The sequence below is a fragment of the Streptococcus sp. ACS2 genome (assembly GCF_000525585.1).
Classification (GTDB): domain Bacteria; phylum Bacillota; class Bacilli; order Lactobacillales; family Streptococcaceae; genus Streptococcus.
Genome location: NZ_JALT01000038.1, coordinates 173,014 through 230,684, shown reverse-complemented (window position 1 = coordinate 230,684; position 57,671 = coordinate 173,014). Strand labels below are relative to the sequence as shown.

Genomic DNA, 57,671 nt, shown 5'->3' with positions numbered 1-57,671 from the left:
GCAAGAACAACAAATACGGTTCGCTCAAAGACCTCATGGATGCCCTTCGTGCCCTTCACGCTGAAGGTATCTCAGCCATTGCTGACTGGGTTCCAGACCAAATTTACAACCTTCCTGGAAAAGAAGTGGTAACAGCCTCACGTACCAACAGCTACGGGACACCACGTCCAAATGCTGAAATCTACAATAGTCTCTACGCAGCTAAAACACGTACCTTTGGCAATGACTTCCAAGGCAAGTATGGTGGTGCCTTCCTTGATGAGTTGAAAGCTAAATACCCTGCAATCTTTGAGCGCGTGCAGATTTCAAACGGCCGTAAATTGACAACCAATGAGAAAATCACGCAATGGTCAGCCAAGTATTTCAATGGAAGCAATATCCAAGGTACTGGGGCTCGCTATGTCTTGCAAGATAATGCTACAAATCAATACTTCAGCCTTAAAGCAGGTCAAACCTTCCTTCCTAAACAAATGACTGAAATCACAGCAACTGGTTTCCGTAGGGTGGGAGACAAGGTCCAATACTTCTCAACGAGTGGCTACCTTGCCAAGAACACCTTCATTCAAGTCGGTGCTAACCAGTGGTATTACTTTGATAAGAACGGCAACATGGTCACAGGTGAACAGGTCATTGATGGCAAGAAATACTTCTTCCTAGACAATGGTCTCCAGCTACGTCATGTCCTTCGCCAAGGCAGTGATGGTCACGTCTATTACTACGATCCTAAAGGGGTTCAGGCCTTTAATGGATTCTATGACTTTGCGGGTCCTCGCCAAGATGTTCGCTATTTCGATGGCAACGGTCAAATGTATCGTGGCCTCCACGACATGTATGGCACAACCTTCTATTTTGATGAAAAGACTGGTATTCAAGCCAAAGACAAGTTCATCCGCTTTGCAGACGGCCGCACGCGTTGCTTCATCCCAGATACAGGAAATCTCGCGGTCAACCGATTTGCGCAAAATCCTGAGAACAAGGCTTGGTATTACCTCGATAGCAACGGTTATGCCGTGACAGGACTCCAAACCATTAACGGTAAGCAGTATTACTTTGACAATGAAGGCCGTCAGGTTAAGGGACACTTTGTCACAATCAATAACCAACGTTACTTCCTTGATGGTGATAGCGGTGAAATTGCTCGCTCACGCTTTGTGACGGAAAACAACAAGTGGTACTATGTCGATGGCAATGGTAAACTGGTTAAAGGTGCTCAGGTCATCAACGGTAATCATTATTATTTCAACAATGATTATAGTCAAGTCAAGGGTGCCTGGGCCAACGGCCGTTACTATGATGGTGACTCAGGTCAGGCCGTAACCAACCGCTTTGTCCAAGTTGGTGCCAACAAATGGGCTTACCTCAACCAAAATGGTCAAAAGGTAGTTGGTCTTCAACATATTAATGGTAAACTTTACTACTTTGAAGGTAACGGTGTCCAAGCTAAAGGGAAACTTCTGACATACAGAGGCAAGAAATACTACTTTGATGCCAATAGTGGTGAAGCCGTAACCAATCGCTTTATCCAAGTTTCTCGCGGTGTTTGGTATTGCTTTAACGCCTCAGGCCAAGCTGTAACCGGAGAACAAGTCATCAACGGTCAACACCTCTACTTTGACGCTTCTGGCCGTCAGGTCAAAGGCCGTTACGTTTGGGTTAAAGGCCAACATCGTTACTATGACGCCAATACTGGAGCTTGGGTCAGAAAACGATAAGGGGCAGAAGAAAATGTGATTTTGGGACTATCCTAGATGCTTTTGGATTAAAATTCAGTAGGTACCTTCCCAGTCTCACCACTTTTAAGCACTTGAAACATTTTGTTTCAAGTGCTTTTCTTTATTACTATCTCTTGATATGCCAAGCAGATTGTAAGCAAACAATGAGTTTGATTAATAGATTCCTCAATAAACTGCTTACTTTAGCTTTAAATTATGCTCAGTCCTTTAATGAAGGAAGAGCTAAAACGGCTAAACATCGGAATTTCTGTGTACTTTTTAAAAAATCTGAACGTTTTTTGGAAACGATTTCTAACATATAAAAGGCTTAACCATGTATCTTAGACTTGTTTTTTGAAATCTATTATGGGCATAAGGTTAGTCTTATGAGACTAGAGTTATGCATCTGTAATTGTATTCGTTTCCAAAATCCCTTAACATAGAATAGAGAAATAAAGTTATATTGAAAGGTGTATGTTATGGAAAAGAAAGTTGGGTTTAAGTTGCACAAGGTCAAGAAAAACTGGGTGACTATTGGAGTTAGTACGCTGTCGATGGTTGCACTTGCGGGTGGAGCCCTTTTGGCAGACCAATCGGCACAAGCAGATGAAGTGTCACTTCCTAATGGTGATGGTTTTGAACAAACAGATGCAGGCATTGAGTCAAGTGCATCATTGATTAATGAAAGCTATTCACCAACCTTAACAGAAGGTGCTACTTATGTGTCAGCAGTGCCATCTAACTATGCAAGTCAAACGAGTACAGGCTACGAGTCTTCATCATCTGTTTCAACAGGAGGCTCATCTCAGACTGTAGTTGGTGGTGGATCTGGTCAAGTGAGTTCATCACAAACTTCACAAGTCGTAGGAACACAAAACTCTAATTCATCACAAACGGGTTCTGCTTACCAATCAAGTAGCAGCTCGGCATCAGTAAGTGCTAGTGCGTCAAGTTCTTCAAGCTCATCAAGTTCAGCTTGGTATTCTTACTCGTCGTCATCATCATGGTCATCATCATCGTCAGCTAGCGGTTTTGCGACAATTACGACGAGTTCGTCTGACTCAAACGGCATTCATTGGAATGGTGGTCGAAATACGACGATTACCATCACGGCTTCAGGAACTACGCCGAATGTTACTATCGTTTCGAATTCTAATAAACTGTTTCCAAACATATCAGTAGGGCATTCGAATGGTTCAAATGCTAATGTCACTATCATTTCACAAGGTAACCAGCAAAATAACTCAGGTTACCAAATCATCTCAGGTGAGACTAAACCAAGTGTTGATTCGAACAATGCCAAGTCTTCATTTATCCGTGTAGGCGAAAATCAATGGTATTATTACGATCAATATGGTCAAAAGGTCAAAGGTGAAAAGGTTATCGATGGTAAGGCTTATTACTTCCTTGAAAATGGTCTTCAAGCTCGTGACTCACTTGTTAAAGGTAGTGATGGCTATACCTATTACTACGATAAAAATGGCGTGAAGGCTATCAATGGCTTCTACGATTTTGCAGGTTACCGTAAGGATGTACGCTATTTCGATTGTTATGGTCACATGGCTACTGGTCTCCTTGAAATGGGTAGCACAACCTTCTACTTCGATACACAAACAGGTATCCAAGCTAAAGACAAATTTATTCGCTTCTCAGATGGCCGTATCCGTTACTTCATCCCTGATACTGGTAATATGGCTGTAAATACCTTTGTTCAAAATAAAGAAAACCAAGCTTGGTACTACCTTGATGAACATGGTTACGCTGTGACAGGAAAACGTATCATCAATGGTAAAGAATACTGCTTTGACTCAGAAGGCCGTCAAATCAAAGGTCAGATGATGCAACAAGGCAACAAGCAATACTACATTTCTGCCCAAACAGGTGAAATGGCTGTGTCACGCTTTATCTTTGAAAACAACAACTGGTATTATGCGGATGCTTTTGGTTGCCTCGTTCAAGGTGCAAAAGTGATTGATGGTAAACTCTATTACTTCAACAAAGACCACAGCCAGCTAAAAGGTGGCTGGGCTGAAGGACGTTACTATGATGCCGTCACTGGTCAAGCAGTCATCAACCAATTCATTCAAATGGCGGCTAACCAATGGGCGTACCTAAACCAAGATGGTCACAAAGTGACAGGTCTTCAAAATATTAACAATAAAGTTTACTACTTTGGTAGCAATGGTGCTCAAGTCAAAGGTAAATTGCTTACTGTCCAAGGTAAGAAATGTTACTTTGATGCCCACACTGGTGAGCAAGTGGTAAACCGCTTTGTCGAAGCTGGACGTGGCTGCTGGTATTACTTCAACGCAGCAGGTCAAGCAGTGACTGGACAACAAGTCATCAATGGCAAACAGCTTTACTTTGACGGTTCAGGTCGTCAAGTGAAAGGACGTTATGTTTATGTTGGTGGCAAACGCCTCTTCTGCGATGCTAAAACTGGTGAATTGAGACAGCGTCGCTAATTACTATGTACTTTAAAAATCTAGAGCTAATTTTTCCTTTTCCTATCTAAATTATTATTATTTTCCTATCATAACTCTAGATGATTAAATAAACGAAAAAGCCAGCATTAGCTGGTTTTTTGAGTTGTTTTAGAGAAACTGTCAGTGTACGCTCAGATCCTTTTTCATGCTTAAATCCTAATAATTTTGTCCCTCTCATATTCGCAAGGAGGAGCTATAGCCGTGTTATAATGGGTATTATATTTGCATGTAGGAAAAGAGAGTTAGAGGTAGTTATGGGAAACTATTTTTGTTAAATTCGAGGTGTAATTGACTTTCTAAAGGAGAAAAATCATGGTTATCTTGGCTTGGAGTATCATTGTCATATTATTTCTTTTAATTTCGAATTATTACATTTATAAAACAGATTCCAGAACACGAAAAAAAGCATTCCTCTATGCAATTATTAAAACCATAGGTGCATTTTTCACTAGTAGGTGGTAGTAGATGGAAAATGAGTAAAAAATAGCAATCAAGAGTTTTGTGGACTACTAAATATGGAAAGCATCGCAACCTACTGAGTAATCGTTGGTAAAATATCTAATCATAGAAATTTTGATAAGACAATTTGACTTGATGGACACGGGCATTTTTGAGATACTCCAAAAGGAAGAGTTTATTAGGTATCAGATTGAAGAAGCAGTAAAGGAGAAAAATCATGGTTATCTTGGCTTGGAGTATCATTGTCATATTATTTATCTTCATTTCGAATTACTACTTTTATAAAACAGATTTCAGACCACGAAAATACCCATTACTCTATGCAATTATTGAAACCATAGCTGATTTGTTCACTAGGTAATATCTCTAACCCAAGCCTTTATTTCATCTTAGAAATGAAGGTTTTTTTATTTAAAAATAAATTAATATTGTTGGATGATTCTATCGTCTAAAAAAGTCTAAATCCTAAGGATTTTAGCTGGTTTTATGTTATCCTTAGTGCATTTGTTCACAAGGGGCATTTATTAGGCAGATTATTAAAGGACGTTTTCTGAGAAAACGAAGGTAGATACATTAAGCTGACATTATAGTTGTGTAATTGTATTCCCTTGTCAAATAGCTTATGATAGAAGTAATATAAGGGAAAAAGGTAAATATTATGGAACAAAAAGTACGCTTTAAAATGCATAAAGTGAAGAAGAATTGGGTGACGATTGGGGTGACAGCACTCTCAATGGTTACTGTTGCTGGTGGCACTTTGTTGGCGGATCAACAGGCTCAGGCCGATGAGCTAAATCCTGCGAATCAGTCGGGTGATAGCAGTCAGAATCTGCTTCAAGAAACGCCAGCTACAACTAATGATACAGCAACTACAGTAGCACCAACTATCTCAGCAGATGTTAATACTGCGAGCGTGGCTATTCCTGTCGCAGATGCGACTAGCACGACAACCGATGTTACAGATAGGGCAGCGGCACCTGCTGCAAATACAGCGACAGTTGACACCAACTCAGGTCAAGCAGCACCAAGTACAAATGTGCAACCAGCTGCAACTGATATGAGTGCTACAACTACAGATACAACTAACAATACTACAACAGCCACTACAGACCGTGCAGCAACAACGGATACGGCAAATACAGAAGCTCGTACACGTAGTCGTCGTGCCTTGGCAGAAACTCGTGAAGCCAACACAAACACAGCGACTGGTATCCAATGGATCAACGGCAAACAATATTATGTCAATAGTGACGGTAGTGTGCGTAAGAACTTCGTTTTTGAGCAAGACGGTAAGTCTTATTACTTTGATGCTGAAACTGGGGCTCTTGCGACTAAGTCACAGGATGAATTTTCAACAGAACCTATCAAGGCAACCGTCGATTTTTCATCTGGAAACCAGCTCTACAAAAACGATGACAAGTCTTTAGACCAACTTGACACCTTCATCACAGCCGATGCTTGGTATCGTCCAAAGAGCATTCTCAAGGATGGTAAGACTTGGACAGCTTCAACTGAAGCGGACAAACGTCCTCTATTGATGGTTTGGTGGCCTGACAAGTCTACTCAGGTTAACTACCTTAACTACATGCAAAATCAAGGTCTTGGAGCAGGGTCCTTTTCAACCAACTCTAGCCAGGAAAGTCTAGACCAAGCTGCTAAAGCAGTTCAGACTAAGATTGAAGAACGTATCGCTCGTGAAGGCAACACAAACTGGTTGCGTACAAGTATCGACCAGTTCATCAAGACTCAGCCAGGTTGGAATAGTAGCACTGAAAATAGTTCATATGACCACTTGCAAGGTGGACAGTTGCTCTTTAACAACAGTAAGGGTGATACTGGCAACCGTACCAGTCACGCCAACTCTGACCATCGTTTGCTTAACCGCACACCGACTAACCAGACGGGAACACGTAAGTACTTCAAGGACAATTCAATCGGTGGTCTTGAGTTCTTGCTTGCCAACGATATTGATAACTCAAACCCAGCTGTTCAGGCAGAACAACTTAACTGGCTCCACTTTATGATGAATATCGGAAGTATCATGGCCAATGACCCAACAGCTAACTTTGACGGTTTGCGTGTCGATGCCTTGGACAATGTGGATGCCGACCTTCTCCAAATCGCTTCAGATTACTTCAAAGCAGCCTATGGTGTTGACAAGTCTGAAGCCAATGCAATCAAGCATTTGTCATACTTGGAAGCTTGGTCTGCCAACGACCCATACTACAACAAGGACACTAAGGGAGCACAACTTCCGATTGACAATGCCCTTCGTAATGCTCTTACCAACCTCTTGATGCGTGATAAAAATACACGTATGCAGCTTGGGGACATGACTGCTTTCATCAACAGTAGTTTGAATCCACGTGGTGCCAACGATAAAAACGGTGAACGTATGGCAAACTATATTTTCACCCGTGCTCACGATACGGAAGCCCAAACGATTATTCAACGTATTATCCGTGATCGTATTAACCCAAATTTGTTTGGTTACAATTTCACTCGTGATGAAATCAAGAAAGCCTTCGAGATTTACAATGAGGATATTGATAAGGCTCACAAGACTTATGCGTCATACAACTTGCCATCTGTCTATGCTCTTATGTTGACCAACAAGGACTCTGTAACACGTGTTTATTACGGAGACCTCTATCGTGAAGATGGTCACTACATGGCTAAAAAGACACCGTACTTTGATGCCATCGACACCCTCTTGCGTGCTCGTATCAAGTATGTAGCTGGTGGTCAAGATATGGAAGTGAAGAAAGTCGGAAATGACGGACTCTTGACATCTGTTCGTTATGGTAAAGGTGCCAATAACAGAACAGATTTGGGGACTTCTGAAACTCGTACGCAAGGTATGGGTGTCATCATGACCAACAACTATGATTTCCGATTGGGTAGCAATGAAACCGTAACGATGAACATGGGTAGAGCTCACCGCAATCAGCTTTATCGCCCATTGCTTTTGACGACAAAGGATGGTATAGCAACCTACCTCAACGATTCTGATGTACCTAAAAACCTTCTGAAACGTACTGACTGGAATGGGAACTTGACCTTCAATGCCAACGATGTTTTTGGTGTAGAAAATGTCCAAGTCTCAGGTTACCTCGGTGTCTGGGTACCATACGGAGCTAAGGCTAATCAAGATGCACGTACACAGCCAAGTAATCGTGCCAATAGCGACGGTCAAGTTTACAAGTCTTCAGCAGCCCTTGATTCGCAAGTCATGTATGAAGCCTTCTCAAACTTCCAAGCCTTTGCGGATGATCAACCTGAACTCTATATGAACCGTGTCTTGGCTAAGAACACTGACTTGCTCAAAGCTTGGGGAATCACGTCAGTCGGACTTCCACCACAGTATGTTTCAAGTAAAGATGGCACTTTCCTTGACTCAACGATTGACAATGGTTATGCCTTCGATGACCGTTACGATATGGCCTTGAGTCAAAATAACAAGTACGGCTCACTTGAGGACCTCCTTAACGTCCTTCGTGCCCTCCACAAAGACGGTATTCAAGCCATTGCTGACTGGGTGCCAGACCAAATCTATAACCTCCCAGGAAAAGAAGTGGTTAATGCGACACGTGTTAATGGTTATGGTAACCACCAAGTAGGCTACCAAATCATTGACCAAGCCTATGTGGCTAATACTCGTACAGATGGTACAGACTATCAAGGTAAATACGGTGGAGCCTTCCTTGATGAGCTTAAAGCTAAGTACCCATCTATTTTCAACCGTGTGCAAATCTCAAATGGTAAGCAGTTGCCTACGAATGAAAAGATTACCAAATGGTCTGCTAAGTACTTCAATGGAACTAACATCCTTGGACGAGGTATCAACTATGTCCTTCGTGATGACAAGACCAACCAGTACTTTAATACTTCAGCCAACAGCCAACTCTTGCCAACACCACTTCGTGATACTGGTGCCATCACAAGCACTCAAATCTTCCAACGTCGTGGACAAGATGTTTACTTCCTACGTGATAACAAAACTGTTAAGAATGAATTTGTTCAAGATGGTAACGGCAACTGGTATTACTTTGGTGGTGATGGTAAGATGACCAAGGGTGCCCAAAACATCAATAACAAGGATTACTATTTCTTTGACAATGGTATCCAATTGCGTAACGCCCTTCGTCGTGCTAGCAACGGCTATACCTACTATTACGGTCTAGACGGTGCCATGGTTAAGAATGCCTTCGTTGATTTTGATGACAAGCATAAGCAGGTCCGTGCCTTTACGACTCAAGGAACAATGGTAGTGGGTAACCTTCATTGGAGTGGCCACCATTTCTACTTTGACCGTGAAACGGGTATCCAGGCTAAGGGTCGTATTGTCCGTACAGATGATGGCAAATTGCATTACTATGTTGCTGAAACTGGTGACATGGGACGTAACGTCTTTGCGACAGACAGCAGCACAGGTAAACGTTATTACTTTGACGCTGATGGTAACACTGTGACTGGCTCACGTGTCATTGACGGTAAGACTTATTACTTTAACCAAGATGGTAGTGTCGGTACGGCCTACAGCAATCGTGCAGATTCTATTATCTTTGAAAATGGTAAGGCTCGCTACATCACACCAGCAGGCGAAATCGGACGTAGCATCTTTGTCTACAACCCAGCAACTAAGGCATGGAACTACTTTGATAAAGAGGGGAACCGTGTCACAGGACGCCAATACATTGATGGTCACCTCTATTACTTCAAGGAAGATGGTAGCCAAGCTAAGGGTGAAATTATCGAGGAAAACGGCATTAAGTATTACTATGAGCCAGAATCAGGTATTCTTGCTAGCGGACGCTACCTCCAAGTTGGTGATGACCAGTGGATGTACTTCAAACAAGACGGTTCACTGGCTATCGGCCAAGTTCGTGCTGATCATGGATACCTTAAGTACTTTGATGAAAATGGTATCCAAGTCAAGGGAAAAACTGTTGTCGAAGATGGTAAGACTTATTACTATGATGCTCACAGTGGAGCTCTTGTAACAAGTAGCTTTACTGAGATTGCACCAAACCAATGGTCTTATTTCAATACTGAAGGTCAAGCCCTTAAAGGCAATTGGACTATCAATGGCAAGGAATACTACTTTGACCAAAATGGGATCCAGTACAAGGGCAAGGCCGTTAAGGTCGGCAGTCGTTACAAGTACTATGACGAAAACGATGGCCAACCTGTAACCAACCGCTTCGCTCAAATCGAGCCTAACGTCTGGGCTTACTTTGGAGCAGATGGTTATGCTGTGACAGGGGAACAAGTCATCAATGGCCAACACCTTTACTTTGACCAATCAGGTCGCCAAGTTAAAGGTGCCTACGTCACAGTCAATGGCCAACGTCGTTACTACGATGCCAACACTGGTGAATATGTCCCAGGAAGATAAGCAGTAGTAGCCCATATAACTGACTAGAGAACACACAGCCGAGAATGAGGGAAAATTCTCAAGAAGAAAGATCGTGAAAACGGTCTTTTTTTGTATCTCTATTTCGATTTTCTTCGAAATATCCTTGACAGTGGTTTAGGAAAAGCGTAGAATCTATTTCGAAAAGTATAGAAATAGGTATTCTGACTTAAGTCGTACTGATGCTCCGTATCAAGGAAAGGATAAATCAAATGGAAACATTCCTTTTTATGACAATTCTTGCCATGTTAGTTATCGCCATCATAAGTTTTATCGTTCTGAAGAAAAAATGGCAATTTTCAATCAAGCTCTTTTTAGTGGGACTGATTGGCTTTGCCTTACCAGTCATGATGATTGAAGGACCTATCAATGCCTTGGTTTTATCTGGTTTTACTCACTCTTCTAAGTGGTTTACCATTGTTTATGGAGGACTTATGGCTGGTCTTGTTGAAGAAACAACACGCTATTTGGTTTTTAAGATTCTCGAAAAGAAAAGAAGTTTGATGACGTCTGATATTGTAGCTTACGGTTTTGGACATGGTCTTAGTGAATTTATCTTGCTTGGAGTGATGGGCTTACTCACTAACATCATTGTTTTACAGGCCATCCATTCAGGACAAGCCAGTGAGTTACCTTCAACTCTTGTAAGTCAGGTCAACCAATTAACGGGATTTACAGTGCTTATGTCTCTCTTTGAAAGACTAGTTGCCTTGGTGTTACAAGTCTTGCTTACAGCTTGGGATTTTCTAGCAGTCACTAAGTATAAGCTTTCATTCTATTTCTGGGCGATTATACTCCATGCTGCCATTGATTTTTTGGCAGGTGCTTATCAGCTAGGGATAGTCAGCAATCTCTTACTAATCGAACTTATTTTAGCTATTTATGTGTTAGGTATTGGACTTCTGACACGTCGGATTTGGAGAAAGGAGGAAACTCATGGGCTTATCTGAAACCTTAAAAGCCATCTCTGCCCCTGTGAGGAGAGAAATTTTAGACTATCTAAAGTCTGGACCAAAGTCCGCTGGTGAAATCAGCCAGCAGTTTGACTTGGCTCCCGCAACAGTTTCCCATCATTTGTCTACCTTGAGAAAAGCGGGACTTATTGAAGAAGAAAAACAGAAGAATTTTATCTACTATAGTTTGAACTTGACCGTTTTTGAAGAAATTTTAACTTGGATTCAATCACTTGGAGGAAAAGAAGATGAAAAATAATATGCAAAGAGTCATTGGTAATATAGTGATACTTACACCGGTTATTGTCGGACTAGTCTTTTACAAACAACTACCAAATCAGATTGCTATCCACTTTAATGTCGAAGAGCAAGCCAATGGTTTTATGAACCGCAATCTAGCAATAGTAGCCCTACCTTTTCTTGCGTTAATCATATATAATCTCTGTTTTTCATTCTTTAAACAAATAACGATCCCATTCTTAAAAGAGTTTATGCTATGGTTGGTCCCAATCTCTGCTGTGCTTATCCAAGGTCTTATATTGACTGTTGCCTTAGGAGGTCATGTTCAAGTTCGCTTGACTGTGATTTGGTTAGTGGCACTTATTTTTCTAGTGATTGGAAATTATCTTCCTAAAAGTATTGGCCTGGCTACAAAAAATCATAACCAGAGCAGTAAATCAGTAGTGAGAAAGTTGGGATACCTAATGATTGGAATAAGTCTTGCCTTGCTAATAAGTCTCTGCTTTAATCCCTATACTACAATTATGGTTTTAGGCATTTTTATAGTTCTTATCTTGAGTATCTTGTTACCCAATTTTCGCTGTTTAAGAAAATAAAAAGAAGTAATCGTCTGATTACTTCAATCTGAGCTGAGAAATTCATCTCAGCTTTCTTTGTGATAGTCAAAGCGAATGACTTGCTCCGTTGCATCTACATACGCGTGGACTCCAAAGGGAACAATCGCTCTTGGTGTGGCATGGCCGACATTCAGATTATAGACAATCGGGATATTGCTATCAATGATGTCCATTAAAGCCTCCTTATAGTCGTCATAGAAGGTTTCATCCATAGGTTTCCCGACCAAGAGTCCACTGATGACCTCAAATATCCTAGTTTCTTTTAAAGTTTGCAACATTTTTTTGAAATCATCAGGTTCAGGCTTTTCTTCACTTGTTTCTAGCAATAGAATCTTTCCTTCCCAGTCGGATAAGTCAGGGAAAAGTTTGTATTTTTGGCAGAGGTCTGTGCTATCTGCGTGTAGAGAGTTGTCAAAAATATCATAGAGAGACTCAAGACAACCACCGAGGATTTCTCCCTCAAACTGAGCATTGCCTTGTAACAAGTCAAAACCTGTATTTGCATGGCTGACACGAGGTGTTCCCAGAGCCTTGGGACTATAATCATTCCGTTCCTCATACCAAACGTTACTAGGGCGGATTTCTGAGATTCTGCCAGTCTCAATCAATTCTTTAAAGTAGTGAAGGCTATAGTCAAGCATTTCCTTGTCTAATTCACAAATGTCTGCTAGAAAGGATTGCCCATAAAAAGTCTTGATTCCTAGTTTATGCAACATGAGATGGTTCATGGTCGTATCCGAGAAGCCAAGAAAAATCTTTTGTTTGATAACCTTTTGTAGTTGGTCATTTTCAAAAAGATAAGGTAGCAAGCGATAGGTATCGTCTCCACCGATGGCGCATAGGATCATGTCGATGCTATCATCAGAAAAGGCCTGAATCAAATCCTCTGCACGAGCTTCAGGATGTTCTTTGATAAAGTCTAAGCCTTTTAGCGAATGAGGTAAAAAGATAGGATTGAGTCCCAGGTCTTTGAGTCGTTGGACCCCCAAGTCCACTTCGTGCTTGACAAAGTCTTCACCGATAATTCCACTAGATAAGCTCACAATACCAATAGTAGAAGTCATATATTATCCTCCTAAAAATAAATTGATGCTATTGTATCATAAAGAATGATAGAAAAATATAAGGAATAGCGTTAGACATATGATTTTATGTCAATAAATCAATAGAAAAATAACCGTTCGATGTGCTTACTTCAGAATATAGGCAAGCCCTTTTAAAAGTTGGTTACCACGTAGTTAAATCTCTTAGGAATATTGATGTAATAGAATTTATAAGAGTTTTTCACTTTATACTCTAAAAGAAACAGATTGAAGAAAGTTGCCTAAAATGGACTTTTTCTTCAATCTGAGAAGTAATCGTCTGATTACTTATTTTTATCTGTTTGTGCTAAATTTGGACCATTTGTGGCAGAAGGATATTTTTAGTATTGAATTTGATATGCTAGATGTGTATAATGATGTCACAGCGAACTATTAAAAGAGGTCGTTGCTCATGACAACACAAACAATTAACCAATTTAATTCACTTGCTCGACCTAATCTTGCTACAGATTATAGGAGGTAATCTAGATGACAAAAAGCAATAACACGCAAATTACGGATATCTTAAACAATATCTATAATCTTATTATAAATCCAGAAACAACTGAAAATGAGAGAGAGTTGCTCGTAACGTTTAAAAATGAAATCGAAGTTGGAAAGAAGGATAATGATGAACTTCTTGCAGAATTAAGGAGAGCTATTCAGGCTCTAGCAGTCCGCAATCTTTCTAAAGGGAAATCACTGAGTTCTGGAGTGAGTGACTTGAGTAAGACGCTCACAGAATTCCAAGAAAAATCAGAGCGTAACATTAATCTAGCAAGAGGATTAACATCACTCGGCAGTTTGTCTTTTAAATGATTTATCTGCTTGTGATGATTAGTAAAATGACCAAAAAGATCAACTGAATTCAACCTGCTAAGTTGGATTTAGTTGATCTTTTATTGTCACTTTGGAGAATCATTTTCTAGTGTTATAATGGTGCTATTAAGGAAAGGTTTCAAGAATGATGCATAAAAGGAATCTGATAGAAGATAATAAAAGAGGTGAGAATCAAAGCTTTCTCTACTTCCTGCACGAGGAGAAAAAATTTGATGTAAAAGCACTTGATGATTTGTGTCACTACATCATAGAACTGGATACAATCAGTCTCGAGCAGTTGAGAGATATCCATTATATTGAAAATCAAATACTACGCCATCTCGTGTATCATTTTGATGATAATGATCTAAGTAAGATTTCAAATCTCCCTTTTGAGTATTGGGAGTATATAGAGCCCTTTGAACGCTTGGTGGCATGTTTGTATGAGGGTGAAGGTGAGGAATGACAATTATCCAGGCCATAACAAAAACTTGCTCGAGCGTTTAAACCAGCAGTATGGCTATGCTAAAGATGTTAAGGAATATTTTGACTTGAAGTAGATTGATGATAGAGATTTTGCCGGTAGCCTTACTAGGTTTTAGAAAACAAAAAGAAAACACCAGAAAAAATGATTTCTGGTGTTTTTGAATAGATTTTGGCAAAAATGAGGTATTTTTCAAATACTTACAGTTGTTAGTTTGATATTAATCCTTTTTCTCTGTAGCTACGCCATTTTCGTCAATAATATAGGTTTTTCCATCTTTTTCAAGCGTAGTGTTAGTGGTAATTGGAGAACCTTTTGACTCTGGACTAACTGATATCGGCTTTTCAAAATGATAAAGTTTACCATCAAACTCTGCCCATTCGCCACTAAAAGGAGTAGTAATATAAATTGTAGGGTTGAAATAATAGAGCCTATTATCTTTTAACCGAATGACACCTGTTTTTGCAACTCCATTTTCATCAGAAACACAGAAATCTCCCCAATAGATGTCTGTAGCTGTATTCCTTAGAAGTCGTCCTTTAGGGCCAAGAAGATAGGGCTTTTCATTGATAGTATGTATATATGTTCGATCTTCAGCTCCCCATGGTGGGCTAATATAGTAGGTTTCATTATTGTGATTAACCCACCCGAACTTTAGATGACCGTCCTTATCAGCATAATAGTATTTGTAGTTGCCGTCAATATCATCAGAAAGCATACTACCGTCTTTTTTGAAGAAATAATCGAAATCTCCTATCTTGTATGTATCATTTCGAACTTGGTAGCCATCTTCTTTAAAATAAACACGTTTACCGTCAATAGTTGCCCAACCAAAGATCTGGCTTCCATCCTCGCCAAAATAAGTATATTTTTTAGAAAAGTAATCGCCTGTTTCATGGAATTTATTTACGAACATAGCACCAGTATCTTTATCGAAGAAATAGTATTTTCCATCAAGCAGAAGGCGTTTTCCTTTTGCTTGTTTTCCAGTTGGATCAAAGTAGTATTTTTGATGATTAATAATTTGAAGTCCAGTGGCTAACTGTCCATTCTCTTTAATATAAGCCCAATCACCATCTCTATCTTGAATAAATTGTCCAGGTTTATTCATAGTTACATAACCATTTTGGTCAATGACATAACGAATACCATTAAGTTCAAGTGTTCGGTTAGTCCACATAGCTCCGCTGTCTCTATCGAAATAATGTGTTTGACCGTCAATTTCGACAAGTCTTCCCTTAGCTTGTTTGCCCTCTTTATCAAAGTATAGAGTGACATTATCTATTGAATGGAGTCCTGTGACAGCTTTTCCCTCGTTATCAAAGTAGTACCAATTCCATGCATCATCGTGTTCGAAACGATTTGTTAGTTTAGTTTCGGTCGCTACTCCTTTATCATCAATGAGGTAGGCTTTTTTATTGTAAACTAAGGTCTTGGAAACTGTGAGAGGGGAAGTTTCGGAAAGCGAACTTGTTCTATTGAAAGCATAGAATTTATTATCACTTTGAATTACAGTTTCTTCAATCTTAGTTAAATCTGTGTTTTCTGGAAGTAGATGTCCGATGTAGAAATCATTGTTTTCATCAAGATAGTATAGATTACTATAATTATCACGAATAATACGTTTAATCTTATCGGTCTTTGTTCGTACTCCGTGGTCAATAATGTCTACTTCTTCCCTGACGGTATGGGTATAACTTCTTCCACCATTCTTGTAAGTTCTGTTTATGCTAGGCTCTAAGTGGTATAGCTTATCATCAATCGTTTTCCAAGTAGGTGTTGTAACTGTAAACATTTTGGGGATATTGCTATTATCAAAATAGATATTTTCAAAATAATAGAGTTTACCATTATTTGCAGTGCTAACACCAGTAAGTAGAACTCCATCCTTATCTGTACCTACGATGCCAGAGTAGTATGCATCATAATCCAGTTCCTGACGTCCGAGTAAAGGTCCGAGATAGTTTTTTAGAAGTTTGCCTTCAAAATAGTAATAGTCCTTGCCTCCTTTATTGACTATACCAGTGACTGGTGAACCAGAATTTGAAAAATAGTAGTCATCACCATTAATATGATGTTCTCCGGTTAGTACTTGGCCAAATTTATTGGAGCGATAGCTAGTATTTAAAGTTCCAACAAAGACACGTAATGACTGAATATAAAAGGCATCTTTTACCAATTTTCCATGATTATCAAAGAGGTAGTTTTGTCCTTTGAAGATAGTAAGATCATTTTCAACTCGACCCTTATAATCAAAATAATAAAGTTGATCGCCAACTCGATGCCATCCATAGTAACGTCGACCATCAGAACCATAATAGACGTTATACGTTTTAGCAAATGGTTCCTGTCTTCTGATTTCAATAGACCAAGTATGCCAATAGTTGGTTTTTACAGCACCTGAATAGTGACTAAAATAGTAATCGGAGCCGTCAATGGTTCTTTCCCCATCTTTCGCTTGACGACCTTCTTTGTCAAAGTAAAGAGTTACTCCATCTACATTTTGCCATCCTTTTAGTTTCTCTCCTGTTGCGGTGTAATAGTACCAGTTGCCTGAGGAATCTTCTTGGAAATGGCCACCAGAAACAAGTGGACGTTGAGGAAGTTTCTGTTCAGTTTCAATCAAAAGTCCATTAGCTTCTGCGTGGTAAGTTTTTCCATTGATAGTAATGTCGGTATTTATGACCTTATGACCATTATCCTTATCGAAGTAATAGGGTTCGATACCTATTGTAACGATTTCACCCTTGGCCTGAACACCGTCTGGGTAGAAATACATATCGAAGCCATCTATAGTCTGTTCGCCTGTGACAAGTTTTCCTTCTTTATCGCTATAGTACCAGTTTCCATCGTCATCTGACCAAAAACGGTCACGAACCATTTGGCCACTATCTTTTTGAAAATAATAGGAATTTCCATCTAGGACGACAAAGGCATCTTTAGCTTGGACACCATTAGGGTAAAAGTAGAGTGGTATATTGTCAATAACTTGTTTACCTATAAGTGCTTTCCCATCTTGGCCTAGGTAGTACCAATTTCCATTCTTATCAGATGCAAAAGCATTACGAGTAAGTTGTCCGCTATCTTTCTCAAAGTGATATGTTGCTCCGTTAACTTGACGGGTGTCTCCTTTGACTTGCTTACCATCGGCATCGAAGTAGACCGTAACATTATCGATATTTTGCATACCAGTAAGTGCTTTCTCGTCCTTAATGTAGTACCAATTGCCCTGACTATCACTAGTGTAATGACCTCCAGATATCACGGGACTTTCTTCTACTTTATGAGCAGTATTTGTTTCAGAATCTGATGTTCCAGAGCTTACGACTTCACTGCCAGTAACAGTAGAGACTTCCGAACGAAGAGCTTGTTGAGAGTTAATTTCAGAAGTACTTGTTTCTGTAACAGTTGCTTCAGTGGTACTTAGATCAGATTCAGTAGAAGTAGTTTCAGTGATGTTTTCTCTTGTATTGGGGGCGTCGAAAGATTTGTTTTCTTCTGGTTTAGTAATGACTTCATTAGTTGACGAGCTTATGACATCAATTGCGCTTTCTTGGATGTTGCTTTCAACAGTTAGTTCTGAGATGGGGGGAGTCTGTTCAGCTGCGTTCACATAACCCAAGCTTGCAAAACTAAGTCCTAGAGCTAGACCGGTTACTGCAATGGTTACCCATTGTTTTTTTACTTTGTGAAGTATAAAATATACTTTCTTTTCCATGATAATGCTCCTTTCATTAAACTAAACAATAGTAGTAAGGATAAAGTTAACTTATGAGTGAAGTTAAATTAGTATTACAGAATTCTTGTTTACGTATTAAGTTTATCACCACATTCTAATAAAATCAAAGGATTATGTAAACGTTTTCGTCTTTTATAGAAATCTCTCTCCAACTCTTTTCTAAACAAAAGGGATAGGTTATGGAATGATAATTTTTCATTGTGTTTCTTCTTAAAGAGTGTTAGTGATGTATTTGCTTTAAGTTAGCAGCGGATAGATCCTTGAGTAGGGTATTTTTGATATTCATAATATGCTATCCACTGATTTTAGAACGCCACCAAAAAAGCCACTGGCATACAAAAACCAATGGCTTTCAACAATTTATTTTTTCTTCCCTAGGACAAAATAGCGGCTAGGGATTTGTTGTGTCAAGCTGACTGCGATGGCGATGGTAAATGAGGCCAGGAAACAAGCACGTAGGAAGCTGAGGCCGAGGTCTGCATTTCCAATCAAGAGGAAGTAGACAGCACGGTAGAAGCTCATCCCTGGGATGAGTGGGAACATGCTTGAGGCTAGGAAGACTGTAGCTGGACATCTACGGTAGTGAGCCAAAAAGCGTGAGGTGATAGTAACTAATAGGGCTGGGAAGAGGATGGCGAGGACCTCGTGATGGGTATTGTTCCAAATCAAGAGGTAGAGGAGCCATGAGCCGGCACCTAGGGTCCCAAGGTCTAGGAAGTATTTCTTAGGCACTCGGTAAAGCACGGAGAAGGCTGCTGTCCCTAGTCCTGCCATGAAGGTCTGAATCGAGACCCCCAGCCATGAGGTTGACGGTGTTGAGAACATGCCTGATAACTGTTCCGCAAAGGGGAGGATGGAAATCATGGCAAGAACACCGACAGAGATAGATAGACAAGTGGAGACCCCTGACAACATCAGGGCTAGACCGCTATAGTAGTTATTCTGCGTGAATTCTCGAATGGCATTTACAAAGTAGGCCCCAGGAATCAAAATCATCAAGGTGCCCAGAATAATCACGCTACGATGTTGCCCGATACCCAAATAATAGAGAATGTTAGCTAATAAAGCGGCAATGGCACTAGAAAGGATAATCTGCAAGAAACTGGTATGAATAAAACGGGAAAAGAGTTGCATGCCAATCCCTACAAAAACTCCCGATATAGCCGCAGCAGTTCCATCAATCCAGCTACTTCCAAGGGCTAGCGAGAAGCTCCCTGCACCAATGACACAGGCTGTAATATCCTCTAAAGGACGATAGAAAGTCTTCTGCTCAATGGTTTTCAGCTTTTGGAAAATGCTAGATACAGGCTGATTTGGCTGTTCTGCCAGTTCACGAGACAGGCGGTTTACTTCCTCTAGTTTACCTAGATGGATAGACGGGACTGAGGTAGCTAGGACACGAGACTCTTTAAGACCTGAGCGGTTGAGTCCAGAAATCATGACTCCTCGATTGACCACATAAGTGGAGAAGTCTCTGATACCAAGAGACTTGGCCATGTGTCCCATGGTGTCCTCGATACGGTAAATCTCAGCACCGCTCTCCATAAGGACACGGCCTGCCTGAAGGACGGCATCCATTTCATTTTTGGTTTCTATTTCTGTCTCTCTTGGAAAATCGATGGTCATTTGAACCTCCTTAGCGCTTAATTCGTCATTCCATTATAAGGCTTGAATGGTGGTTTTTCAATAGCTTTGGCGACTAAAATAGGACTTTCTATGAGATTTTTCTTCTACTTAATGATAGGGGGCAGGAAAATGGAGGGCTTGCCTTTTGCCTTGCTATTGGTAGAGGCAAATGCTACAATTAAATTATAAAATGTATGCGTTTACATATTTTTACGCTACCTTTCTCAAAAAGCGTTTAAGTCCTTTATTTATAGGGGTCTTAGCAATTAAAGAAGGGAACAAATGTAAGTGCAAATAGATGATACCTTTGAAAAGGAGACAATTCCATGAAAAAAATTATCAATAAACCTGAAAATGTTGTGACAGAGATGCTAGATGGTTTGGCTTATGTTCACAGTGATTTGGTGCATCGTGTTGACGGCTTTGACATCATTGTAAGAAATGAGCAGGCTGCTGGTCAAGTTGGTCTCATTTCTGGTGGTGGAAGTGGTCATGAGCCAGCACACGCTGGCTTTGTAGGTGATGGTATGCTTTCAGCAGCCATCGCAGGTGCAGTATTTACGTCACCAACGCCTGATCAAATTTTGGAAGCTATCAAGGAAGCAGATCAAGGGGCTGGTGTCTTCATGATTGTTAAAAATTATTCTGGCGACATCATGAATTTTGAGATGGCTCAAGAATTGGCTGAGATGGAAGGTATCGAGGTTGCCAGTGTCGTTGTGGACGACGATATTGCTGTGGAAAATAGCCTCTATACTCAAGGTCGTCGTGGGGTTGCAGGTACCATTTTCGTGCATAAGATCCTAGGTCATGCGGCTCGCGAAGGTAAGTCTCTGGCTGAAATCAAAGGCTTGGCTGACAAGATTGTTCCTAATATCCACACCATTGGTTTGGCCCTTAGTGGTGCGACGGTTCCTGAGGTTGGTAAACCTGGTTTTGTCCTAGCAGAGAATGAAATAGAGTACGGTATTGGTATCCATGGTGAGCCAGGCTATCGTAAGGAGTCTATGCAGCCATCTCGCCAGTTAGCTGAAGAATTGACAGGGAAGCTCCTTGAAGCCTTTGAGGCTAAGGCAGGTGAACGCTATGCCCTTCTCATCAATGGTATGGGTGCGACACCTCTCATGGAGCAGTATGTCTTTGCTAATGATGTAGCAAGCATTCTTGAAGATGCCGGACTAGATGTGGCATATAAAAAATTAGGTAATTACATGACATCTATTGATATGTCAGGCCTCTCATTGACTCTGATGAAGATTGAAGATGAGGCTTGGCTTGAGGCTTTGGAGAGTCCAGTTAAGACTATTGCTTGGTAGTCTGACGTGAGAACTAGAAATTAGGTATATTATGGATAAAACAGTTGCAGTAAAATGGATGCAAGACTTTGACCAAAAAGTTGAGGCAGAAAAAGACCACTTGTCTGAATTAGACGGTCCTATTGGAGATGGTGATCATGGTGCTAACTTGGCGCGTGGTATGGCAGCAGCCGTTGAAGCTATTAAGAGCACGGAACCACAAAGTGCAGCAGAAGTGTTTAAGGCAGTCTCAATGGCTTTGATTAGCAAGGTTGGTGGTGCCTCAGGTCCGCTCTATGGGTCTGCCTTTATGGGCATGATGAAGGCTGAGCAAGCTGGTCAAGATTTGGCAGGAGTGCTTGAGGCAGGTCTCGAGATGATTAAAAAACGTGGTCATGCACAAGCTGGTGAAAAAACCATGGTTGATGTTTGGCATCCGGTTGTTGAAGCTGTCAAACAAGGTCAACTAACCAATGATGTCATTGACCAAGCTGTTCTTTCAACCAAGGAAGTTGCGGCTACAAAGGGGCGTGCCTCTTATGTCGGTGAGCGTTCAATTGGTCACATTGACCCAGGCTCGTATTCGTCTGGCTTACTCTTCAAAGCCTTACTAGAAGCGGAGGAATAGGACATGCCAGAACTTGGAATTGTGATTGTATCCCACTCCGCTGATATTGCTAAAGGTTTGGTGAGTCTGATTCGTGAAGTTGCACCAGATATTCCTTTAACGGCTACAGGCGGTCTTGAAGATGGTGGACTGGGATCTAGTTTTGACCATGTGCAAGTGGCTGTGGAAAGTCAGCCCGCCAACCGACTCTTGGCCTTTTACGACCTAGGCAGTTCCCGTATGAATTTGGAAATGCTTGAGGAATTTTCAGACAAGGAAATCCTTATTCAACAGGTACCTCTCATTGAGGGGGCCTATGCGGCTGCAGCCTTGCTTCAGGCAGGAGCGAGTGAGGTTGAAATCTTATCTCAGATTAATGAATTGACTATTCAAAAATAGAATAAAGGAAAACTATGACAAATCAAATTAAGTACAACTGGGCTAGTCTTGGAACTGGCGTAATTGCCAACGAATTGGCACAAGCCTTGGAAGCTCTTGGAGGGAAACTCTATTCCGTTGCCAATCGTACCTATGACAAGGGTGTAGCCTTCGCTGAAAAATATGGCATTGAAAAGGTTTATGAAGAGATTGACCAAGTATTTGAAGATCCTGAAGTGGATATTATCTATATCTCAACGCCTCACAATACGCATATTAATTACCTTCGCAAGGCCTTAGCAGCTGGCAAGCACGTCCTCTGTGAAAAATCTATCACCCTAAATAGTGAGGAATTGGCAGAAGCTATTCAACTCGCCGAAGAAAATCATGTTAAACTGGCAGAAGCCATGACCATTTTCCATATGCCTATCTATCGAAAACTCTCTGAAATCGTGGAAAGTGGTAAGTTGGGACCTCTTAAGGTTATCCAGATGAACTTCGGTTCCTATAAAGAATATGACATGACCAACCGCTTTTTCAATCGTAACTTGGCTGGTGGAGCTTTGCTTGATATCGGTGTCTATGCCCTATCCTTTGTGCGTTGGTTTATGACCTCACAACCGACAGAGATGGTTTCACAGGTTAAATTAGCTCCCACTGGTGTTGATGAGCAAGCGGGTATTCTCCTTACCAATGCAGAAGGGGAAATGGCGACGGTGACACTGAGTCTTCATGCTAAACAACCTAAACGTGGCACCATCGCTTATGACAAGGGCTATATCGAACTTTACGAGTACCCACGGGGGCAAAAGGCAGTTATCACCTATACAGAAGATGGCTCACAAGAAGTCATCGAGGCAGGAGCAACCGCCAAAGCCCTCCAGTATGAGGTCCTAGACATGGAAGCAGCTGTTGCAGGCGAGGATGATCATACCTACCTCAATTACAGCCGAGATGTCATGGAACTTATGACTCAACTCCGCAAAGACTGGGGCTTGGTCTACCCAGAAGAAGAGTAGCGATTAGATGATAAACAAGACCAGTATAATGTACTGACTACAAAAGATAGACAGTCTCTTAAAAGGATTTAGCCCTGCATAAGATAGGAATAGGTCTATTTAACCGATTCTATATAAATACATTTATGTCAAAGGAGAAAGACATGAGAAATTTTGCAAGTCCGTCACGTTACATTCAAGGTGAAAATGCCTTATTTGAAAATGCAAAAGCCATTTCAGAATTGGGAACTCATCCTGTTTTACTATGTGACTCAGTAGTTTATGATATTGTAGGTAAACGTTTCGAAGAATACCTTGTTCAAAATGGACTCACAGTTGTACCAGTCTTCTTTAATGGAGAAGCATCGGATAATGAAATTAATCGTGTGGTCAGCCTAGCCAAAGAAGAAGGCTGTGATTTAGTTATTGGACTCGGTGGCGGTAAGACTATCGATAGTGCTAAAGCTATTGCAGACCTTCTACAATCGTCAGTTGTTATTGCCCCAACTATCGCATCTACAGATGCTCCAGTTTCAGCTTTGTCTGTTATCTATACTGACGAGGGTGCCTTTGAGCGCTATATCTTCTATTCTAAGAACCCAGAGTTGGTTTTGGTGGATAGTAAAGTGATCTCTCAAGCACCAAAACGTTTGTTAGCATCTGGTATTGCAGATGGCTTAGCAACTTGGGTAGAAGCTCGAGCAGTTATGCAAGCCAACGGAAAAACTATGCTAGGTAAACACCAAACTCTAGCAGGGGTTGCCATTGCTGAACGCTGTGAAGAGATTCTTTTTGCAGATGGTCTACAAGCCATGGCCGCTTGTGAAGCTAAAGTGGTAACGCCTGCCCTGGAAAATATTATTGAAGCTAATACCCTTCTTAGTGGTATTGGATTTGAAAGTGGTGGTTTGGCTGCTGCTCATGCCATCCATAATGGTTTCACAGCTCTCACTGGCGATATTCACCATTTGACTCATGGTGAAAAAGTAGCCTACGGAACTCTTGTGCAATTGTTCTTAGAAAATCGTCCAAAAGAAGTTTTGGATAAATACATTCGCTTCTATCAACAAATTGGCATGCCAACTACTCTTAAAGAAATGCATCTTGAAAATGCAAGCTATGAAGATCTCCTCAAGGTTGGTCAACAAGCAACAATTGAAGGAGAAACTATCCATCAAATGCCATTTGAAGTGAAAGCATCTGATATTGCGCAAGCCATCGTTGCTGTAGATGCTTATGTTCATGGATTAGCCTAAGTAAATTTGGTCTTTTGTAGGGAAAGTGCCACCATTCCCGTATAGGAATATTATCCCCCTCAGGCACTTATCCCAACAGGATAGACAAATTCTTATAGGAAAGGGTTCAGTTCTGTATTAGATAGGACTGAGCCCTTTTTACTATTTAAAAACCAATATTTCCAAAGTCCCTCAAAGCGGTTTAAGAACTTTTGAAAACATAAAACATTTTCAAGAAATCTTGATTTAACAGTCATTTCCCTTGTGTAAGCGTTTCAAAAGGTGTATACTATAAATGAAAAGATAGGAAAAGGAGATGACTAGTGGCTAGTATTACAATAGAAGCGAGCAAGGTAGCTAGAAAGAGTCCTATTCGCGTAGACAGTAGTCTTGTGGGGACAGTTTCTGGAGTGGAAGACGTGAGCGTTTCCCTACCATCGTCAAAAGCTCGTTTGAGTGTCGGAAAATTGGGTTACAAGTCTAACACTATTACGGTGGAGGATGGGCAAATTGTCCGTGTTACTAGCAATTTTCTAAATCGCTTTATAGCGATAGCGCCATTGTTACTTTATCTTGTTGGAGGTCGTTATCTCCCACTTGTTGCTGTCCTATCTACTATAATTTTGCTTTTTAGCTTACCTTTTCTCAAGATAGAAATCGTAGGCTGATTAGAATCGGGAGTGGCTTAGCCCTCTGTTTGATACCTTTAACTCACTTTTTCATAATAATGCTAGGCCACTCCCTTTTCATTGGGAACGGGTCGAGACGAAAGAGTGGGTTATCAAAAAGGGAACTCGATAGAGTTTCCCTTTTTTCTTTCTCCAGCTAAAGTGATTTCGAAAAGACCCCAGTTAGTAAAACGGAGGTCTTTCTTGTTTTAAATCATGAATTACTTACGGTACAATTTGTCGTATTGATAGTAAGGATCGAAGGTCACATTGATACCGAGCTTACGAAGAACATTTTTGTCTTCATCGGTAAGAATGATTGTTGAGTGAGCTTCAGAACCTTTGAGGTTACCAAGTTCCTCCATGGCACGCGCCGCATCCGCATTGTTGGCAGCTGTAATGGCCAAGGCGATAAGGATTTCGTTGGAGTGGAGACGAGGATTACGGCTACCCAGATGGTCAATTTTCAGACCTTGGATAGGTTTAACCACCTCAGGCTCGATAAGTTTAGTATCCTTATCAATACCTGCAGAAGTCTTGATAGCATTAATCAAAGCAGCTGCAGTTGGACCAAAGAGTTCTGAATTCTTACCAGTGACGATTTGACCATTTGGCAATTCGAGGGCAAGAGCAGAACCACCTGTTTCTTCAGCCTTAGTGCGTGCTGCAACAACCACTTGGCGATCTTCAGGAGTAATACCAAGGTCATTCATGAGCAACTCAATCTTCTTGACAGCAGTCTCAGGAACACGTTCATTTTTGAAATCAAGGACGGTTTGATAGTAGCGACGGATGATTTCTTGTTTAGAAGCTTCTTTGGCTGCCTCATCATCCGTAATGGCAAAACCAACCATGTTAACACCCATATCTGTAGGTGAAGCGTAAGGTGACTCACCAAGGATGCGCTCAAGCATACGTTTGAGGACTGGGAAAATCTCGATGTCACGGTTGTAGTTTACCGTAGTTTTGCCATAAGTTTCCAAGTGGAATGGGTCAATCATATTGACATCATCAAGGTCGGCAGTGGCAGCTTCATAGGCCAAGTTGACTGGGTGATGAAGTGGCAAATTCCAAACTGGGAAGGTTTCAAATTTTGCATAACCTGATTTGATGCCATTGATTTGGTCGTGGTACATGTTAGACATACATGTCGCCAATTTACCAGAACCAGGACCAGGAGCAGTAACGACGATAAGGTTACGGCTAGTCTTGATATAGTCATTTTTTCCCATACCTTCAGGAGAAATGATATGGTTCATATCCGTCGGATAGCCCTTGATTGGGTAGTGGATGTAAGATTTGATGCCATTTTTTTCCAATTGGTTACGGAAAGCATCGGCTGCAGGTTGACCTGAATACTGCGTAATAACAACAGAACCCACATAGATATTGAGCTCGTTGAATTTATCAATCAGACGAAGGACCTCTTGGTCGTAAGAAATGCCAAGGTCACCACGAGCCTTAGAGTGCTCGATATTGCTGGCATTGATGGCAATGACCACTTCAACCTGATCTTTGAGCTCTTGAAGGAGCTTGATTTTATTGTCAGGCTCATAACCAGGAAGGACACGAGCAGCGTGGAAATCCTCCAACATTTTACCACCAAACTCCAAGTAGAGTTTCCCGTCAAACTGGTTAATACGCTCCAAAATATGGTCGCGTTGCAGATTCAAATACTGTTCAGAACTAAAAGCTTGTTTCTTCATAAATAAAAATACCTCTGAGGAAAATTATATCAAATGCCTGAGGTAAATGCTATTGGCGAAAGTCGATTTGTTGGAGAAAAAGAGTTTAAAGTCAATCATAATTAGAATATTTAATTTCATAAAGGTTTCACATTTGTCGTCTATAATTAGGATAAGAAAAATGAAGAGTCCTCATTTATCTTTGGTGTAGCTGAGGGCCAATGTCTTAAATGGAGGTGGAAGATGATTCTCTTACAACAGGCAGTTGCTTATATTTTCCGCAAAAAAACGCGGAATTTTATCCTTTTTCTTATTTTATTTTTGATATTATCTTGCTTGTATTTTTGTTTTTCTCTTATGCAAGTTGGTGGAGGAATGGAGGCACAAATCAGGAAGTCAAGTGGGGCAAGTTTTGATCTGGTAAGTAAAGAAAGAGGGAGTGCCTTTTCCTGGAAAGAGGGGGCAAAGATTAGTCATCTATCTGATGTGATTTCAACGATACCTCAATATGTAAGTCCGGTGCGACTTATCGATAAGAAGGTAGTTACAGGAAAACAAACGGTGGAACGTGATGATCTTGATAATGAGGCTAATCAAGCCTTGGGAGCCACTTTTACTAAGGAAACAGGCCAAAGTGTTGATTTTAGGAGTGGTGCTTTTCAACTCATTAAGGGGAAGCACATATCTGCTAAAAGGCAAATTTTGATTCATGAATCGCTTGCTAGGAAAAATAAGCTAAGCGTCGGAGACAAGCTGACCTTGTCCAATTTTCAGGGGACTGAAAATAGAGCTAAGAAAATGAGCTTTGATATCGTTGGTATTTTTTCTGGCAAGAAGGAGGAGACATTTACTGGAATGTCCTCAGATTTAAGTGAAAATCAAGTCTTCCTCCATTATGAGGACTCTAGCCAGCTGCTTAATTTGACTGATAAGTTAGTGACAAAATTATCCTTTGGTATTAAGAATCCAGATAGGATCGACCAAGTCATTAAACAAGTAGAACAATTAGATATCGATTGGTATCGTCTACGTTTGGACGAGGACCGTAAGGCTTTTGACTCCTTGAAGGAATCGTCTAAAGCGCTACAAGGAATCGTCAGAACGATGATGATTAGTTTAATTGTTACAGGAGCAGGGATCCTCTCATTTTTAATGGCACTATGGACGCGTGAGAGAAATCATGAGATAGGTATTCTTTTAGCAATTGGGAAGAGCAAGGGACGCATTTTTGCTCAATTTCTTATGGAGATATTGTTGGTGTCTCTTATGTCTTTGCTACCTGCCCTTGCTATTGGACGGCTACTAAGTCGACTGTTTTTGCAAGAATTTATAGGACAGCAAGGACAGCAGCAGGCTCTTCAGTTATTAGATCAAATACCTCAGGGACTACCTTTAGGCCAATCTTATCTAAGTCTTCTAGTCTTGGTAATATTATCGCTCGGTGTGACAACAGGTCTCATTTGGCGTAAAACTCCAAAAGAAATCTTATCTAATATGAGTTAAGGAGAAAGGAACACTATGTTAGAACTCAAAGATGTTACGTATAGTTATCAAAATAAAAGTGAAGCTATCCTCTCGAAAGTGAATTATCGTTTCGAGAAAGGTAAATTTTATAGTATTATTGGGCAATCTGGAGCGGGAAAATCGACCTTACTTTCCCTTTTGGCAGGTCTTGATTATCCCAAGAAGGGGCAGGTCTTGTTTAATGGAGAAAATATCAAGAAAAAAGGCTCTAGTTATCATCGTAGACACCATGTTGCGCTTGTTTTTCAAAATTACAATCTCATTGATTATCTTACACCTTTAGAAAATGTACGACTTGTTAATAAAAATGCCGATAGGAAGATACTTTCTGAATTGGGATTAGATGAAAAACAAATTAATCGAAATGTCCTGCAACTTTCAGGTGGGCAACAACAACGTGTAGCTATTGCGCGGGCTTTGGTTTCAGAGGCTCCAATTATCTTAGCAGATGAACCGACAGGAAATCTAGACGAGGAAACTGCGAAGGATATTATTGCTATCCTTAAAAGAATGGCCTTAGATCGCCAAAAATGTGTCATAGTTGTTACGCACAGTAAGGAAGTTGCTCAGGCATCTGATGTGGTTTTAGAGTTGAAGAAGAAACAACTCATAGAAAAGAAAAAATAAAGAAAGGACTCTTATGTTTCGAAACGCTTTTGCATATATTACACGAAAATGGTCAAAGTCACTATTACTGTTAATTATTATTCTTTTGATGAGTACTCTTAGTTTGTTAGGACTTGCTATGCGAAGTGCAACCCAAGAAGCTGCGTCCAAGAGTCTAGGGTCAATTACCAATAGTTTTTCAATGCAGATTAATCGTAACACGAATCCTGGAACTCCTCGTGGGGCTGGAAATCTTAAGGGAGAAGATATTAAAAAGATTAGTGAGACTAAAGGGATTGTTTCGACTATAAAACGGATAAATGGTATTGGTGATTTACTAGATTATGAGATTATCGAAACAGAGCAAACGCTACAAAATCAGTCTCCAGAACGTGCTAAAAATTTTAAGTCTACCTTGATGTTGACAGGAGTCAATGACTCATCAAAAGAAGACAAATTTGTTTCAGGTGCTTATAAACTAGTTGAAGGAGAACATCTATCCGATAAGGATCATAATCAAATCTTGATGCACGAAGATTTAGCTAAAAAGAATGGTCTTAATGTAGGAGATAAAGTAAAGCTTAAATCTAATCTCTATGACGCTGATAACGAAAAAAGGGCTGATGAAACAGTAGAAGTGACTATCAAAGGTTTATTTTCTGGTCAAAATAAAGCAGCCGTTACCTATGCTCAGGAGTTGTATGAAAACACCCTCATCACTGATCTAGACACAGTAGCAAAACTCTATGGAAATACCGTAGAAACTGCCACTTATGAGGATGCCACTTTCTTTGCTAAAGGTGATCAAAATATTGATTCCTTGATAGCAAAGATTCAAAAGTTGGACATTAACTGGACCCTCTACGATCTTGTTAAGAGTTCATCAAACTACCCTGCTTTACAGGAATCTATTCTTGGGATGTATCGTGTGGCAAATCGTATGTTTATTGGAAGTCTCATTTTTACAAGTTTATTGCTAACCCTTCTGTTGATTTTATGGTTAAATGCTCGTCGTAGAGAAGTTGGTATCTTTTTGGCCTTGGGACTTAAAAAGACACAGGTTGCGGGTCAATTTTTAATGGAATTACTGATGATTGCCTTACCAGCCTTTCTTTTATCATATGGTTTAGCGAGTTTCTTTGCCGAAAAAGTTGGTAAAACAGTCCTTTCCAATGTTACGGAAGGTATCAATAAGCAAATGACAAAAGAATCTCTAGCTGCAAATCTCGGTGGAGGGGCTGAGGCAGAGAGCTTCAGTAAGACTCTGACTCAGATTCATATGACAGTCCAACCTAAGCAACTTTTAGTAGTTATTCTAGTCGGTGGCTTTATCTTAAGCTTGGTATCCTTAATTTCTTCTCGCTGGCTTCTTCACAAGAAACCCAAAGACCTCTTAGTTGATGTTGAATGATAAGTTTGCTGCACCTATAAAAAACGGTATAATGAAAGAAAGCGACTATATATAGATGAAAAGGATAATGTATGAAGATACTAATCGTAGAAGATGAAGTCCTGATTCGAGAAGGGATGAGCGACTATCTCATGGAATGTGGCTATGAGGTCTTTGAAGCAGGCGATGGGCAGGAGGCCCTGGACCTCTTTCACAAAGAAGCGCCGGATCTAGTCTTGCTGGACATCCAGCTTCCTATCCTCAATGGCTTGGAAGTCCTCAAGACCATTCGCAAGACCAGCTCAGTCCCTGTCCTCATGCTAACGGCCTTCCATGACGAGGACTATAAGTTGACAGCCTTTGGAGAGTTGGCAGATGGCTACCTGGAAAAACCCTTCTCCTTGTCCCTCTTGAAGGTCCGTATCGAAGCTATTTTTAAAAAGCTTCAACCTTCACGGGTCTTCACCTATGGAGAGGCACGGGTGGATTTTGAGAGTTATACAGCCAGCCTAGCTGGGCAAGCTATTTCCATGAATGCCAAGGAGTTGGAAATCTTGGAATACTTGCTCCAGCATGAGGGCAAGGCCCGGACCCGCTCTCAGATCCTCGATGCCGTCTGGAAGGAGACAGAGGAGATTCCTTTTGACCGGGTGATCGATGTCTATATCAAGGAACTACGAAAAAAACTGGAGCTGGACTGTATCGTTACGGTACGCAATGTAGGTTACAAATTGGAGAGACCATGACCAAACGGAGTATCTTTGCAAAAATCTTTCTGATCACCTTTGCCCTTTTTAGTAGCTTAGTCATCCTTCTACATGCTTCGGTTTACTTTATTTTTCCATCGTCCTATATCGAGTCCCAGCGCCAGACGATTTTGAAGAAATCGCAAGCCCTGGCTAAGAGTTTCCAGGGTCAGGAAGAAGGGACCATTGAGTCGGTCATCGACCTTTATTCCAAGACCAATGATATCAAGGTCTCGATTAAGGGCAAGGAAAAACAAAATGCCCTAGAGGTCAAGGATGACCTGCTCGTGAACCCTGACAGCCAGAATAATTCCCTGGTGATTGAAGAGCGAAAGATTCAGACCAAGGAAGGGAAAGACTTAACCTTGCAATTCTTAGCGACCGTCGATTCGCAAAAGGAAGCGCGGGACATCAGTCTAGGCTTTCTTCCCTATAGTCTCCTTGCTTCCTTTGTTCTGTCGCTAATTGCCTCCTATCTCTATGCCCGCATGATTTCTGCTCCGATCCTTGAGATCAAGCAGATGACCAAGCGGATGAAACGGCTGGATCGAACAGCCAGTCTTCCTATTCACTCGCAGGATGAGATTGGTGTCCTTAAGCAACAGATCAACGACCTCTATCATCATCTCCTAGAGGTGATTGACAATCTAGAACAGCAGAAACAGGAAAATCTGAAGTTGGAGCAGATGAAGGTGGAATTCCTACGAGGGGCCTCGCATGAGCTCAAGACACCTCTGGCCAGCTTGAAGATTATCCTAGAAAATATGCGAGATAAAATTGGTCGCTACAAGGATCGGGACCGCTATCTGTCTGTCTCCCTCGATATCGTCGATGAGATGAACCAGATTGTCCTAGAGATCCTGTCTTTATCTTCTGTTCAAGAATTAGGTGGTGATAAGGAGTGGATTCAGTTAGATGATGTGGTAAATCGGATACTCACTCAAAATCAAGTGTTGGTTGAGAATCGCTCCCTATCAATTGACAATTATCTTCCGGCAACTAGTATTTTCATGAATTTACCTATTTTGAAATTGGTTCTCTCAAATATCATCAGTAATGCAGTCAAGCATTCTGATAAGGGTGGAGTGATTCGAATAGGTTTAGAAAATGAAGGAACTGATTTTGTCATTGAAAATACGAGTGTATCTAAAGAAAATATTTCAACTAAAGCTCAGTCTAAGAAAGAAGGAGGATTAGGCCTTTTTGTGGTCAAATACCTTTTAGAGCATGAGGAACTTAGCTATAGATTTGAAGAAAGTTCTACGGGGAGGCGCTTTGTTATGGTCTTGCCCAAAAAGTAAAAAGCGATGGTTAAGCTATTAACCATCGTTTTTTTTGTATTGTTAAAATAAGCAAAGGCTAACCTTACATTTCAACTCTATTATTTTTCAATATTACCAAAAGTTTAAGGAGTCTGGAGTATAGGTCATTGAAATGTTTTAAACAGCAAAAGAAAACGCTTGCATAACTTCTAGAAAAACGTAAAATAGAACTATCAGACTCACGATAATAATAACTACGAGGAGTAGAATCATGCAAAAATACTGGTGGCACAAGGCTACGATTTATCAAATTTACCCCAAGTCATTCATGGATTCCAATGGTGATGGTATCGGTGATCTCAAGGGGATTACAAGTAAACTAGATTATCTTCAAAAACTCGGAATCACAGCCCTATGGCTTTCACCTGTCTATGACAGCCCAATGGATGACAATGGCTATGATATCGCTAACTATGAGGCTATTGCAGATATTTTTGGAGACATGAGTGACATGGATGAGCTTTTGGCGGAAGCCAAGAAGCGTGATATTCAAATTGTTATGGACTTGGTGGTTAACCATACCTCTGATGAACATGCATGGTTTATCGAGGCGCGTGAAAATCCAGAAAGTCCTGAACGAGATTTCTACATCTGGCGAGACAAACCTAATGAGTTAGTATCTATCTTTAGTGGATCTGCTTGGGAATATGATGAGACCTCAGGCCAATATTATCTGCATTTCTTTAGTAAGAAACAGCCAGACCTTAATTGGGAAAATCCACAGTTGCGCCAGAAAGTTTATGACATGATGAATTTCTGGATTGATAAGGGAATCGGTGGTTTCCGCATGGATGTGATTGATATGATTGGTAAGATTCCAGATCAACTGATTGATACAAATGGTCCAAGGCTTCACGATTACATTAAGGAAATGAACCAGGCGAGCTTTGGCAAGCATGACCTTCTAACCGTTGGTGAAACCTGGGGAGCGACACCTGAGATTGCTAAACAGTATTCAAATCCTGATAATCAAGAACTTTCAATGGTTTTCCAGTTTGAACATATTGGACTTCAGCATAAGCCAGATAGCCCTAAATGGGAGTATGAGAAGGAGTTGGATGTTTCAGCACTTAAGGCTATTTTCAATAAATGGCAAACCGAGTTAGAGTTGGGACAAGGGTGGAACTCACTTTTTTGGAATAATCATGATCTGCCTCGTATTCTCTCAATGTGGGGAGATACTGGTGTCTATCGTGAGAAGTCAGCTAAGGCCTTGGCTATCCTCCTTCATCTGATGAGGGGAACACCTTACATTTATCAGGGCGAAGAAATCGGCATGACCAATTATCCATTTAGAACTTTGGAAGAATTGAATGACATTGAATCTCTCAACTATGCCAAAGAAGCTCTCGAAAAAGGGGCATCGATAGAAGTTATCATGGACCAAATCCGTCAGGTGGGTCGTGACAATGCTCGAACACCAATGCAATGGGATACTTCTAAAAATGCTGGATTTAGCATATCGGATAAGACTTGGTTACCTGTTAATCCAAACTATAAGGACATAAATGTTGAATCAGCCCTTGCCAATCCAGAATCGATTTTCTATACCTATCAGAAGCTCGTTGCGCTTCGTAAAACTCAAGATTGGTTGGTAGATGCTGACTTTGAACTCTTGGAGACAGCTTCAAAAGTATTTGCTTATATTCGTAAGACTAAAGATAGTAGCTATCTGGTTGTAGTCAATTTATCAGACCAAGAACAAGACTTCTGTTATGATTTCGAAAGAGCAGAAGTTGTCATTGCAAATACCGAATTAGAGCCAATTACAGACCAAGGCAAACTCCAAGCCTGGGATGCCATTTGTGTGAAGGTGAAATAAAAAGAAAAGTGGTTGTCAACTGACTGTTGGCGACCACTTTTTATCTATTAAATAGTTGTTATTTCGTACTTTCTCTCAGAGTCAGTTTAGTGCCCAACATAGTAAGTGTCGGGATTTCTCTTGGAGCCAAGACTTGTTTATTGAGGACATCCATGGCAGTTCGTCCCATTTCTTCGGTGTAGACAGTGACACTAGAAAGTGGCGGATAAACTTGTTTGGCTAGACTGGTGTCATTAAAGGAGATAATCTGGATATCTTCTGGGACATTAATGCCATTTTCCTGAAGGGCTCTAAGAGCACCGATAGCCAGACTATCACTAGCAGCAAAGTAGGCATCTGGTAGGGGTGTACCACTTGCTATTTTAGAGGCTAAAAGGTCATAGCCAGATTGAACTGTAAAATTACCTGAAAGAATCAAAAGAGGGTCATAGATGCTCTTTTCAATACAGTAGTTACGATAAGAACGTAAACGAGGCTCCGGAACGATTTCAGTTGAATCCGTTGTTTTTTCTTGCCCTGTTAAAAGACCGATGCTCTTACACCCTTGCTCAGTGAGATAACTTAGTGCCGTTTGAACAGCATTTTCAAAGTCAGTTGTCACACAAGGATGTCCCTGAAGTAGGGTATCACTATCTACAAAGACCAGTAATCTACCCAATGATTCCAATTCAGTAATCTGTTCACGACTAAACTTTCCGATACAAAGTATACCTATGACTTCTTCAGCGAGACTAAAAGGAATGTCATTGAAATAACGAAGCATCTCGTAGTCTAGCTCATGGGCTCTTGTTTCAATTCCAAGCCGAATGTTGTAGTAGTAGAGATCGTCTAACTCATCTTCCTCACTTACCCATTGGATAATTGCCACTTGATGTTTTTCTTTTTTCAAGTTTCCGATTTTCTTATGTTTGGTATATCCGATTTCATCTGCCGCAGTTAAAATACGGTGCCTGGTTTCTTCAGTAACGGAGAGGTTTTCATCTTGGTTGAGAACACGTGAAACAGTTGCGATTGATACATCAGCCAATTTTGCGATATCTTTTAATGTAGCCATATTGTTCTCCTTTCATCCAAAGTATATCATAATTTCTAAAATTTTACCTATTTTTTACTAAAAAAACAGTAAAAATATTGATTTTCCTTGTGAAAGGGGTTACACTGTTAGTGTAAAAAAGAATAAGTGAGGTACATCCTATGAAGACATCACAGTTAAGAGAAAAGTTTAAAGAAGTTTTTGGTGTAGAAGCAGAACATACTTTCTTTTCTCCAGGTCGTATTAATTTGATTGGTGAACACACTGACTACAACGGTGGACATGTGTTCCCAGCAGCTATTACTCTAGGTACTTACGGAGCGGCCCGCAAACGTGATGACAAAGTTTTGCGTTTTTTCTCAGGTAACTTTGAAGATAAGGGAATCATCGAAGTACCACTTGAAAATCTTCGTTTTGAAAAAGAACACAACTGGACAAACTATCCAAAAGGTGTTCTTCATTTCTTGCAAGAAGCTGGTCATACGATTGATTCAGGTATGGATATTTACATTTATGGTAATATTCCAAATGGATCAGGTTTGTCATCATCATCATCTTTGGAATTATTGATTGGTGTTATTGCTGAAAAACTTTATGACCTTAAATTGGAACGACTTGACTTGGTTAAAATCGGTAAGCAGACTGAAAATGACTTTATCGGCGTTAACTCTGGTATCATGGACCAATTCGCTATTGGTATGGGAGCTGATCAACGTGCGATTTACTTGGATACAAATACTTTAGAGTATGACTTGGTACCACTTGACCTTAAAGACAATGTTGTTGTTATCATGAACACTAACAAACGTCGTGAATTGGCTGATTCTAAATACAATGAACGTCGTGCTGAATGTGAAACAGCAGTATCTGAACTCCAAGAAAAACTTGATATCCAAACACTTGGAGAATTGGACCTCTGGACATTTGATGCATACAGCTACTTGATTAAAGACGAAAACCGTATCAAACGTGCCCGTCACGCAGTTCTTGAAAATCAACGCACACTTCAAGCTCGTAAAGCTCTTGAAGCAGGAGATTTGGAAGGCTTTGGTCGTCTTATGAATGCTTCTCACGTATCATTGGAGCATGATTACGAAGTTACAGGTCTTGAACTTGATACTTTGGCACACACAGCATGGGAACAAGAAGGTGTCCTTGGAGCTCGTATGACAGGAGCGGGATTTGGTGGATGTGCCATCGCACTTGTAAACAAAGACAAAGTTGAAGACTTCAAAAAAGCAGTTGGTCAACGTTATGAAGAAGTCGTTGGTTATGCACCAAGCTTCTATATCGCTGAAGTAGCTGGCGGTTCACGAGTACTTGATTAATGAGAAAGAAGTAGAGATTATGGCTGAAAATTTAGTAAACACTTTTGTAACTCAGGTTATTGAAAATAGTGATTATGAGGAATTGGACCGTATCTATTTGACAAACAAAGTTTTTGCTTTGGTTGGAGAAGGAGTTTCTGATGTTGAAACAGATAGCTCTGAATTGATTGACCTTAAAGACCAGTTGCTTCAAGCAGGTGTTAAAGCTGGTTCTGTAGGTGAACTTAATGAAGAACAAGATATCATCGGTGCTCAACTCATGGACTTGATTACACCAAGCCCTAGCCTTGTCAATCGTAACTTCTGGGATACTTATAAATCTAACCCAGAGCAAGCAATTGCTGACTTTTATGCACAAAGTAAACGAAATGATTATGTGAAAGTCAAAGCCATTGCACAAAATATTGCATATAAAGCACCAACTAAATACGGTGACTTGGAAATTACGATTAACCTTTCAAAACCTGAAAAAGATCCAAAAGCCATCGCTGCAGCTAAAAATGCGGTAGCTTCTGATTATCCAAAATGCCAACTTTGTATGGAAAATGAAGGTTATCTAGGTCGCATCAATCACCCAGCACGTAGTAATCATCGTGTTATTCGTTTCCAAATGGAAGGAAATGACTGGGGCTTCCAATATTCACCATATGCTTACTTTAATGAACATTCTATCTTCTTTTATGGTAAGCACGAACCAATGCACATCAGTCCATTGACGTTTGGTCGTCTCCTATCAATTGTTGAAGCATTTCCTGGTTACTTCGCAGGTTCAAATGCCGATCTTCCAATTGTAGGTGGTTCGATTCTTACACATGAACACTATCAAGGTGGTCGCCATACCTTCCCAATGGAAGTAGCAGGCATTAAAGAAAAAGTTAGTTTTGATGGTTACTCTGATGTTGAGGCTGGTATCGTTAATTGGCCTATGTCAGTTCTTCGTTTAAGAAGTGAAGATAAGGAAAGACTTATTGCTCTTGCAACCAAAATTTTAAATTGCTGGCGTGGTTATTCAGACGAAAAAGCTGGTGTCTTGGCTGAGTCTGATGGACAACCTCACCACACCATTACCCCAATTGCTCGTAGAAAAGACGGCAAATTTGAATTGGATTTGGTTCTTCGTGACAATCAAACTTCTGAAGAACATCCAGACGGTATCTACCACCCACATAAAGATGTTCAACATATTAAGAAAGAAAACATCGGTTTGATTGAAGTTATGGGATTGGCCATTCTTCCACCTCGTTTGAAAACAGAACTTAAAGATGTTGAAGATTATCTATTGGGTCAAGGTAAGCAAGTTGCTCCAATTCACCAAGAATGGGCAGATGAACTCAAAGCTCAAAATCCGAATGTTACGGCTGAGGAAGTGACAGAAGTTGTTCGACAATCTGTTGCAGATATCTTTGCTCGTGTACTAGAAGATGCAGGTGTTTATAAGACTAATAGTGAAGGCTTAGATCAGTTTAAAGCATTTGTAGATTTTGTAAATTTAGCTGATTAATTGTTTTTTCTGAAGAAAGGAGATAAGAAATGGCAATTTTAGTATTAGGTGGAGCTGGTTATATCGGTTCTCACATGGTTGATCGCTTAGTTGAAAAAGGTCAAGAAAAAGTAGTAGTAGTAGATAGTTTGGTAACCGGTCACCGTGCTGCCGTACATCCAGATGCTATTTTCTACCAAGGCGATCTCTCTGATCAAGATTTTATGAGAAAGGTCTTCAAAGAAAATCCTGATGTTGATGCCGTTATTCACTTTGCGGCCTATTCATTGGTTGGTGAATCAATGGAAAAACCACTCAAATATTTTGATAACAATACAGCTGGAATGGTTAAATTGCTTGAAGTTATGAACGAATGCGGTGTTAAATACATTGTCTTCTCATCAACAGCAGCAACTTACGGTATCCCAGAAGAAATTCCAATTCTTGAAACAACACCACAAAACCCTATCAACCCATATGGTGAAAGTAAGTTGATGATGGAAACTATCATGAAGTGGTCTGATAAAGCTTATGGTATTAAATATGTGCCACTTCGTTACTTCAACGTTGCTGGTGCAAAACCTGATGGATCTATCGGTGAAGACCATGGTCCAGAAACTCACCTTCTTCCAATTATCCTTCAAGTAGCTCAAGGTGTTCGTGAAAAAATCATGATTTTTGGTGATGACTACAACACTCCAGATGGTACAAATGTTCGTGACTATGTTCACCCATTTGACTTGGCTGATGCTCACCTCCTTGCTGTTGAATATCTTCGTAAAGGAAATGAGTCAACAGCCTTCAACCTAGGCTCTTCAACAGGTTTCTCAAACCTTCAAATTCTTGAAGCCGCTCGTAAGGTAACTGGTAAAGAAATTCCAGCTGAAAAAGCTGATCGTCGTCCTGGTGATCCTGATACATTGATTGCTTCATCTGAAAAAGCACGTACAGTTCTTGGATGGAAACCACAATTTGATAACATCGAAAAAATCATCGCAAGTGCTTGGGCATGGCATTCTAGCCATCCAAAAGGGTACGATGATCGAGGATAATTAAAATAATAAACAAAGGGTCAAAGAGTATATATAATTATTGTACTCTTTGTTTTTTGAGGAAAAAATATGAAAATAAGCTGCGAGATTATTGGAAAAGTTGATTCAGGCGATGTCAGTAAAATTTCAATGGAAAATAATAATGGTGTTGTCATTTCCACACTCACAACAGGTGCTACACTTCAGGAGTTTTTGGTTCCAACGGAAACTGGTGCTCTTAAAAATATAGTACTTGGTTTCAGTGATTACGAGGATTACTATAAGAATAATTTATGTGCCTGCCAGTCCATTGGTAGGGTTGCTGGAAGAATTGGGAAAGCTTCGTATACTCATAATATGGTTCTTTATAGCCTTCCTAAGAATGAGGGAGAAAACTGTTTACATGGCGGTCCAAAAGGAATGCAGGTTCAAAATTGGAATTATGTCACAAACTTGACAGAGGAATATGTTGAGACAAAGTTTGTTAGAAGACTTTACTCAAGTGTCGATGGGTTCCCTGGTGACATGTCAGTTTCTATTACCTACAGACTTAACAACAGCAATCGCTTATCAATCTTCTTTGAAGCCTTCGATGTTACAGAGTCAACAGTCTTTAATCCGACCAATCATGTCTACTTTAATCTTAGTGACAAGCAAGATTTGTCAACTCATGAGTTAAAAATCTATTCAGACTATCGTTTAGAGTTGGATTCTGAGTTAATTCCAACAGGACAAAAAATTAATGTAGATGGAACGAATTATGATTTTAGAAAGACAACTGACTTGCTACCTCGAATTGAAGCAAATCAAGGTTTCGATGATGCTTTTGTAGTAGGTGGCGAAACTTGTGACCATGTGAAAGAAGTAGCTGTTCTCCATGACAAAGAAAGCGGAGATGGTATTGAAATCTTCTCTAACAGAAATGGTTTAGTTATTTATACTATGGATATTATAGAGGATAATATTTACTTTGCGAGAGATCGGGGAACAATTGCAAAAGGACGAGAAGCTATAGCTATGGAAGCTCAAACACTCCCAGATGCCGTTAATCATACAGATTTTGGAGATATCATCTTGGAGGAGGGGCATAGTGTAAGCTATGAAATCGGTTTCCAATATTTTAATTCATCAAAATAATCATGTTTTAGTAAAAGTTTAGTAAAAATCACTAAAACTATTGACGATTTAAACTAATACTTATATAATGTAAGCGTATTCAAAAAACAACTAACAGGAGGTTTTCGTAATGGGAAAATCTAAAGGTCAAATGAAGTCTCGTCTATCCTATTCAGCTGGTGCTTTTGGTAACGACGTCTTCTATGCAACGTTGTCAACATACTTTATCATGTTTGTGACAACTCACTTGTTTAACACAGGTGATCCAAAGCAAAATAGTCACTACGTACTATTAATTACTAACATCATCGCTATTTTGCGTATCTTGGAAGTATTTATCGATCCATTGATCGGTAACATGATTGATAACACTCATACTAAGTATGGTAAATTCAAACCATGGGTAGTTGGTGGTGGTATCATCAGTTCTATCGCCTTGTTGCTTCTCTTCACCGATTTAGGTGGTTTGAATAAAACAAATCCTTTCTTGTACCTTGTACTTTTCGGAATTATCTACCTTGTAATGGATGTCTTCTACTCAATTAAAGATATCGGTTTCTGGTCAATGATTCCTGCCTTGTCTCTTGACAGTCATGAACGTGAAAAAATGGCAACTTTTGCCCGTATTGGTTCTACGATTGGTGCCAATATTGTAGGTGTTGCCATCATGCCAATCGTTTTGTTCTTCTCTATGACGAACAGTAGTGGCTCTGGAGATAAATCTGGATGGTTCTGGTTTGCATTTATCGTTGCTCTCATTGGTGTGATTACATCAATTGCTGTTGGTATTGGTACACGTGAAGTTGAGTCAAAACTTCGTGATAACAAAGAAAAAACTAGCCTTAAACAAGTCTTTAAAGTTCTTGGTAAAAACGACCAATTGATGTGGTTGTCTCTCGGATATTGGTTCTATGGTCTTGGTATTAATACACTTAATGCTCTTCAACTTTTTTACTTCACATTTATCCTTGGTGATCCAGGGAAATACTCAATCCTTTACGGATTGAATACAGTTGTTGGTTTGGTTTCAGTTTCACTCTTCCCTAGCCTAGCTGGTAAATTCAACCGTAAACGTTTGTTCTATGGATGTATTGCAGTAATGCTCGGTGGTATCGGAATCTTTAGTATTGCAGGAACATCACTTCCAATGATCTTGACTGCTGCTGAACTCTTCTTTATTCCACAACCTCTTGTGTTCCTTGTTATCCTCATGATTATCTCTGACTCAGTAGAATATGGTCAATGGAAATTGGGACACCGTGATGAATCACTTACTTTGTCAGTTCGTCCACTTGTTGATAAACTTGGTGGTGCGATGTCAAACTGGCTTGTTTCTACAATTGCCGTAGCTGCTGGTATGACAACAGGTGCCTCAGCATCAACAATTACAACACATCAACAGTCTATCTTTAAGCTTAGCATGTTTGGTTTCCCAGCAGCAGCAATGCTTATCGGAGCCTTCATTATTGCTCGTAAAATCACTTTGACTGAAGCACGTCACGCTGAAATTGTTGAAGAATTGGAACATCGCTTTAGCGTAGCAACTTCTGAAAATGAAGTTAAAGCTAACGTCGTATCTCTTGTAAACCCTACAACTGGCCATTTGGTTGACCTCTCAAGTGTTAATGATGAACACTTTGCTTCAGGTAGCATGGGTAAAGGTTTCGCCATTAAACCTACTGATGGAGCTGTCTTTGCACCAATTAGTGGTACCATTCGTCAAGTTCTTCCTACTCGCCATGCAGTTGGTATTGAAAGTGAAGATGGTGTCATTGTTCTTATCCACGTTGGTATCGGAACAGTTAAACTTAAAGGTGAAGGGTTCATTAGTTACGTAGAACAAGGTGATCGTGTTGAAGTTGGACAAAAACTTCTTGAGTTCTGGTCACCAATTATTGAGAAAAACGGTCTTGATGACACAGTACTTGTCACTGTAACCAATTCAGAAAAATTCAGTGCTTTCCATCTTGAACAAGAAGTTGGAGAAAAGGTAGAAGCTTTGTCTGAAGTTATTACCTTCAAAAAAGGAGAATAATCTATGAACACGACTGAAAAAATTCAAACTTACTTAAACGATCCAAAGATTGTTAGCGTTAATACTGTTGACGCTCACTCAGATCATAAGTATTTTGAATCTCTTGCAGAATTTTCTGAAGGGGAGATGAAGTTAAGACAATCTCTTAATGGAAAATGGAAAATTCACTATGCTCAGAATACAAATCAAGTTTTAAAAGACTTTTATAAAACAGAATTTGATGAAACTGATTTGAATTTCATCAATGTACCAGGTCATTTAGAGCTTCAAGGTTTTGGTTCTCCACAATATGTGAATACCCAATATCCTTGGGATGGTAAAGAATTCCTTCGTCCACCTCAAGTTCCTCAAGAATCAAATGCTGTTGCATCATACGTTAAACATTTTACCTTGAATGATGCATTAAAAGATAAAAAAGTATTTATCTCATTCCAAGGGGTTGCCACTTCCATCTTTGTATGGGTCAATGGTAACTTCGTAGGATACAGTGAAGACTCATTTACACCTAGTGAATTTGAAATTAGTGATTACCTTGTTGAAGGTGATAACAAGTTGGCGGTAGCTGTTTATCGTTACTCTACAGCAAGCTGGTTGGAAGACCAAGACTTCTGGAGACTTTACGGTATTTTCAGAGATGTTTACTTGTACGCTATTCCAAAAGTTCACGTTCAAGATCTCTTTGTTAAGGGAGATTATGATTACCAAACAAAAGCAGGTCAATTGGATATTGATTTGAAGACTGTTGGAGATTACGAAGATAAGAAAATTAAATATGTTCTTTCAGATCATGAAGGCATCGTTACAGAAGGTGATGCATCTGTTAATGGTGACGGTGAACTATCTGTAAGTCTTGAAAATCTGAAAATCAAACCTTGGAGTGCTGAAAGTCCTAAACTTTACAATTTGACCCTTCATGTTTTGGATGATGACCAAGTTGTTGAAGTCGTTCCAGTTAAAGTTGGATTTAGACACTTTGAAATTAAAGATACACTCATGCTTTTGAATGGTAAGAGAATTGTCTTTAAAGGGGTTAACAGACACGAATTTAACGCTAGAACAGGACGTTGTATCACTGAAGAAGATATGCTTTGGGATATCAAAGTGATGAAACAACATAACATCAATGCTGTTCGTACTTCTCACTATCCTAACCAAACACGTTGGTATGAATTGTGTGATGAATATGGACTTTATGTTATCGATGAAGCCAACCTTGAAACACACGGTACATGGCAAAAACTTGGTCTAAGCGAACCTTCATGGAATATCCCAGCTAGTGAACCAGAATGGTTGCCTGCTTGTTTGGATCGTGCCAATAACATGTTCCAACGTGATAAGAACCATGCTAGTGTTATCATTTGGTCTTGTGGTAATGAATCATATGCTGGTAAAGATATTGCTGACATGGCTGATTACTTCCGTAGTGTTGACAATACTCGTCCAGTTCACTATGAAGGTGTTACATGGTGTCGTGAATTTGATTACATTACAGACATCGAAAGTCGTATGTATGCGAAACCAGCTGATATTGAAGAATACCTCACTAACAATCCTCAAAAACCTTATATTTCATGTGAATACATGCACACAATGGGTAACTCTGGTGGTGGATTGAAACTCTACACTGACTTAGAGAAATATCCAGAATACCAAGGTGGATTTATTTGGGACTTCATTGACCAGGCTATTTACAAACCACTTCCAAATGGTAGCGAATTCCTATCATATGGTGGTGACTGGCATGATAGACCTTCTGACTACGAATTTTGTGGAAATGGTATTGTCTTCGCAGATCGTACCCTAACTCCAAAACTTCAAACAGTTAAACATCTTTACTCTAATATTAAGATTGCTGTTGATGAAAAATCAGTAACTATCAAGAATGATAATGTCTTCGAAGATCTTTCTGCTTATACTTTCCTAGCTAGAGTTTACGAAGATGGTAGAAAAGTTAGTGAAAGTGAATATCACTTTGATGTTAAACCAGGTGAAGAAGCAACATTCCCAGTAGAATTCGCTGTTGGAGCTTCAAATGCTGAAAGAATTTACGAAGTGGCTTGTGTTCAGAAGGAAGCAACTGAATGGGCTCCAAAAGGACATGAAATTGTTCGTGGTCAATATGTTGCTGAAAAGATTAGCACTGAAACACCAGTTAAGGCACCTTTGAATGTTGTTGAAGGCGACTTCAACATCGGAATTCAAGGACAAAACTTCTCTATCTTGCTTTCACGTGCACAAAATACGCTAGTATCTGTTAAATATAACGGTGTTGAATTCATTGAGAAAGGTCCTAAACTTAACTTTACTCGTGCTTACACTGACAATGATCGCGGTGCTGGATATCCATTCGAAATGGCAGGCTGGAAAGTTGCTGGAAACTATAGTAAAGTTACAGATACTCAAATTCAAATCGAAGATGACTCTGTTAAAGTGACTTATGTTCATGAATTGCCAGGCTTGTCTGATGTCGAAGTTAAAGTAACTTATCAAGTTGACTGCAAAGGTAGAATCTTTGTTACTGCAAACTATAATGGTAAAGCAGGTTTGCCAAACTTCCCTGAATTTGGTCTAGAATTTGCGATTGGTTCACAATTTAGAAACCTTAGCTATTATGGATACGGTGCAGAAGAAAGTTACCTTGATAAACTTCCTGGTGCCTATCTTGGTCGCTATGAAACTTCTGTTGAAAAGACATTTGCTCCATATCTAATGCCACAAGAATCTGGTAATCACTATGGTACTCGTGAATTTACGGTATCTGATGATAATCACAATGGTCTTAAATTCACCGCACTTAATCAGGCATTCGAATTCAGTGCTTTGCGTAACAGTACTGAACAAATTGAAAATGCTCGTCATCAATATGAGTTGCAAGAATCTGATGCTACATGGATTAAAGTTCTTGCTGCTCAAATGGGTGTCGGTGGTGACGACTCATGGGGTGCTCCAGTTCATGACGAATTCTTGGTTAGCTCAGCAGATAGCTATCAATTGAGCTTCGTGATTGAACCACTCAACTAAAGTATTATTGGACTTTGCCTCCAACGATATATTTGATAAAGGAAACTCGAAAGGGTTTCCTTTTGTCATGGTTTGAAGTAAGAAAAAAGGAAACAGACCTCTGTTTCCTTTTAAAATATAACTCAGTTTTCAATTCCTTTAAAAATGGGAGTGGTCAAGTAAAATTATGAAAAAGTGAGTTAAAGTTATTGATATAGAGAAGGGACTAAACCACTCCCAAGGCGTTAATGATTTTTTGTAGCTTTAAATGAAACTTGAAGATTATGCCTTGACGTTAATCGTCCAATGGCACTCTATCTAATATAAGTATACAACTTTGAGTTTAGATGTCCCAAAATAAGACTCTATGGATTCTTATCTGTATTGTGATTGGCGACTATTTTTGTCAATAAAAATTTAAGAGGTTGTTGATTTCACTTAGAATATAGTAATGTTCTATGAAAACGTATACAATAGTAGATAGAGAAATAAACATAGATTGGAGAAGATTGATGACATCATCTTTTGAAGACTTCACAAAAAAAGCAGAAGCATTCTTAGAAGAACATATTACAGAGTATCTCAGTGTGGACATGGCTCTTGAAGATTTTGCAAGACAATACAACCAAGGGCTTTTTGATGAGATCACTTCCCCTGATTCAAAGCAGGAGAGAGCTTGGAAACTCATTGAAGAGGCTTATCATTATCACGAGGAAGATCCTTCGAGAAGTCAGGAATTTTTGACAGAAGCTTTAAAACTAGATCCTGAAAATCTTGATGCTAAGCAGATGCTCTTAACTTTTCAAAGTCCACTTGAACATCTAAAAGGCCTAATTGCTTTAGAAAAAGAGCAAAGGTCCAAGTGGGATCAAGGTCCAAAAATGGGCTGGGCTAATCTTGACGAGCGTCCTTATTTGTCTTTGAAGTATAATCTTGCTAAATTTTATTTAAGCAACAGTATGAAGCGGTTTGCTATTAAGGAATTTGAAGAGATTCTAGAGATAGATGTTCAGGATCACATGGGAGTCCGTTACGAATTGATGGCTACCTATTGTAATCTGGAGGACTATGATAAGGCTAAAAACTTTTTCGAATGTGAGCAAATGGAATATCACGAAGAAGATTTGATGATAGTACCAATGATGACGGTCTCTCTAATGACGGGACATATTGAGGATGCGGATTTCTATTTTGATTTTCTCTATGCAAAAAATCCAGAGTTCGAAAATTATTTAAAAATGATTGAACAAGGTGATGACGAGCGTCTAGTTGCCGAAACGCTTAAAGTCAACCCTATCTTATTTGAAGCCAATAGTATGAAAAGTCTTTTGATGGTTTTTAATCAAGTCGTTGATCTGTCCCAGTCAGAATATTATTTTACTTGGTTAATCGAAAAATATCGTGTAAAACGTCCACAAAGACATGTTGCGAAAAAGAAAAATCCAGAATTGCACAAACTAATTAGAGAATTGGAAAAAAGTATAGAACAAAGCAAAGCCCTCCAAGGTCTTTCAATAAGTGTGGAGCGTATACTTCGTCAACATGGCTTAATAGATTTTAAAGATTTTAAAAAGAAAACGGAAGAGGAAGTAGCAGCGATTAGAGGAGTTGGAAAGGTGAGCATGAAAATCCTTAAAGAAAATGGTGTTGTCTATAAAAAGAAGCGGAAAAAGAAGTAAGGAACTATTCATCAAACAAGCCGTAGCAAATCTTTGCATTTTTATCTCATATCTTTTAAGATAGTTCTATTACAATTTGAAAAGGAGAACAGGATGGAAACTTATACACTTTCAAATGGCGTTAAAATTCCTAAAATTGGTTTTGGGACTTGGCAGATTCCAGAAGGGGAAGAAGCTTACAATAGCGTTAGTTTCGCACTTAAGGCGGGTTACACACATATTGATACAGCACAAATCTACGGTAACGAGGTTTCTGTAGGTAAGGCGATTGCTGATAGTGATGTGGCTCGTGAGAATATTTTCCTAACGACTAAACTCTGGAATGACAAGCACGATTACGAATTGGCTAAAGCCTCTATTGATGAGTCGCTCGAAAGACTAGGTGTGGATTATTTGGATCTTTTGCTCATCCATTGGCCTAATCCAAAGGCTCTTCGTGAGAATGATGCTTGGAAGGTTGGCAATGCAGGTGCTTGGAAGGCAATGGAAGAGGCCTACAAAGAAGGTAAGGTGCGTGCTATCGGTGTGTCTAACTTTATGCAACATCACCTTCAAGCCCTCCTTGAAACGGCTGAAATTGTGCCCCATGTTAATCAAATTCTCTTGGCTCCAGGTTGTGCCCAAGAAGATTTGGTTGCCTATTGCCAAGAGCGTGACATTCTTCTTGAAGCCTATAGCCCACTAGGAACTGGTAGTATTTTTGGGAATGAGGACGTTGAAGCAGTGGCTGAACGTAACGGAAAATCTGTTGCTCAAGTTGCCCTACGTTGGAGCCTTCAAAAAGGTTTCTTGCCACTACCTAAGTCATTGACACCAAAAAATATCGAAGCCAACTTGGATATCTTTGACTTTGATTTGTCAGAGGAAGATATGGCAGTCTTGGATAAGATTCAAGGCATTAAGACTCAGGATGATCCTGATACAGTTAATTTTTAATAGGATTGCAAGCAACTCGTTAGGGTTGCTTTTTCTATTGTTTTACGAATAAAAGTTTGAATCTATTATCAAAATTGACAAAAAGAAGGAGTGGTAATACAATGGTGTTACAAAAGAGAACGAGGTTAAGGATATGACAACAATTACATTGAAAGTTTCAGAAGCAGATAAGAAGTTCATGCAGGCAATTGCGAAATTTGAAGGGGTATCCTTGTCAGAATTAATTCGTACCAAAACTTTAGAAGCCATTGAGGATGAATACGATGCTAGAGTAGCCGATTTGGCTTTGGCAGAATATGAAGTCTATCTAGAAAACGGTGGGGAGGTGTTAAATTGGGATGACCTATAAGATAATACCAACCCCTAAATTTGCCAAAAGTTTTAAAAAGTTAGATCCCTTCGTCAGAAAACAAATTAAGGCTTATCTCAATCGTGTGACAGAGAATCCAAGAGCTAAGGGCAAGGCCTTAGTTGCTAATCGAACAGGCCAATGGCGTTATGGTGTTGGTGCTTATCGTGTTATTGTCAATATTCAGGATAGTGAACTAATCATACTTGCCCTCGAAGTCGGTCATAGACGTGATATCTATTAGTATCAAGACATAGAATGTCCTAGGTTCCGTTAATTTTTAATAGGATAGAAGCAACTCGTTAGGGTTGCTTTTTTATACTGTGTGTGCCCGAATTTGCTATAATAAGGCTATCATATCCATTACTATTAGAAGGGAAGTTATGCTATGGAATCGCGGAACCTTCTTCCTCAAAATACGCGTCTGATGGCTAATTTGTTGAGTTTCTCGGGAGGGGCTTTGGATGTCTTTTGTCATGTGTACTATCATAGTTTGGTTGCTACACAGACTGGGAATATCCTTCTCTTGGTCTCTGACTGGCAGAACAGTAGTATGTACTATAACTTGTTGCGTTGCTTTTCAATCTTATTCTTTTCTTTAGGCTTTCTTTTTGGCATGTGGTTTAAAGACCAGCGTAAGAATGCCTATTGGCGAGTTTATGGTCTGCTTCCACTTTGTGTGATGACAGCTATCCTGCCTTTTCTACCTTCAAATGCCTTGATTGAGCTCCCGATTATCGCTTTTTCTGCAGGTATCATGATGAAGACTTTTACTGGCAGTCAGATTGAGAATCATCCCTTCGTGATTTTTATGACCTCAGGAAATTATCGAAGGATGTTAACGGCCCTCTATTATGCCATTCAGGGAAGTGGTGATCAGAGAGAATATCGTCGTCAGGCTGTCAATTATAGCTTTATCGTAGGGAGCTTTGTCGTTGGCGCTATCGTCTCAGCCGTTCTGATGCATTTTGTGCACCTTAAGTCAATCTGGGTAATCACACTCAGTCTAATTACCATCATGGTTTACTATTCATCTGAAGTGAAACGACTAGGACTCAAGGAAACTAATCTTTAGTCGTCTGTAGCAAATATTTTTGATAACAATTGTCTTGTGTTATAATTTTGATTATATTATTTTCATTTAATCAAAAAGAGGAGACATAAGATGCCTGTAGTAAGCAATGATTTTTCAGATATCGTTTATAATCGTCGTTCCATTCGTAACTTTGATCCATCTGTTAAGATTCCGCGAGAAGAACTGTTGGAAATCCTAGATAAGACTGTTACAGCACCATCATCAGTCAACATGCAACCTTGGCGTTTTGTCGTCGTTGATAGCGAAGAGGGCAAGGAAAAATTGACACCTTTCGTCAGCTACAATGGTGTGCAAAATGAAACATCATCAGCCATGGTCCTTATTTTTGCCGATTTGAAGAGCCAAGAAAGAGCAGAAGAAATCTACGGTAAGGCTGTTGCTCAAGGAAAAATGCCTGAAGAAGTCAAAGAAAAACAACTGTCAAGCATTGTACCAATGTATGAAAATGCTCCTAGAGATGTCATGAATGAAATTGTTCATATTGATGCTAGTCTGGCTGCCATGCAGTTGATGTTGGTCGCTCGTTCTTATGGTTACGATACTAATGCCATTGGTGGTTATAAAAAAGATGGGCTTGCCAAAGCCTTTGGACTTGATGAAGACCGTCATGTACCAGTTTTGCTCATTGCTCTTGGGAAAGCCAATGAAGAAGGCTTTGAGTCTGTTCGTCTGGATGCCTCTGATGTGACGGCTTTTGCTTAATAAATAATTGACCGTAAGTCTCGGAAGTGGAGGCTTACGGTTTTTTGTATTAAAAGATAGCTAAGTGTTTTTAGTAAGATTAGGTAGTTGCTTTAACCCATGATTAAGGTAAGTCCTTTTCCTTTGTGTTATAATGAAGAAAAACGTTGAATGTAAAGTTTATTTTGCCTTTTACTAGGAGTCTTTTATGACAAACTATTTGGTCCAGAGGTTTCTCTGGTTTCGTGAGCGAGGCTTCGTCCAAATTACGCAGAAAACTTTGGTTTCGCTCTTTCCCTTTTTCCTATTTTCAGGAATTATTCGGGTGATTTCACTATCTGTCTTTTCGGAGCTTGGTTATATTAATCAATTGTTTTCAGTTTCTGACTGGTTACCGGCCTTTAAGATAACTGGGCAGGTGCTCATTAATCTTTCCAACTTTCTTGGTGGCTTAGCTGGGCCCTTATCAACCTACTTTGCAGGAAAATACACAGCTGGTCACTATGGTAGAAGTACTGGTACAGCTGGTGTGACATCCCTTTTGGTTAGCTTAATTATAGGATCGCAGGAGCTGTTGCTGTCACCGCTAAACGATGGTGTTTTGACTCGCATCAATTTACCGGCTTCAATCAACATTATGTTGGCTATCTTTGTGGGCTATCTGGTTGGCCAGATTTTTCGCTTTTCAAGAGCTAGTGATGATCAGATTGTGGACAAGGACTATATTTATCAACCAAAGACCGTCCGTCCCATTTTTTTGTCACTCATTTTAGCTATTGGACTTAACATTCTCTTTGTGATTGGAGAGCAAGATAATGTTTTTCTGACGATTAGGCAGGTTACCTCTACCTTTACTGTAACTGATAATCACCTGTTCTCAACCTTTATGATGGGACTTTTGAACACTTTTTCTGCTTGGATTGGAAATAGTCAGGCTTTTGCCCTAAATTCAATTGCCGAGGATAGTTTTGCCTTGGAAAATTTGACCTATGCTGTTTCCCATCATACGACGACTGGGCTTCCCCACCTTTATACGCTAACAAATCTTTATCATAGTTACGGCTTGGTGGCTGGTATTGGATCAGGTCTGGCTCTCTTGGTGGCTCTACTTTTAAAATCAACAAGCTTTAAGGACAAGAAGGTTAGTCTTCTTAGTGTTTTCCCTAGCCTCTTTAATAATGGGGCCCCCTTGATGGTAGGGATACCAGTCTTACTAAATCTGGTTTATCTGATTCCTTTTCTTCTAGCACCTATGGTCAATATGGGAATAGCAGCGGTGGCTCTGGCTATTCGCCTCATGCCTGCGGCGGTTTACCCTGTACCAGATGGTACGCCGAGCCTTCTTTACGCCTTTATTGGAACTGGTGGTAGCCTGCGGGCACTTGCTGTTAGTCTGCTCTGTTTTGCGGTTGATGTTGCTATCTTTATTCCCTTTGTTCATCTGTCTAATAAGGTGCAACACGGTTTGAAAGAGGAGGGAGAAAGCAATGAAGTTCAGTAAAAAAACGAAGTTGGCCTTTATCCTTGTTGCGGTCTTTCTCATTGGTTTGGCTGTTCCGTCTTATAGTTGGACTAGGAAAAATGTCAAGGAAATCGAGACTTTCTACAATTCAAAATTGTCTCCTATTATCATGATTCCAGGGAGTTCTGCTACAGAAAATCGTTTTGATGGCTTGGTACGTAAGCTCAATCAAGACCGTCATGGGGTTAAGCATAGCCTCCTCAAGGTCAAGGTTTGGAACAATGGTCGTATTACCTTTGAGGGCAAAATCAAGGCTAAGGACAACGAACCAGTCATTGTTATCGGATTTGAAAATAACAAAGATGGCTATAGTAATATCAAGAAACAGGCTAAGATGATGAATCAGGCCTTTGAAGCCTTGCAGAATAAATACAATTTCAATAATTTTAAAGGTCTGGCCCATTCCAATGGTGGTCTGATTTATACAGCCTTTATTGAAAATTATCTGAGTGACTATGATGTTAAGATAAACTCACTCATGACTATCGGGACGCCCTATAATTTCACTGAAACCAATATCAAAAATAAATCAGTCATGCTTGCGGATTTCATAGCTGGCAAGAAGAATATTCCGTCCACCCTACATGTCTATTCGGTAGCAGGAACTATCACTTATGATTCGGACGAGTTGGTGCCTGATGCCAGTGTGTCCGCTGGGAAATATATCTATCAGAACCAAGCAAAGAGCTATACTGAAATTACGGTTACAGGTGAAGATGCTCAGCACTCGGACTTGCCAACCAATGATGAAGTTGTGGATCTGGTCAAACAGCATATTGAGGGGCAGGGTGTCCGTAAGAAACAAAAGACCCAACTAGAGCCTCAGTAAGCGAGAATAATATAGCTTATCAGTTCTAGTTGTTTATCATCAAACACAATCAGATAGAGTCTACGATGGCTCTATCTTTTTTAGTGATAAGATTGACTACTCAAGTTGTTGTAACTCCTTGTTTTACAACTTTCTTTTTGTTATAATCAAGTAAAATAGCAAAGAAGAATGAGAGGTCCCAAATATGCAAATTCCAAGTCGCTTTACCATTGCCGTTCATATTTTGACTCTTATAGCACAAAATAAGGGAAATGAAACTAAGTTAACCAGTGACTTTATGGCTGGTAGTGTGGGAGTTAACCCTGTTATTATCCGCAAAACCTTGTCTCAACTAAAGAAAGCAGACTTAATTTCAGTTCAAAGGGGAACAGGTGGAGCTAGCTTGCTCAAGGACCCAGAAGAAATTAACCTTCTTCAGGTTTATCGTGCTGTGGATAGCATCGGCCCAAGTGGTCAACTCTTTAGTTTCCATGACAATCCTAACCCAGCCTGTCCAGTAGGACGAAATATTCATGGGATTTTGGATCAGAGCTTAGAAGATGTTCAAATGGCAATGGAAAAAGAGCTTGAAAAGAAAACCTTGGCTGGTATTTTAAAAGATGCCAAGGTAAACTGGAAAGAAGCTGGAGCTTGATTGTTTAGTCAGCAAATAGAGGAATCGAAAGTTTTCGGTTTCTTTTTTTATTTGCAAGTTGTAATAATTGACATTACAATCTAACCAAGTATAATATTGTCATATAAAAGATTACAACATAGGAGAAAATCAGATGACATACGATTACAATAGTAAGATTTACCTCGCAGAAGCGGTACTCAATGTGAAGGATTTGGCTGGTCAGACTGCCTTTTATTCACAGATTATAGGTCTTGAAATCCTCTCCCAAACGGAAACAGAAGTTATCTTGGGAGCTGGAAACAAGCCCTTGGTCCACTTGATTGAAACCAATCGTGAGGAGGAGGTCAAGTCCAGTTATGGTCTTTACCATATGGCGATTTTGTTACCGTCTCGCGAGGATCTAGCTGATGTTTTCAAACATATCGCCGAGCTGGACTATCCTTTTGTTGGTGCAGCTGACCACGGTTATAGTGAAGCTCTTTATTTGGAAGACCTTGAGGGCAATGGTATTGAGCTTTATAGAGACAAGCCTGTTGCTGAATGGGATATTCGTGAGGATGGTCGCATTGTTGGGGTAACAGAAGAACTCTCAGCCCAAGAAATTTACGAGATGGGACGCAAAGTTGAGCCTTTTGTGATAGCTAAGGATACTCGTATGGGGCATATTCATTTATCGGTCAAAGATAGTCAGCTAGCAACGGCTTTCTATCAGGATGTTTTGGAGCTGGCAGATAAGTTTACCATTTCAAGTGCTAGTTGGATTGCTTCAGGTGATTACCATCACCACTTGGCTGTCAATGAATGGGGTGGCAAAAACTTAGCCAAACGTGACAAAGGGATGATTGGTCTTGCCTACTACGTCCTTGAAGTAGAAGACAAAGAAGATTTGATTACCATAGCAGAACGTGCTAAGAATCGTGGAGCAGAGGTCAAATGGTTATCTTCTAATGCGTTAATCTTCGAGGATAATGATGGTATTTTGACACGGGTAAGAAAAAAATATTAATAATTAGTGATTTTCGAGTCGTAACTATTGACATTACATTTGAAAGGTCTATAATGGTTATTGTAATCAAAGTTATTACAAATAAGCTTAACAATTTTAACAATTAACATTCATCACAAAGAAAGAGGGAATAACTATGACCTACTTTACAGACTTACAAACAAAACGTCGTTCAATTTATGCTTTGGGAAAAGACCTTGAGCTCTCTAACCAAGAATTGATTGAAACCATTCAAGGGGCTGTTCTTAACACACCGACAGCCTTTAACTCACAAACATCACGTGTGGTGATCTTGCTGGATGAAGAATCAGATGCCTTCTGGAATGAGATTGCATACTCTGAGCTTGAAAAAGTGACACCGGCAGAAGCCTTCGAGGGAACAAAAGAACGTTTGAAAGGTTTTGCCCAAGCTAAGGGAACAATTCTCTTCTATGAAGACCAAGATGTGGTGAAAGGCCTTCAAGAGCAATTCCCACTTTATGCAGATAACTTCCCAATTTGGTCAGAACAAGGTCACGGAATCGCTCTTTATGCAACATGGTTGGCTTTGGCTGAGAAGAATATCGGCATGAACGTGCAACACTATAACCCACTTGTTGATGTCCAATTGGCTGAAAAATATGATATCCCAGCGAACTGGAAGCTCCGTGCCCAAGCACCATTTGGTCAAATCGTCGCACCAGCAGGAGATAAGGACATCCAAACAGAAGGCCGTTTCAAAGTTTTTGGCGACAAATAATCACCTTAACTTAGTCAGTCGGTTTTGTACTGACTGAACAAAATCATATTGATAAGACAAATGACTAGCAGGATTGAAGAATCTTGCTAGTTTTTTCTATTTCAAAACTAGTAATGCCTAAGAAAATGTATAGCTTGAATTTTGAAACTTTCCTTAGGTGATAGCAAATGTCAGCGATCTTCTCCGAAGTTTCATGAGTAAAGTTTGAGCCCTCGATTTTTTATTTTTAGGCTCAGGTTAAGACAGTTCTCCAAACCTCTGAGTATCTAAAATTATTTGGTTTTGGGTACTTTCTTAGCGGTATCTTTCACATCAATTTTTCCAAGTCGTTTATCGAAGGAGAGATACATTAAAAGGTTTGAAAAGGTGAGCTACTTATATTTTATTTTCAATAATTTTGACAATGTTCTTTTTATTTTTGACAAAGATGCTTGTCAAAAATAAAAAGAAGCGTTACAATAGTTTTAGACGAAGGAAGGAGAGAAATTACGATGAAATATATTTGGCTATCTTTTATTCCACTTCTGTTTCTGATTTATACGGGCTCAGAGAAGAAGATAAAAAGATTGAACAGACGCATCAGACGATTGGAAAAACAATTGAAAGGAAGTCAAGAAATGTCTAGACTTTTAGAAGAATTAAAAGGACAAACGGTTACGGTAAATGGATTTAGAACCGAGTATGAAATTATGGATATCGATGAAGATTGGGTCAAATTGAGTCGTGAAATTAATAAACAACAAAGAGAAACTAAATTAGTCCGTATCGAAGATATTCAGGGTGTTCAACTATAAGGAGGCGGATGCCATGATCTTAAAAAATCGTCTGAAAGAGTTGAGGGCGCGTGATGGGCTCAACCAATCTGAGCTAGCTAAGCTAGCAGGGGTCTCGCGTCAGTCCATCAGTCTCTTGGAACGGGGGGAATATACCCCTTCGGTTATTATTGCCATCACCATCGCCCAGGTTTTTAAAGAGCCTGTGGAAAATGTTTTTAGTCTTGTAGAGGAAGAGGAATGATTATGAAAAAGCAACCACAAAAAAGATCTCCACGTAATCGTTTTTGGAGAAATGTCGGAATCATCACAGTTTCCGGCTTGATTGGAGGAGTCATTGGTTTTTTGACAGGCATGTTCGGATCCGAAAAACCCCTTGAAATCCAATCCTTCTTTAGTATAGAAGTACTCCTTTTGGGCTCAATACTTTTGTTTCTTATCGTGTTTATGGTCACGATAGCCTTACTAATAAGCGCGAGAAAAGTCCATCAAAAAATGCTCCAGATAGAAGACGAAGAGGAAGCCTATCACTATGACATCCAGAATAAAAAACTGTTTGGGTTAGCGACCATTTTTAAAGGAGTCATGATCTTGCCATACTTTTTAGTCATCATCTTTTATAGTCAATGGGTGTATATGGATAGACCTTCCACAGGGCACTTAGCTTTTATCTTTGGAACTTTTACCATGCTCTATCTTTTTCTTGTCTTGATTGTCCTATTTTTCTTATCAGATATCTTCTTTCGCAAGACCTTCCATCTGCTTTATGGAAAACCAATTCCCCGCAATGTCAATACCAAGGAAGTGCGTGAATTTATGATGAGTATGATGGATGAGGCAGAAAAACAGATAAGCTACGAGGAAAATTTCGAAGTGGTGGTTAAGTTAAGTAATTATATCTTACCTATCATGCTAATTGGAATTTTAATCATTGGGATTGCCTTCCAGACGGATATCCTCTTGGCTTTGAGTGTTGTATCCATCATCTATATTTATATCCTTATTTCACAATACAAGATTACCAAACGTTATTATAAAGAATAAATGTATCATCCATGTTAGAAATCTGTAAAAGCTTTTGGAAGTGATAAAGAGCTCTTTTTATTGAAAATCTTATCTTCCATTTCTTTATATACAATCAATGGGAGTGTTATCAGTCTTGAATCTTAGGGATTCTGAGAGACTATCAAAGGTGACCTAGCTATCGTAAATCATCCAAGCCCTCAGTTGATGCTGAGGGCCTTTTAATTCTCAATTGATTTTTGAAACCCTTTTCACTACAATAGAGATACAGAAAAGGAGGCAGTGATGAAGTATATTGATTTTGCTGAAAATGAGCGTTTATCAACGATAGTCCTTGGAATGATGCGGATTAGCGAATTGAGTGAAGACGAGGTGGAGGCCTTGGTGGAGGCAGCCTTGTCGATTGGAATCAACACCTTTGATCTGGCGGATATTTATGGAAATGGACAGTGTGAGGTCCTGCTGGGCAAGGTTCTCAAGCGTCGTCCGAATCTTCGGGACCAGATGTGGATCCAGTCCAAGTGTGGGATTCGCAAAGATGGCTTTACCTATTTTGATTTTTCCAAAGATTATATTTTGGATTCCGTTGATGGCATCCTCGAGCGTCTGCAGATTGAGCGTTTAGATAGTCTTCTCCTTCACCGACCGGATGCCCTCATGGAACCTGAAGAAGTGGCAGAAGCCTTTAATCACTTGGAGCAAGCTGGCAAGGTCCGTCATTTTGGGGTATCCAATCAAAATCCTATGATGATGGAATTGCTCAAAACCGCAGTCAAACAACCTCTCAAGGTCAACCAGTTGCAGTTGAGTGCTGCCTTTACACCGAGCTTTGAAGCTGGTTTTCATGTCAATATGGAAGGGTCAAAAGCAGCTGTGAGAGATGGCAGTGTCTTTGAGTATTGTCGCTTAAACGATACGGTAATTCAGGCCTGGTCTGTCCTCCAGCATGGCTATTTCAAGGGGAATTTTGTCGGCAAGGAAGAGTTTGCAGCCCTCAATCACGTCCTTACTGACTTGGCGAAAAAATACCAGGTCACACCGACAGCTATCGCCCTTGCCTGGGTCCTCCGCTATCCTGGTAAGATGCAGGCGGTCATCGGAACGACCAAACCCCAGCATGTCCTTGAAGCAGGAAAAGCAGCAGAAGTTACCCTAACACGCAAGGAATGGTACCAAATCTACCTGGCGGCGGGAAATGATTTGCCTTAGAATCTTGTTAGTAAACCAGATTCCACTCTTATCGGTAGTCTGGTTTTTTGTTTTGTGGTCTTCAGTTTTTTCTTGACAAGCCTTTCCTCTTTATGATATCTTTTAGGCAACATATGTTGCGCAACGAATGTTGCGTGAAAGGAGTCTTATGCCACCCAAGGTTAAATTTAGTAAAGAGACTATCATTGGGACAGCTTTACAATTGGTACGCGAACAGGGCATGTCTAGTTTGACAGCTAGAGCATTAGCGGAGAAACTGGGAGCTACACCAAGAGTCATTT

Annotated in this window: 47 protein-coding genes (2 of these 47 only partly in view); 42 read left to right on the top strand and 5 right to left on the bottom strand. The window is 39.9% G+C overall.

Translation table 11 applies throughout. The features are described from left to right. The 6 genes from HMPREF1517_RS08495 to HMPREF1517_RS08460 form a co-directional block, all read left to right on the top strand. On the top strand, positions 1–1,712 hold the 3' end of the coding sequence (locus HMPREF1517_RS08495) for a glycoside hydrolase family 70 protein (protein ID WP_037601151.1). The gene continues 3,214 nt to the left of window position 1, outside the view; the window shows 1,712 of its 4,926 coding nt (coding positions 3,215–4,926); its start codon lies beyond the left edge, outside the window; it ends in the stop codon at positions 1,710–1,712. A gap of 479 nt (positions 1,713–2,191) precedes the next feature. Next, entirely contained in the window at positions 2,192–4,177 is a 1,986-nt protein-coding gene (locus HMPREF1517_RS08490) for a KxYKxGKxW signal peptide domain-containing protein (protein WP_037601148.1), read from the top strand. Positions 4,178–5,315: 1,138 nt separating this feature from the next. Further along, positions 5,316–10,055, top strand: coding sequence for a glycoside hydrolase family 70 protein (locus HMPREF1517_RS08475; RefSeq protein ID WP_037601137.1), 4,740 nt, complete (start codon positions 5,316–5,318; stop codon positions 10,053–10,055). Between the two features lie 248 nt (positions 10,056–10,303). Beyond that, the gene (locus HMPREF1517_RS08470) at positions 10,304–11,023 is read left to right on the top strand and encodes a YhfC family glutamic-type intramembrane protease (RefSeq protein WP_232219572.1); all 720 of its coding nucleotides are present in this window, start codon (positions 10,304–10,306) and stop codon (positions 11,021–11,023) included. Then, positions 11,010–11,285, top strand: coding sequence for an autorepressor SdpR family transcription factor (locus HMPREF1517_RS08465; protein ID WP_002891308.1), 276 nt, complete (start codon positions 11,010–11,012; stop codon positions 11,283–11,285). Before HMPREF1517_RS08470 ends, HMPREF1517_RS08465 begins: the two co-directional genes overlap by 14 nt. Next, on the top strand, positions 11,275–11,862 hold the full coding sequence (locus tag HMPREF1517_RS08460; RefSeq protein ID WP_037601131.1) for a DUF1648 domain-containing protein: 588 nt from the start codon (positions 11,275–11,277) through the stop codon (positions 11,860–11,862). The genes HMPREF1517_RS08465 and HMPREF1517_RS08460 overlap by 11 nt, the downstream gene beginning before the upstream one ends. A 47-nt stretch (positions 11,863–11,909) precedes the next feature. Here the strand turns inward: HMPREF1517_RS08460 and HMPREF1517_RS08455 are convergent, their stop codons facing one another. Beyond that, positions 11,910–12,947, bottom strand: coding sequence for a S66 family peptidase (locus tag HMPREF1517_RS08455; RefSeq protein ID WP_037601127.1), 1,038 nt, complete (start codon positions 12,945–12,947; stop codon positions 11,910–11,912). A 507-nt stretch (positions 12,948–13,454) separates the two neighbouring features. Between HMPREF1517_RS08455 and HMPREF1517_RS08450 the strand changes: the two genes are divergently transcribed. Then, positions 13,455–13,784: a bacteriocin immunity protein gene (locus HMPREF1517_RS08450; RefSeq protein ID WP_037601123.1), complete on the top strand. Its 330-nt coding sequence runs from the start codon at positions 13,455–13,457 to the stop codon at positions 13,782–13,784. Between the two features lie 145 nt (positions 13,785–13,929). Next, entirely contained in the window at positions 13,930–14,250 is a 321-nt protein-coding gene (locus tag HMPREF1517_RS08445; protein WP_081370853.1) for a hypothetical protein, read from the top strand. Positions 14,251–14,488: 238 nt separating this feature from the next. On the opposite strand, the gene HMPREF1517_RS08440 is transcribed toward HMPREF1517_RS08445, so the two are convergent. Both HMPREF1517_RS08440 and HMPREF1517_RS08435 read right to left on the bottom strand, forming a co-directional pair. Further along, a complete protein-coding gene (locus HMPREF1517_RS08440; protein ID WP_037601119.1) occupies positions 14,489–17,986 on the bottom strand; it encodes a glucosyl transferase in 3,498 nt (1,165 codons plus the stop codon). 381 nt (positions 17,987–18,367) lie between these two features. Then, positions 18,368–19,633 (bottom strand): threonine/serine ThrE exporter family protein, encoded by a 1,266-nt coding sequence (locus tag HMPREF1517_RS08435; protein WP_037601115.1) that lies wholly within the window; start codon positions 19,631–19,633, stop codon positions 18,368–18,370. Positions 19,634–19,959: 326 nt separating this feature from the next. Between HMPREF1517_RS08435 and dhaK the strand changes: the two genes are divergently transcribed. From dhaK to HMPREF1517_RS08405, 6 genes are all read left to right on the top strand, one after another. After that, positions 19,960–20,949 (top strand): dihydroxyacetone kinase subunit DhaK, encoded by a 990-nt coding sequence (gene dhaK, locus HMPREF1517_RS08430; RefSeq protein ID WP_037601113.1) that lies wholly within the window; start codon positions 19,960–19,962, stop codon positions 20,947–20,949. A gap of 31 nt (positions 20,950–20,980) precedes the next feature. Then, positions 20,981–21,556 carry a dihydroxyacetone kinase subunit DhaL gene (gene dhaL / locus HMPREF1517_RS08425; protein WP_037601110.1) on the top strand — a complete coding sequence of 192 codons (576 nt, stop codon included), beginning with the start codon at positions 20,981–20,983 and terminating at the stop codon, positions 21,554–21,556. Positions 21,557–21,559: 3 nt separating this feature from the next. Beyond that, complete coding sequence (dhaM, locus tag HMPREF1517_RS08420; RefSeq protein WP_002885319.1) at positions 21,560–21,934, top strand: dihydroxyacetone kinase phosphoryl donor subunit DhaM; 375 nt, start codon at positions 21,560–21,562, stop codon at positions 21,932–21,934. Positions 21,935–21,948: 14 nt separating this feature from the next. Continuing rightward, positions 21,949–22,932, top strand: coding sequence for a Gfo/Idh/MocA family protein (locus HMPREF1517_RS08415; protein WP_037601107.1), 984 nt, complete (start codon positions 21,949–21,951; stop codon positions 22,930–22,932). Positions 22,933–23,075: 143 nt separating this feature from the next. Beyond that, positions 23,076–24,167, top strand: coding sequence for a glycerol dehydrogenase (locus HMPREF1517_RS08410; protein ID WP_037601104.1), 1,092 nt, complete (start codon positions 23,076–23,078; stop codon positions 24,165–24,167). A 302-nt stretch (positions 24,168–24,469) separates the two neighbouring features. Further along, on the top strand, positions 24,470–24,814 hold the full coding sequence (locus HMPREF1517_RS08405; RefSeq protein ID WP_037601098.1) for a hypothetical protein: 345 nt from the start codon (positions 24,470–24,472) through the stop codon (positions 24,812–24,814). Between the two features lie 221 nt (positions 24,815–25,035). On the opposite strand, the gene HMPREF1517_RS08400 is transcribed toward HMPREF1517_RS08405, so the two are convergent. Further along, complete coding sequence (locus tag HMPREF1517_RS08400; RefSeq protein ID WP_037601095.1) at positions 25,036–26,520, bottom strand: DUF1846 domain-containing protein; 1,485 nt, start codon at positions 26,518–26,520, stop codon at positions 25,036–25,038. A 222-nt stretch (positions 26,521–26,742) separates the two neighbouring features. Here HMPREF1517_RS08400 and HMPREF1517_RS08395 point away from each other — a divergent pair, with 222 nt between their 5' ends. The 6 genes from HMPREF1517_RS08395 (at position 26,743) to dexB (ending at position 33,909) form a co-directional block, all read left to right on the top strand. Then, on the top strand, positions 26,743–28,002 hold the full coding sequence (locus tag HMPREF1517_RS08395) for an ABC transporter permease (protein WP_037601091.1): 1,260 nt from the start codon (positions 26,743–26,745) through the stop codon (positions 28,000–28,002). 15 nt (positions 28,003–28,017) lie between these two features. Then, positions 28,018–28,650 carry an ABC transporter ATP-binding protein gene (locus HMPREF1517_RS08390; protein ID WP_002885283.1) on the top strand — a complete coding sequence of 211 codons (633 nt, stop codon included), beginning with the start codon at positions 28,018–28,020 and terminating at the stop codon, positions 28,648–28,650. 13 nt (positions 28,651–28,663) lie between these two features. Beyond that, positions 28,664–30,040: an ABC transporter permease gene (locus tag HMPREF1517_RS08385; RefSeq protein ID WP_037601088.1), complete on the top strand. Its 1,377-nt coding sequence runs from the start codon at positions 28,664–28,666 to the stop codon at positions 30,038–30,040. Positions 30,041–30,111: 71 nt separating this feature from the next. Next, positions 30,112–30,765, top strand: coding sequence for a response regulator transcription factor (locus HMPREF1517_RS08380; protein WP_002891287.1), 654 nt, complete (start codon positions 30,112–30,114; stop codon positions 30,763–30,765). After that, a complete protein-coding gene (locus HMPREF1517_RS08375; protein WP_037601086.1) occupies positions 30,762–32,066 on the top strand; it encodes a sensor histidine kinase in 1,305 nt (434 codons plus the stop codon). Before HMPREF1517_RS08380 ends, HMPREF1517_RS08375 begins: the two co-directional genes overlap by 4 nt. A 232-nt stretch (positions 32,067–32,298) precedes the next feature. Next, positions 32,299–33,909, top strand: coding sequence for a glucan 1,6-alpha-glucosidase DexB (gene dexB / locus HMPREF1517_RS08370; protein WP_037601083.1), 1,611 nt, complete (start codon positions 32,299–32,301; stop codon positions 33,907–33,909). Between the two features lie 58 nt (positions 33,910–33,967). Here the strand turns inward: dexB and HMPREF1517_RS08365 are convergent, their stop codons facing one another. Then, positions 33,968–34,963, bottom strand: a complete 996-nt coding sequence (locus HMPREF1517_RS08365) for a LacI family DNA-binding transcriptional regulator (protein WP_013990346.1) — start codon at positions 34,961–34,963, stop codon at positions 33,968–33,970. Between the two features lie 140 nt (positions 34,964–35,103). On the opposite strand from HMPREF1517_RS08365, the gene HMPREF1517_RS08360 reads away from it, so the two are divergent. From HMPREF1517_RS08360 to HMPREF1517_RS08255, 22 genes are all read left to right on the top strand, one after another. Then, positions 35,104–36,270: a galactokinase gene (locus HMPREF1517_RS08360; protein ID WP_037601077.1), complete on the top strand. Its 1,167-nt coding sequence runs from the start codon at positions 35,104–35,106 to the stop codon at positions 36,268–36,270. Positions 36,271–36,289: 19 nt separating this feature from the next. Then, entirely contained in the window at positions 36,290–37,771 is a 1,482-nt protein-coding gene (gene galT, locus HMPREF1517_RS08355) for a UDP-glucose--hexose-1-phosphate uridylyltransferase (protein ID WP_037601074.1), read from the top strand. A 29-nt stretch (positions 37,772–37,800) separates the two neighbouring features. Then, the gene (galE, locus tag HMPREF1517_RS08350) at positions 37,801–38,802 is read left to right on the top strand and encodes a UDP-glucose 4-epimerase GalE (protein ID WP_002888050.1); all 1,002 of its coding nucleotides are present in this window, start codon (positions 37,801–37,803) and stop codon (positions 38,800–38,802) included. Positions 38,803–38,871: 69 nt separating this feature from the next. After that, positions 38,872–39,918 carry an aldose epimerase family protein gene (locus HMPREF1517_RS08345; RefSeq protein WP_037601070.1) on the top strand — a complete coding sequence of 349 codons (1,047 nt, stop codon included), beginning with the start codon at positions 38,872–38,874 and terminating at the stop codon, positions 39,916–39,918. Between the two features lie 109 nt (positions 39,919–40,027). Continuing rightward, positions 40,028–41,932, top strand: coding sequence for a PTS sugar transporter subunit IIA (locus tag HMPREF1517_RS08340; protein ID WP_014632923.1), 1,905 nt, complete (start codon positions 40,028–40,030; stop codon positions 41,930–41,932). A gap of 3 nt (positions 41,933–41,935) precedes the next feature. Then, entirely contained in the window at positions 41,936–44,953 is a 3,018-nt protein-coding gene (locus HMPREF1517_RS08335; RefSeq protein WP_037601067.1) for a glycoside hydrolase family 2 TIM barrel-domain containing protein, read from the top strand. 491 nt (positions 44,954–45,444) lie between these two features. Further along, the gene (locus HMPREF1517_RS08330; RefSeq protein ID WP_232219571.1) at positions 45,445–46,611 is read left to right on the top strand and encodes a hypothetical protein; all 1,167 of its coding nucleotides are present in this window, start codon (positions 45,445–45,447) and stop codon (positions 46,609–46,611) included. A 93-nt stretch (positions 46,612–46,704) separates the two neighbouring features. Continuing rightward, the gene (locus tag HMPREF1517_RS08325; RefSeq protein ID WP_037597980.1) at positions 46,705–47,547 is read left to right on the top strand and encodes an aldo/keto reductase; all 843 of its coding nucleotides are present in this window, start codon (positions 46,705–46,707) and stop codon (positions 47,545–47,547) included. Positions 47,548–47,680: 133 nt separating this feature from the next. Further along, entirely contained in the window at positions 47,681–47,896 is a 216-nt protein-coding gene (gene relB / locus HMPREF1517_RS08320; RefSeq protein ID WP_002891281.1) for a type II toxin-antitoxin system RelB family antitoxin, read from the top strand. Then, a complete protein-coding gene (locus HMPREF1517_RS08315; RefSeq protein ID WP_002891280.1) occupies positions 47,886–48,140 on the top strand; it encodes a type II toxin-antitoxin system RelE family toxin in 255 nt (84 codons plus the stop codon). Before relB ends, HMPREF1517_RS08315 begins: the two co-directional genes overlap by 11 nt. A 144-nt stretch (positions 48,141–48,284) precedes the next feature. After that, the gene (locus tag HMPREF1517_RS08310; RefSeq protein ID WP_037601064.1) at positions 48,285–48,971 is read left to right on the top strand and encodes a YoaK family protein; all 687 of its coding nucleotides are present in this window, start codon (positions 48,285–48,287) and stop codon (positions 48,969–48,971) included. 90 nt (positions 48,972–49,061) lie between these two features. Continuing rightward, a complete protein-coding gene (locus tag HMPREF1517_RS08305) occupies positions 49,062–49,694 on the top strand; it encodes a nitroreductase family protein (RefSeq protein WP_037601061.1) in 633 nt (210 codons plus the stop codon). A gap of 187 nt (positions 49,695–49,881) precedes the next feature. Continuing rightward, entirely contained in the window at positions 49,882–51,174 is a 1,293-nt protein-coding gene (locus tag HMPREF1517_RS08300) for a PTS transporter subunit EIIC (RefSeq protein ID WP_037601057.1), read from the top strand. Next, on the top strand, positions 51,161–52,024 hold the full coding sequence (locus HMPREF1517_RS08295; RefSeq protein ID WP_013990361.1) for an alpha/beta hydrolase: 864 nt from the start codon (positions 51,161–51,163) through the stop codon (positions 52,022–52,024). Before HMPREF1517_RS08300 ends, HMPREF1517_RS08295 begins: the two co-directional genes overlap by 14 nt. A 184-nt stretch (positions 52,025–52,208) precedes the next feature. Further along, a complete protein-coding gene (locus HMPREF1517_RS08290) occupies positions 52,209–52,658 on the top strand; it encodes an Rrf2 family transcriptional regulator (RefSeq protein WP_014634717.1) in 450 nt (149 codons plus the stop codon). A gap of 133 nt (positions 52,659–52,791) precedes the next feature. Next, a complete protein-coding gene (locus tag HMPREF1517_RS08285) occupies positions 52,792–53,646 on the top strand; it encodes a VOC family protein (RefSeq protein ID WP_037601055.1) in 855 nt (284 codons plus the stop codon). A gap of 136 nt (positions 53,647–53,782) precedes the next feature. Then, on the top strand, positions 53,783–54,385 hold the full coding sequence (locus HMPREF1517_RS08280) for a nitroreductase family protein (RefSeq protein ID WP_037601052.1): 603 nt from the start codon (positions 53,783–53,785) through the stop codon (positions 54,383–54,385). 491 nt (positions 54,386–54,876) lie between these two features. After that, positions 54,877–55,179, top strand: coding sequence for a hypothetical protein (locus HMPREF1517_RS08275; RefSeq protein WP_037601049.1), 303 nt, complete (start codon positions 54,877–54,879; stop codon positions 55,177–55,179). 13 nt (positions 55,180–55,192) lie between these two features. Continuing rightward, a complete protein-coding gene (locus tag HMPREF1517_RS08270) occupies positions 55,193–55,402 on the top strand; it encodes a helix-turn-helix transcriptional regulator (protein ID WP_021143931.1) in 210 nt (69 codons plus the stop codon). Beyond that, entirely contained in the window at positions 55,399–56,202 is an 804-nt protein-coding gene (locus tag HMPREF1517_RS08265; RefSeq protein WP_014634712.1) for a DUF3169 family protein, read from the top strand. Before HMPREF1517_RS08270 ends, HMPREF1517_RS08265 begins: the two co-directional genes overlap by 4 nt. A gap of 264 nt (positions 56,203–56,466) precedes the next feature. Beyond that, on the top strand, positions 56,467–57,390 hold the full coding sequence (locus HMPREF1517_RS08260) for an aldo/keto reductase (protein ID WP_037601046.1): 924 nt from the start codon (positions 56,467–56,469) through the stop codon (positions 57,388–57,390). 148 nt (positions 57,391–57,538) lie between these two features. Then, a protein-coding gene (locus HMPREF1517_RS08255) for a TetR/AcrR family transcriptional regulator (protein WP_037601042.1) crosses the window boundary here: on the top strand, positions 57,539–57,671 show its 5' portion. Its footprint extends 443 nt past the window's final position; only the first 133 of its 576 coding nucleotides appear in the window; the start codon lies at positions 57,539–57,541; its stop codon lies beyond the right edge, outside the window.

Bases quoted from the DNA above. Each gene is read 5' to 3' on its own strand.
- HMPREF1517_RS08460 (WP_037601131.1), top strand. From the start codon at position 11,275: ATGAAAAATAATATGCAAAGAGTCATTGGTAATATAGTGATACTTACA.
- HMPREF1517_RS08375 (WP_037601086.1), top strand. From the start codon at position 30,762: ATGACCAAACGGAGTATCTTTGCAAAAATCTTTCTGATCACCTTTGCC.
- galE (WP_002888050.1), top strand. From the start codon at position 37,801: ATGGCAATTTTAGTATTAGGTGGAGCTGGTTATATCGGTTCTCACATG.
- HMPREF1517_RS08295 (WP_013990361.1), top strand. From the start codon at position 51,161: ATGAAGTTCAGTAAAAAAACGAAGTTGGCCTTTATCCTTGTTGCGGTC.
- HMPREF1517_RS08290 (WP_014634717.1), top strand. From the start codon at position 52,209: ATGCAAATTCCAAGTCGCTTTACCATTGCCGTTCATATTTTGACTCTT.
- HMPREF1517_RS08445 (WP_081370853.1), top strand. From the start codon at position 13,930: ATGATGCATAAAAGGAATCTGATAGAAGATAATAAAAGAGGTGAGAAT.
- HMPREF1517_RS08415 (WP_037601107.1), top strand. From the start codon at position 21,949: ATGACAAATCAAATTAAGTACAACTGGGCTAGTCTTGGAACTGGCGTA.
- galT (WP_037601074.1), top strand. From the start codon at position 36,290: ATGGCTGAAAATTTAGTAAACACTTTTGTAACTCAGGTTATTGAAAAT.
- HMPREF1517_RS08360 (WP_037601077.1), top strand. From the start codon at position 35,104: ATGAAGACATCACAGTTAAGAGAAAAGTTTAAAGAAGTTTTTGGTGTA.
- HMPREF1517_RS08455 (WP_037601127.1), bottom strand. From the start codon at position 12,947: ATGACTTCTACTATTGGTATTGTGAGCTTATCTAGTGGAATTATCGGT.
- HMPREF1517_RS08365 (WP_013990346.1), bottom strand. From the start codon at position 34,963: ATGGCTACATTAAAAGATATCGCAAAATTGGCTGATGTATCAATCGCA.
- HMPREF1517_RS08410 (WP_037601104.1), top strand. From the start codon at position 23,076: ATGAGAAATTTTGCAAGTCCGTCACGTTACATTCAAGGTGAAAATGCC.
- HMPREF1517_RS08315 (WP_002891280.1), top strand. From the start codon at position 47,886: ATGACCTATAAGATAATACCAACCCCTAAATTTGCCAAAAGTTTTAAA.
- HMPREF1517_RS08265 (WP_014634712.1), top strand. From the start codon at position 55,399: ATGATTATGAAAAAGCAACCACAAAAAAGATCTCCACGTAATCGTTTT.
- dhaM (WP_002885319.1), top strand. From the start codon at position 21,560: ATGCCAGAACTTGGAATTGTGATTGTATCCCACTCCGCTGATATTGCT.
- HMPREF1517_RS08380 (WP_002891287.1), top strand. From the start codon at position 30,112: ATGAAGATACTAATCGTAGAAGATGAAGTCCTGATTCGAGAAGGGATG.
- HMPREF1517_RS08300 (WP_037601057.1), top strand. From the start codon at position 49,882: ATGACAAACTATTTGGTCCAGAGGTTTCTCTGGTTTCGTGAGCGAGGC.
- HMPREF1517_RS08260 (WP_037601046.1), top strand. From the start codon at position 56,467: ATGAAGTATATTGATTTTGCTGAAAATGAGCGTTTATCAACGATAGTC.
- HMPREF1517_RS08390 (WP_002885283.1), top strand. From the start codon at position 28,018: ATGTTAGAACTCAAAGATGTTACGTATAGTTATCAAAATAAAAGTGAA.
- HMPREF1517_RS08470 (WP_232219572.1), top strand. From the start codon at position 10,304: ATGACAATTCTTGCCATGTTAGTTATCGCCATCATAAGTTTTATCGTT.
- HMPREF1517_RS08465 (WP_002891308.1), top strand. From the start codon at position 11,010: ATGGGCTTATCTGAAACCTTAAAAGCCATCTCTGCCCCTGTGAGGAGA.
- HMPREF1517_RS08275 (WP_037601049.1), top strand. From the start codon at position 54,877: ATGAAATATATTTGGCTATCTTTTATTCCACTTCTGTTTCTGATTTAT.
- HMPREF1517_RS08280 (WP_037601052.1), top strand. From the start codon at position 53,783: ATGACCTACTTTACAGACTTACAAACAAAACGTCGTTCAATTTATGCT.
- HMPREF1517_RS08325 (WP_037597980.1), top strand. From the start codon at position 46,705: ATGGAAACTTATACACTTTCAAATGGCGTTAAAATTCCTAAAATTGGT.
- HMPREF1517_RS08345 (WP_037601070.1), top strand. From the start codon at position 38,872: ATGAAAATAAGCTGCGAGATTATTGGAAAAGTTGATTCAGGCGATGTC.
- HMPREF1517_RS08385 (WP_037601088.1), top strand. From the start codon at position 28,664: ATGTTTCGAAACGCTTTTGCATATATTACACGAAAATGGTCAAAGTCA.
- HMPREF1517_RS08310 (WP_037601064.1), top strand. From the start codon at position 48,285: ATGGAATCGCGGAACCTTCTTCCTCAAAATACGCGTCTGATGGCTAAT.
- HMPREF1517_RS08270 (WP_021143931.1), top strand. From the start codon at position 55,193: ATGATCTTAAAAAATCGTCTGAAAGAGTTGAGGGCGCGTGATGGGCTC.
- HMPREF1517_RS08305 (WP_037601061.1), top strand. From the start codon at position 49,062: ATGCCTGTAGTAAGCAATGATTTTTCAGATATCGTTTATAATCGTCGT.
- dexB (WP_037601083.1), top strand. From the start codon at position 32,299: ATGCAAAAATACTGGTGGCACAAGGCTACGATTTATCAAATTTACCCC.
- HMPREF1517_RS08335 (WP_037601067.1), top strand. From the start codon at position 41,936: ATGAACACGACTGAAAAAATTCAAACTTACTTAAACGATCCAAAGATT.
- HMPREF1517_RS08400 (WP_037601095.1), bottom strand. From the start codon at position 26,520: ATGAAGAAACAAGCTTTTAGTTCTGAACAGTATTTGAATCTGCAACGC.
- HMPREF1517_RS08340 (WP_014632923.1), top strand. From the start codon at position 40,028: ATGGGAAAATCTAAAGGTCAAATGAAGTCTCGTCTATCCTATTCAGCT.
- dhaL (WP_037601110.1), top strand. From the start codon at position 20,981: ATGGATAAAACAGTTGCAGTAAAATGGATGCAAGACTTTGACCAAAAA.
- HMPREF1517_RS08330 (WP_232219571.1), top strand. From the start codon at position 45,445: ATGACATCATCTTTTGAAGACTTCACAAAAAAAGCAGAAGCATTCTTA.
- HMPREF1517_RS08490 (WP_037601148.1), top strand. From the start codon at position 2,192: ATGGAAAAGAAAGTTGGGTTTAAGTTGCACAAGGTCAAGAAAAACTGG.
- HMPREF1517_RS08475 (WP_037601137.1), top strand. From the start codon at position 5,316: ATGGAACAAAAAGTACGCTTTAAAATGCATAAAGTGAAGAAGAATTGG.
- HMPREF1517_RS08285 (WP_037601055.1), top strand. From the start codon at position 52,792: ATGACATACGATTACAATAGTAAGATTTACCTCGCAGAAGCGGTACTC.
- HMPREF1517_RS08435 (WP_037601115.1), bottom strand. From the start codon at position 19,633: ATGACCATCGATTTTCCAAGAGAGACAGAAATAGAAACCAAAAATGAA.
- HMPREF1517_RS08440 (WP_037601119.1), bottom strand. From the start codon at position 17,986: ATGGAAAAGAAAGTATATTTTATACTTCACAAAGTAAAAAAACAATGG.
- relB (WP_002891281.1), top strand. From the start codon at position 47,681: ATGACAACAATTACATTGAAAGTTTCAGAAGCAGATAAGAAGTTCATG.
- HMPREF1517_RS08450 (WP_037601123.1), top strand. From the start codon at position 13,455: ATGACAAAAAGCAATAACACGCAAATTACGGATATCTTAAACAATATC.
- dhaK (WP_037601113.1), top strand. From the start codon at position 19,960: ATGAAAAAAATTATCAATAAACCTGAAAATGTTGTGACAGAGATGCTA.
- HMPREF1517_RS08395 (WP_037601091.1), top strand. From the start codon at position 26,743: ATGATTCTCTTACAACAGGCAGTTGCTTATATTTTCCGCAAAAAAACG.